At 36.9% G+C, this 57,671-nt stretch carries 41 protein-coding genes (2 of these 41 cut by a window edge); 21 read left to right on the plus strand and 20 right to left on the minus strand.

The window, feature by feature from the left end; translation table 11 throughout:
• The 3 genes from PVK71_RS07330 to PVK71_RS07340 form a co-directional block, all read right to left on the minus strand.
• Positions 1–365: the 5' portion of a hypothetical protein gene (locus PVK71_RS07330; RefSeq protein WP_130049501.1), read on the minus strand. 142 nt of this gene lie to the left of the window's left edge; 365 of the gene's 507 nt are visible here — the first part of the coding sequence; it begins with the start codon at positions 363–365; the stop codon falls past the left edge of the window.
• A gap of 269 nt (positions 366–634) precedes the next feature.
• Entirely contained in the window at positions 635–2,017 is a 1,383-nt protein-coding gene (locus PVK71_RS07335; RefSeq protein WP_130066624.1) for a hypothetical protein, read from the minus strand.
• Positions 2,018–2,022: 5 nt separating this feature from the next.
• The gene (locus tag PVK71_RS07340; RefSeq protein WP_130049413.1) at positions 2,023–6,954 is read right to left on the minus strand and encodes an AAA domain-containing protein; all 4,932 of its coding nucleotides are present in this window, start codon (positions 6,952–6,954) and stop codon (positions 2,023–2,025) included.
• A gap of 378 nt (positions 6,955–7,332) precedes the next feature.
• On the opposite strand from PVK71_RS07340, the gene PVK71_RS07345 reads away from it, so the two are divergent.
• Positions 7,333–8,478 carry a DUF6035 family protein gene (locus tag PVK71_RS07345; RefSeq protein WP_274421790.1) on the plus strand — a complete coding sequence of 382 codons (1,146 nt, stop codon included), beginning with the start codon at positions 7,333–7,335 and terminating at the stop codon, positions 8,476–8,478.
• A gap of 126 nt (positions 8,479–8,604) precedes the next feature.
• Here PVK71_RS07345 and PVK71_RS07350 read toward each other — a convergent pair whose 3' ends face one another.
• On the minus strand, positions 8,605–8,802 hold the full coding sequence (locus PVK71_RS07350) for an MbcA/ParS/Xre antitoxin family protein (protein ID WP_130049392.1): 198 nt from the start codon (positions 8,800–8,802) through the stop codon (positions 8,605–8,607).
• 583 nt (positions 8,803–9,385) lie between these two features.
• Here PVK71_RS07350 and PVK71_RS07355 point away from each other — a divergent pair.
• Complete coding sequence (locus PVK71_RS07355; RefSeq protein ID WP_130049393.1) at positions 9,386–11,701, plus strand: hypothetical protein; 2,316 nt, start codon at positions 9,386–9,388, stop codon at positions 11,699–11,701.
• 30 nt (positions 11,702–11,731) lie between these two features.
• On the opposite strand, the gene PVK71_RS07360 is transcribed toward PVK71_RS07355, so the two are convergent.
• Positions 11,732–11,998, minus strand: coding sequence for a hypothetical protein (locus tag PVK71_RS07360; protein WP_130049394.1), 267 nt, complete (start codon positions 11,996–11,998; stop codon positions 11,732–11,734).
• Between the two features lie 12 nt (positions 11,999–12,010).
• Entirely contained in the window at positions 12,011–12,328 is a 318-nt protein-coding gene (locus PVK71_RS07365) for a hypothetical protein (RefSeq protein ID WP_130049395.1), read from the minus strand.
• A 309-nt stretch (positions 12,329–12,637) separates the two neighbouring features.
• Here PVK71_RS07365 and PVK71_RS07370 point away from each other — a divergent pair, with 309 nt between their 5' ends.
• From PVK71_RS07370 to PVK71_RS07420, 11 genes are all read left to right on the plus strand, one after another.
• Positions 12,638–13,051, plus strand: a complete 414-nt coding sequence (locus tag PVK71_RS07370; protein WP_130049396.1) for a hypothetical protein — start codon at positions 12,638–12,640, stop codon at positions 13,049–13,051.
• Between the two features lie 859 nt (positions 13,052–13,910).
• Positions 13,911–14,345: a hypothetical protein gene (locus tag PVK71_RS07375; protein WP_130049397.1), complete on the plus strand. Its 435-nt coding sequence runs from the start codon at positions 13,911–13,913 to the stop codon at positions 14,343–14,345.
• A gap of 119 nt (positions 14,346–14,464) precedes the next feature.
• Positions 14,465–15,409, plus strand: coding sequence for a WYL domain-containing protein (locus PVK71_RS07380; protein ID WP_274421792.1), 945 nt, complete (start codon positions 14,465–14,467; stop codon positions 15,407–15,409).
• Entirely contained in the window at positions 15,396–15,995 is a 600-nt protein-coding gene (locus PVK71_RS07385; RefSeq protein WP_130060025.1) for a DUF1819 family protein, read from the plus strand. The genes PVK71_RS07380 and PVK71_RS07385 overlap by 14 nt, the downstream gene beginning before the upstream one ends.
• Positions 15,995–16,558, plus strand: coding sequence for a DUF1788 domain-containing protein (locus tag PVK71_RS07390; RefSeq protein WP_130049497.1), 564 nt, complete (start codon positions 15,995–15,997; stop codon positions 16,556–16,558). Before PVK71_RS07385 ends, PVK71_RS07390 begins: the two co-directional genes overlap by 1 nt.
• Positions 16,559–16,656: 98 nt before the next feature.
• On the plus strand, positions 16,657–20,340 hold the full coding sequence (gene brxC, locus PVK71_RS07395) for a BREX system P-loop protein BrxC (protein ID WP_130066623.1): 3,684 nt from the start codon (positions 16,657–16,659) through the stop codon (positions 20,338–20,340).
• Entirely contained in the window at positions 20,340–21,923 is a 1,584-nt protein-coding gene (locus tag PVK71_RS07400) for a Fic family protein (RefSeq protein ID WP_130049302.1), read from the plus strand. The genes brxC and PVK71_RS07400 overlap by 1 nt, the downstream gene beginning before the upstream one ends.
• Positions 21,923–25,567, plus strand: a complete 3,645-nt coding sequence (pglX, locus tag PVK71_RS07405) for a BREX-1 system adenine-specific DNA-methyltransferase PglX (RefSeq protein ID WP_130049301.1) — start codon at positions 21,923–21,925, stop codon at positions 25,565–25,567. Before PVK71_RS07400 ends, pglX begins: the two co-directional genes overlap by 1 nt.
• A 64-nt stretch (positions 25,568–25,631) precedes the next feature.
• Complete coding sequence (locus PVK71_RS07410) at positions 25,632–26,795, plus strand: YecA family protein (RefSeq protein ID WP_242504822.1); 1,164 nt, start codon at positions 25,632–25,634, stop codon at positions 26,793–26,795.
• A gap of 46 nt (positions 26,796–26,841) precedes the next feature.
• Positions 26,842–28,938 (plus strand): DUF262 and DUF1524 domain-containing protein, encoded by a 2,097-nt coding sequence (locus tag PVK71_RS07415; protein ID WP_130049300.1) that lies wholly within the window; start codon positions 26,842–26,844, stop codon positions 28,936–28,938.
• A gap of 12 nt (positions 28,939–28,950) precedes the next feature.
• A complete protein-coding gene (locus PVK71_RS07420; RefSeq protein ID WP_274421794.1) occupies positions 28,951–29,220 on the plus strand; it encodes a hypothetical protein in 270 nt (89 codons plus the stop codon).
• A 142-nt stretch (positions 29,221–29,362) separates the two neighbouring features.
• On the opposite strand, the gene PVK71_RS07425 is transcribed toward PVK71_RS07420, so the two are convergent.
• The 4 genes from PVK71_RS07425 to PVK71_RS07440 all read right to left on the minus strand — a co-directional run bounded on the left by PVK71_RS07425 (position 29,363) and on the right by PVK71_RS07440 (position 33,600).
• Complete coding sequence (locus PVK71_RS07425; protein ID WP_130049298.1) at positions 29,363–31,141, minus strand: DUF4209 domain-containing protein; 1,779 nt, start codon at positions 31,139–31,141, stop codon at positions 29,363–29,365.
• A 102-nt stretch (positions 31,142–31,243) separates the two neighbouring features.
• Positions 31,244–31,612 (minus strand): hypothetical protein, encoded by a 369-nt coding sequence (locus PVK71_RS07430; protein ID WP_130049297.1) that lies wholly within the window; start codon positions 31,610–31,612, stop codon positions 31,244–31,246.
• Positions 31,609–32,667 carry a hypothetical protein gene (locus PVK71_RS07435; RefSeq protein ID WP_130049296.1) on the minus strand — a complete coding sequence of 353 codons (1,059 nt, stop codon included), beginning with the start codon at positions 32,665–32,667 and terminating at the stop codon, positions 31,609–31,611. Before PVK71_RS07435 ends, PVK71_RS07430 begins: the two co-directional genes overlap by 4 nt.
• A 21-nt stretch (positions 32,668–32,688) precedes the next feature.
• Positions 32,689–33,600: a hypothetical protein gene (locus PVK71_RS07440; RefSeq protein ID WP_130049295.1), complete on the minus strand. Its 912-nt coding sequence runs from the start codon at positions 33,598–33,600 to the stop codon at positions 32,689–32,691.
• A gap of 372 nt (positions 33,601–33,972) precedes the next feature.
• Here PVK71_RS07440 and pglZ point away from each other — a divergent pair, with 372 nt between their 5' ends.
• A complete protein-coding gene (gene pglZ / locus PVK71_RS07445; RefSeq protein ID WP_130066622.1) occupies positions 33,973–36,690 on the plus strand; it encodes a BREX-1 system phosphatase PglZ type A in 2,718 nt (905 codons plus the stop codon).
• Between the two features lie 40 nt (positions 36,691–36,730).
• Positions 36,731–38,770, plus strand: coding sequence for a protease Lon-related BREX system protein BrxL (gene brxL / locus PVK71_RS07450; RefSeq protein WP_199414899.1), 2,040 nt, complete (start codon positions 36,731–36,733; stop codon positions 38,768–38,770).
• A gap of 168 nt (positions 38,771–38,938) precedes the next feature.
• Here the strand turns inward: brxL and PVK71_RS07455 are convergent, their stop codons facing one another.
• Positions 38,939–39,301: a hypothetical protein gene (locus PVK71_RS07455; protein WP_130049475.1), complete on the minus strand. Its 363-nt coding sequence runs from the start codon at positions 39,299–39,301 to the stop codon at positions 38,939–38,941.
• Positions 39,302–39,921: 620 nt separating this feature from the next.
• The gene (locus tag PVK71_RS07460; protein ID WP_130049474.1) at positions 39,922–40,152 is read right to left on the minus strand and encodes a helix-turn-helix domain-containing protein; all 231 of its coding nucleotides are present in this window, start codon (positions 40,150–40,152) and stop codon (positions 39,922–39,924) included.
• 106 nt (positions 40,153–40,258) lie between these two features.
• Here PVK71_RS07460 and PVK71_RS07465 point away from each other — a divergent pair, with 106 nt between their 5' ends.
• Both PVK71_RS07465 and PVK71_RS07470 read left to right on the plus strand, forming a co-directional pair.
• Positions 40,259–40,591, plus strand: coding sequence for a hypothetical protein (locus PVK71_RS07465; protein ID WP_130049473.1), 333 nt, complete (start codon positions 40,259–40,261; stop codon positions 40,589–40,591).
• Between the two features lie 2 nt (positions 40,592–40,593).
• Positions 40,594–41,064 carry a hypothetical protein gene (locus PVK71_RS07470; RefSeq protein ID WP_130049472.1) on the plus strand — a complete coding sequence of 157 codons (471 nt, stop codon included), beginning with the start codon at positions 40,594–40,596 and terminating at the stop codon, positions 41,062–41,064.
• Between the two features lie 213 nt (positions 41,065–41,277).
• Here the strand turns inward: PVK71_RS07470 and PVK71_RS07475 are convergent, their stop codons facing one another.
• From PVK71_RS07475 to PVK71_RS07495, 5 genes are all read right to left on the minus strand, one after another.
• On the minus strand, positions 41,278–42,021 hold the full coding sequence (locus tag PVK71_RS07475; protein ID WP_130066621.1) for a hypothetical protein: 744 nt from the start codon (positions 42,019–42,021) through the stop codon (positions 41,278–41,280).
• A gap of 461 nt (positions 42,022–42,482) precedes the next feature.
• On the minus strand, positions 42,483–43,889 hold the full coding sequence (locus PVK71_RS07480; RefSeq protein ID WP_130048343.1) for a relaxase/mobilization nuclease domain-containing protein: 1,407 nt from the start codon (positions 43,887–43,889) through the stop codon (positions 42,483–42,485).
• On the minus strand, positions 43,879–44,421 hold the full coding sequence (locus tag PVK71_RS07485) for a chromosome partitioning protein ParA (RefSeq protein WP_130048344.1): 543 nt from the start codon (positions 44,419–44,421) through the stop codon (positions 43,879–43,881). The genes PVK71_RS07480 and PVK71_RS07485 overlap by 11 nt, the downstream gene beginning before the upstream one ends.
• 664 nt (positions 44,422–45,085) lie before the next feature.
• The gene (locus tag PVK71_RS07490; RefSeq protein WP_130048345.1) at positions 45,086–46,900 is read right to left on the minus strand and encodes a recombinase family protein; all 1,815 of its coding nucleotides are present in this window, start codon (positions 46,898–46,900) and stop codon (positions 45,086–45,088) included.
• Positions 46,901–47,089: 189 nt separating this feature from the next.
• On the minus strand, positions 47,090–48,289 hold the full coding sequence (locus tag PVK71_RS07495; protein ID WP_274418746.1) for an acetate/propionate family kinase: 1,200 nt from the start codon (positions 48,287–48,289) through the stop codon (positions 47,090–47,092).
• Positions 48,290–48,556: 267 nt separating this feature from the next.
• Between PVK71_RS07495 and PVK71_RS07500 the strand changes: the two genes are divergently transcribed.
• Together PVK71_RS07500 and PVK71_RS07505 are read left to right on the plus strand one after the other, a co-directional pair.
• A complete protein-coding gene (locus PVK71_RS07500) occupies positions 48,557–49,546 on the plus strand; it encodes a response regulator (protein ID WP_274418666.1) in 990 nt (329 codons plus the stop codon).
• Positions 49,543–50,505 (plus strand): sensor domain-containing diguanylate cyclase, encoded by a 963-nt coding sequence (locus PVK71_RS07505; RefSeq protein ID WP_274418664.1) that lies wholly within the window; start codon positions 49,543–49,545, stop codon positions 50,503–50,505. The genes PVK71_RS07500 and PVK71_RS07505 overlap by 4 nt, the downstream gene beginning before the upstream one ends.
• Positions 50,506–50,718: 213 nt before the next feature.
• Here PVK71_RS07505 and malG read toward each other — a convergent pair whose 3' ends face one another.
• The 3 genes from malG to malE form a co-directional block, all read right to left on the minus strand.
• Positions 50,719–51,609 (minus strand): maltose ABC transporter permease MalG, encoded by an 891-nt coding sequence (malG, locus tag PVK71_RS07510; protein WP_130043664.1) that lies wholly within the window; start codon positions 51,607–51,609, stop codon positions 50,719–50,721.
• An 80-nt stretch (positions 51,610–51,689) separates the two neighbouring features.
• On the minus strand, positions 51,690–53,234 hold the full coding sequence (gene malF, locus PVK71_RS07515) for a maltose ABC transporter permease MalF (RefSeq protein WP_274418661.1): 1,545 nt from the start codon (positions 53,232–53,234) through the stop codon (positions 51,690–51,692).
• A gap of 150 nt (positions 53,235–53,384) precedes the next feature.
• A complete protein-coding gene (gene malE / locus PVK71_RS07520; protein WP_274418660.1) occupies positions 53,385–54,569 on the minus strand; it encodes a maltose/maltodextrin ABC transporter substrate-binding protein MalE in 1,185 nt (394 codons plus the stop codon).
• Between the two features lie 425 nt (positions 54,570–54,994).
• On the opposite strand from malE, the gene malK reads away from it, so the two are divergent.
• Positions 54,995–56,107 (plus strand): maltose/maltodextrin ABC transporter ATP-binding protein MalK, encoded by a 1,113-nt coding sequence (gene malK, locus PVK71_RS07525; protein WP_274418659.1) that lies wholly within the window; start codon positions 54,995–54,997, stop codon positions 56,105–56,107.
• 79 nt (positions 56,108–56,186) lie between these two features.
• Positions 56,187–57,671: the 5' portion of a glycogen debranching protein GlgX gene (gene glgX / locus PVK71_RS07530; RefSeq protein WP_274418657.1), read on the plus strand. Its footprint extends 471 nt past the window's final position; 1,485 of the gene's 1,956 nt are visible here — the first part of the coding sequence; its start codon is at positions 56,187–56,189; the stop codon falls past the right edge of the window.

The raw sequence follows: 57,671 nt of genomic DNA on the forward strand, positions 1-57,671 counted from the left end.
TTATCGTCATAGTCACTGTAATACGAGAAAGCGAATTCCTTCCATGTGATAGCTTCTGTCTTATCCGCGTTCTTATCAAAGGCAGTTAACAGATCCTCACATTCATTGTGAGTGATTACTCCTTCAGAGCTAAAGAAGTGATGTTCAAAGCCAACTGTTCCAACTTCACTACTTAAAAAATCTAGATAACGTTTTAGATCTGAATAAGATTGAAAAGATATGGAAAGATATTCGTTGCAATCATTCGACGGATAAACCCTGTCAACTTCTATGCCTAGTTTTTCAGCGTCACGTTCGATAACGCATCTGTATTCTGAATTGAAGTTCTTGCCCTGCAATGTACAACCTGATATTAAAACACCCATAATTAAACCTTAAAAATCAAACCATAACGTTATAGATACAATGAGGTACAATTAACACCAACTAATTAACCCAATGGCAAAATCAATCTTCTAAGTGTCCCTTAATTATTTTTCTCGTATATAAAAACTAAGAATTAAAGGACACCAAATATCAAAGAAACCATTAAAACAATCGATATTCTAGCTCGAAGAGCTAGTTAAAAAGCATGCTACGCATGCAAATTCAATTAAGTTCCTCATATTCACACACTGCAACCTAAATCCAATAATTATAATTTACCGATTAAATTCGGCTTATCATATGCAGACGAACCATCCAGGAACTCATTTGCAACTTTAGCTAATTTAGCGACTAATCTCTGATCTGTTGTAAAAAAACCTAGTGGTATATGAACAGGACTAAGATCAGGCAATGACAAATGATAACTTACAGCTGCAAATTCATTTTCTAAGAATAAAACCTCAACATTGCCATCAAATAAACCGTTTCTTATCCCTTCACAACACAGCATATTGCCTAATTTATGCTTCCATATCTTACCAGCTTGATTTTCAACACTCTGCTCATCACATGGTAAATAGACCTTTAACTCATAATGCGTGTTTTTCTTATTCGTTTGGTAATTAATCAAGCTTTCTTTTGCTTTATTAAACCCTTCACTCATTCCCCAATAACGGGTATTTGCCCCAATCCAGCACAGTGTTCTTTGTTTCTGTGTTTTATTCTGTGGTTTCAGTTTTTTCACACAGGACTCAATTGCACTCCATGGCTGTTTACCATATAACGGGCCAACCAAAATATTATATGGTTTATCAAAAGATCCCGCCGCCATTTCGGCAATCATACCTCGAAAATCTATATTTTTATTTTTTATAAAACGAGAAACTGACATATCTTCTAAAACATCCCATGCAGCACTAATACTATCAACATTACAACCTAACCTTATGTGGTCAGTTTCTTGTGAAATAGCTTGCGTTATTGCCTCATCATTTTCATAGATCTTATCTACATAAAACGGCTTAACACGGCTGTCTAAATCTATCTCAAATTTACGTCTCACTCTGTGGGCAATTGTTTTCTTTCTTGTTACTTTATCAACAGAGTAAAGGCTTGGTAACGAGTTATCATGAGTATTAATAACACCCAACTCTCCTCTTTCTACAAGCTGTTGAAAATGTTTAGTAAACATTGCTCTTGCATGCAGTTCACTTAAACTTTGTACTTCATGATTAATCTCTAACCGAAGACCCGTATGCCAATTTTCATGATGGTTTTTAACTTTATTAAAACCAACCAACTCAAATGAAACAGATGATGTTCTTGACTGCGGTTTTTCAATCATTGGCTTATCATCTAAAGATGAAAAATAGCCTTTCGCTAATGTTGTTAGACATAGCTTTCCTTCATCCGAATATACTATTTCACCTTTGCTTATAGGCTCTTCTATCGCCGTTGCCAATTCACGTGGGTTAAATCCAAAAAACGAAGATATTTCAAATTTAGAAAGCGGTGAAATATAAAGCACTTTAAGAAGAAATTCTTTTACAAACGGAAAGCCCTGTTTACTTAAATACGAATATTCAACACTAAATGTCTCTGTAGGAACGACATAATCTACTTCATTAAATTGAATTGATGTATTTTCCATAATATTTATACCGCCTTTTTAAATTTTTTCGTTACAGCATCTACAAAACGATATAAATCTTCATTCGTATTTTCTTCCATAAATTTAATTACTTTACCGAATGGTAGTTGACTATTCTTTCCTTGCCACATTCTTTTATCACCAACAATTACCAAACGATCCATAGCTCTTGAAAGACCGACATTGATTCGGTTTGGTAATTTTAAAAAGCCTGGGGATTGCTTTTGTTCTGAACGTGTAACCGATAAAATAATGACACGATTTTCTTTGCCTTGATAACTATCAACAGTATCAATTTTCAAAAGTTTCATAAGCTCATCTGATAAAGAAGCTTTTTTAACCTTCTGTCTTAAAATTCTTTTCTGCTCAGCATACATACAAATAACACCAATAGCAGCTTCACCGTCTTTAACCTGCTCAAACAATGAATTTATAAAACTTTCATCTTTATCAATTTGTCTAAGTAAATCAACGATAGCATCAGCCTCAGCATCATTATAAATACTTCGACCTGAACCACTTTGATGATGTGCTTTTTTTCCTAAGCTTGAAGTATCAAGCCATGTCGTCGTCGAACTCATAGCCATAGGTACATCACGATATATATCAGGGATATTTCGTTCACCATTTTCAAGCTCTCCATCATAGAAACACTTAGAGACCAAAGTGCCTATAGCTGGAGCCATCCGATATTGTACTAGTAGCTTTGCCCCAACCTGTTCTCCATATTCACTTTCAAACGCTCGAGCAAAATCACTTTCAATTAATTCATCAATATCGTTTGAGGTTTGAATACCCAAATGTCTCGCCAAAGCCTTTTTATGAGGATCAGTATATAAAGGTGGCAACTGCTTATGATCACCAACCAAAAGGACTCGTTTACCAACCTGCATTGCAATTGCTAACTCACTTGCAATTGAACGAGCGGCTTCATCAATAATAATCCAGTCATACTGATTACTAGCAATATCAATATCCCAGTTACCTATACCAACACAAGTACCAGCTACCAGCTGCTTCGAACGAGCCAAGAACTCATCCATATTGGCATTACCTGATTGCATAATTCGTATCATATCCTTCGACAAGGCCACTATTCGTTGGACTAAACTAAACGTATTTTCTTCGATAGCATATTCATGGTTTAAACCTTCAACTAAGTCGATACAAACCTCATCTAAATTATCATGCCAATCTTTATTACTACGTATTTTTTGGGGCAATCGACTATTAATTAATGATTTTCTCTCACCAATTTCTTTTTTCAGCACTTTCTTCTGCTTGGTGAGCAATTCTTTATCATCAATTGCTATCAGTGCATTTTTTTGATTAGCTATATGTGAAAGTATTTGCTTATCTAAAATTAAATAAGCTTCTAAATAATCAGTTGGTGCCTTTAACGATTTAGCTAAATTCAACACTCTATACTTCAATTGCGTTTCAAATTGCTCTACTTTTTGGCTGACAATATTATTAGAATAAGCATCGCGCAAAGAATGAGAAATAGTTGACTCACTCCGACTAAAACGCACCACATCTAGATCTGTTTTTAAACGATCACAATGTTTACGAATTCTTTCCGCAGCAGTATTTACCGCTTCATGCGATTGACTTACCAATAAGATGCGCTCGGCACCTTGCTTTTCAATCAAATAATGAACGAAAGCAGCAATAAATTCTGTCTTACCCGTACCAGGAGGTCCCTGAAGCATTGATAACGGACCGTATTTTAAAAGTTTTTGAAATGCAACACGTTGCTTATCATTGAGCTTAATAACATTACCGTTATCATCTTCTCGATCATAACGTTCAAAATCTTCATCAGTAACAGTTAAATCATAATCTATAGGTAATAACCCACAATCAGGTTCAAAATAATCAGATAAATTTTCAATAACAGAGTCTTTATCAAGAATACGAGTTAAAGCATTTTTTCGCTTATTAAAAGAGGATTTATCAGCTTTACTACGAAAGAAAATAATATCTTCCTCCTTCAATTTATTCGCTCTGGAGGAAAAACGCGATAAATTAACTCTATTTAATCCTGAAGCCGATAAATTTACTTCACCAATAAAGTAATCCTCTTCACCATCTACGATAATAGCTTCAACCTGATCTTTAGCCGTAAATCCATCTAAAGGATCTTTTTCAGCTTCATATGATAATATAAGAATATCTTTATTATCTTTATATGCACTCGGCTCTCCTGTAAGCTCCACATAAGGATGAGATTCTGTTTCTGTCTTTAGAATCGCTTGCCAAAGCTCTCTTGTGGATATTGGCTTAACATTCAACTCAACGTTAACAATATCAACAGTTTTATCTATTAATAGTGGCTCTATTTTTCTCTGCTTTAACTGAAATTGTTTAATTGCATTTTCAAAACTATAAATTTGTCGAACCCGTCTATTGAGCGCCTCTAAGTTACTTGCTCGACCTTGAGAAACACGAATAGCAAAAGGAAGCTCTAAGGCAGCCTTTTCAATATCTCGAGGAAAAATGCTATCTCTTTTTTTAGGAGCTAGACCATGTTCAAATGCAAAACTAACTTGGTTGAAGAAAAGCCTAAAAAATCCACCTAAGCCATAAACACTCATAACTAAGCCAGAAGCATTGTTAGAGCTTTCTTCTATTGATACATATAGCTTACCGTTATCTGGATATACAATCAGGGGTTCAAAACCATCTTTAGCCCCACCAATTTCGATATCAATAATTTCAACTGATGGCTGCAATATTTTTTCAGGGTTTAATACCGCATCTTTAAAACGAGTTAATTCTCTAAAACCAAAGTCAACATCTTCAAGTTCATGAATAATAGCCTTACTAATCGCTTCAAAGTGCAAGCTTTCAAAGCCCCAATCAATACCTAACAACTCAGAACTTACTTTCATCACTGCATAGTTATCACGAACAAAGGCAGAGCAATTAGGGGCATCTACAGGACTATATTCAGTATTAAATAACTCTTCTGCATCATGATGGAAATCTAAAACATCAATAATAAAAACATCGCAATGCTTATCTACCAGAATATTTTCAGGCTTTAAATCCCCATGAGCGAAACCTAATGAATGCATATGTTCAATATGTGCAACTAAACTGTTTATAATATCATGTCTACGATTACGCATTCGATAAGGATCTAAAGGCTCACCCTCAATCCACTCACTCACCAAATACAAAGAACAATCTCTTGCTGTAATACCATAATCTGCAATCGTAGGAATGAAGCTTAAGTTAAGACTTTGTAACTTTTCTACACGCTCTAAAAAAGACAATGTGCGCAGTCCAAGTCCTGTATTAATCTCTGTAGGATTTATATTATTCCAAACTTTCACGACACCATTATCAGATCTATAGACCTCCTTTAAATCAGATTCAGAAATGAACTCGACTTCAGGGTGCAATCGTCCAATTTTACTTGGCCTAACAAATCGTTCTAGTTCTTTAGTTGAAAAACTAAATGCTTCTTCTTTACTTGGTTCTTGCTTTGCCAGAGCATCTAAAAGATCACTAGCATTATTAAAACCTTCACCCTTAAATGCATTTAATAACGTATCACCATACCATTCAGTGCATTGTGAAATTTGATTTAACAGCTCTTTTTCAAATACTGGCGTTAAACGTTTTGCTTTAATAATTGCCCATGCAATAACAGCAAGACGAGAAACATCATTTTGATATGGTGATAATGAAGGTGTTGTTTGGTTATATACAGACAATTCATCACGAATATTACCCACAGTTTCTTTCTTACGATCAAATGCAGAGATAAAATTAGATAGAGCAACGCGCTGCCCAGTACTTAACCAAATACTATGTTTACCGATATCTCGATGCGCAAGCTGTAATTGGTGTAAATCTGCAAAACGAGCCACTAATACTTTAACTAAGTTTATTCGCTCATCAATTGATAAATTTCCACCATACGTAGCTATAAAATCATTTAACCGCTCATGCCCATGAGGTAACTCTACCACTTCATTATATTGTGAAGTTATCTTATCTTTAGTAGGTATTGTTAGAGATGAAACGCAATGCTCATATAACCTTCTATTTTCTCTTCTTATCTTAGTAAGGACTTCTCGTTCACGAGAGGCTATTTTTATACGTCCATCTGGAGTCTTTGCATCATAATTTGAAAGCTTGTCAAAGTCCCAACTTCGAATGATTGCACGATCGTTTTTATCAGCCACACTTTGAGCAAAGTATTCTTTATACACTTGATTAGGATGTTCAAAAATTTGTTCTTGCCCTAACCAACCATCAACAGATAAGGGTCTTGCTTCTACTTTTTGATCATTAAGCAATAAACTCTTTTCTAAAAGCGGAATATCTTGAAGTAGTACTTTTGCGTTGGGATGCGGAGTAAAACGCTTATTAAACTTATGCTCATCCACACATAATTGAGAAAATTCTTTTAACGTTATAGTATGAGCCAAGTCACTTACATTGATACCAGAAAAATCACTATCCCCACTCATTACCACTAAAAAATGGACATGAGGAACACGACCTTCATTTTTAAATTTTTTAGCAAAGGGCTTGAGTAAATTTTTAAGTAAAAACTCTTTATTACGAGTCACCTCTACAGGAGATTTCCCTCGATCCTCATTACCCCAAAACCATTTCCCTCGATTTGAAGTAATCGGCTTACCATTCCAATGTTTAAGTTCAACAATAAGAATATTACAGTGAGTTACAATTAATAAATCGATCTCCCCCTGTTTATTTTTATTGATAAAACGAAAGCCAGCATATCCTTTCCACCCCTCATTAAAGGATTTCTTCAGCACTTTAGAAGAATTAAGCTTTTGATTTTTATTCTTATCTTGTACTTTGTGACAAATAGAATTAGTCAGTACATTTTCAATCTTTTTTATCGCATCGATTTCATGGCGTTCAAGCCCGCCATCCCAATATTTTATATTCATATTTTTCTTATTGTTGATTCGTCACAAAAAAACCACTTCTAATCGAGATTTAGTACCCAAGGTACTCACCACAACCTAGCCTCTAATGAAGCAGCTTTCATAATTGTCGCAAGATATCACTTAAAGCCTAGGTAAACTCTTGCTTTTATTTCATTTTCCTGAATTTTAATAAACAACTCAAGGTAACTCTATAAATTATGCGACTTTAAATATTCAATTGTCGATATTCCCCCCCTAATCACATAGAATTTCGTGATATACCATAAATATTTAAACCTTGTATATTTAACCAGTATTTAATTTATGCATAATTGAGGAAATAATTTTGTGTAAGCTGCAATTATGACTACTAGTTCAAGAAATATGACTTCTGTTTTCATGACAGAACAAGACAAAGAAATCGATACAAACGATTTTTTAGATAACTGTGAAGAAGAAGAGTTTTTTCTACTCCGAACGGAGATAGAGAAGCATAGAAAGACTCAACCAATTGCACTGTGTAGTGTTTGTTTTCAGCCCGTTGTACTTCGAGCAAATACACACAGGACTACTTTTTTTGCTCATGTAAAAGATTCTGAAGATTGCCCAGTAAAAACTACGACCAACTTAACGCAAGAAGAAATTCGTGCGATGCAATATAATGGACAAAAAGAAGGACGTTTACATAGAGAAAATAAGGAAAAAATTTCACAACTACTTATCCAAGATCCCCTCTTTGAAAATAACGTAAGTATAGAAAAAACATTTCGAGAGAAACACCCTGTTGGTATAGCTAAACAATGGCGTAGACCAGATATATCAGCAAAATTAGCATCGGATAAAAGAGACGTTGTTTTCGAATTACAAATATCAACAACATTTCTTGATGTAATAATCCATCGAGAAGAATTTTATAAACAAAATGATGCCTATATAACGTGGATTTTTCTTTCTTTTGATCAAAAAAAATTTACAACGCTCGACATTGCTTATGCCAATAAAGCTAATATTTTTGTATTTAATCAAGAGGCTCTTTATGAATCTGAAAAACGTAATTCCCTTATTCTAAAGTGCTATTATAGAAAACCATACATGACAGAAAATTTAGATATTGGCTATTCATGGACATCTGAATTTGTCGATTTTTCAATTTTAAATTTTGATGAAGAAAATAAAAAAATATTTTACATCGATACAGGAAAGCTTAAAAATGATGTAATTAAGCAAATTCAAAATGAGCGAATTAGGATCAAATCTGAAAAATTAGAAGCTGAACGTATTGCACGTGAAGCCCTACGTTTACAAGAACAAAATGTATATGATGAACAAAAAAGGTTTGAGAAATATCAACAATCATACCCTAATTTTAAAACACCAACACAATACAAAGAAAAAAACCATAGACATAAACAGTTGTCGACCAAAGTCGTATCACATAAATCATATGGTGAAGCTGTAATTTGCAAAAAATGTTTCATTATAGGTAAACCCAAAAAGCTTGGAAGATTATTTGTATGCGCTAAATGTGGTCATGAGTGCAATTAATCATAGCAGTCTTTCTATATAATACCTTCTGTATTATTCCATCATTTTCTGCCCTTTAACAAGAAGGAAGTACTCACTTGCAAAAGTGGCACTTCCACTATTTATTCAATAATAATTCTCACAACATCACGAAAAATCACCTAACTCAATTCGCTCAATCATCTCTAACACCCTATTCTTACCATCTTTTAGCTTCAGTACTTCTAGCGGTGTTAAGCCATTTAAAGGCTGTTTTGGAGTAGAAAGCCATTCATTGCAAAGTGCTTCATCATTAAATAATTTGTACAAACACTCTCTTACATCTCTATCGATATTGCTATTCATAACTAATTCCTTTTCCTTATAACTTACAGAACCAAGTTCATCTTTTTCAATCAGAGTGTCCCTTAATTATTTCTCTCATATATAAATACTAATAATTAAAGGACACTTAATGTCATTGTACATAAGTCATCAATTGATATTCTAGCTCGAAGAGCTAGTTAAAAAGCATGCTACGCATGCAAATTCGATTAATGTAACTACACTCATCCGTCCTTTCATTAATCATCATTATTAACTAATTGATAATCATTTACAGACTCAAAACCTCTTCACTTCCACCCGTTACTTAAATGTAATCAAAACAACCACAGAATGTTAATTTGAGAAATTTATCATATCCCTATGTTATTAAAGTCGAATATTAACACCTATAATTTGACAACCAAAATAAAGACAAAAAAGCAAGATAAATATTTTATTTTATTTTCCATCTTGCTAATATTTAGATCCATTTGATTTATTATGGGGATTTTTAACACTTCAAAAAAATTGGCTTCATACAAGGTTTTTTGTCTATTTACTGATGAAAAACAATAATCATAGAATACGTCAAATCAAATTTTTAATATTACATAGGCGTTATATGAACACTCCATATCAATCTCAAATAAAAAACGTAAACAACCCAGAATCATTAAAAGTAACCCTTCACGTAGGTGCCTATAATGATAAATTAGCCAGCAACAGTGACAGGAATGACTTAGTTGTAGGTGACATCTATCACGCAGCTAACACATATAAAGATATGCACAATGTATTACGAAGGATATGCGTACAAACAGATAAAGCGACGGAGAAACAAACCATTGATTCCATTCTAGCTGGAATAAAACACTCCATTGAAATCATAATCAACAGCATCTGTATTTCTCTTGAATCCGATTTATTGAATAATTACCGTACATTCACAGATGCTTATAAGTTAACAGGTATAGAACAATTCAAAAAATTAGCTATAGAAGAAATCACCTCTATGACACCCCATCTTATTCCTAATGATTATGCGTCCAAAGAGCTAGTGAAAGCCTTCAATATGTCTCAAAATGACGCTGAGAGTGAAATAAGGGCATCTAACTCAAACGTCTATAATGCAGTCAAAAAAACATTACAACTCTCTAGTGGTGAAACCATTTCAAGCTTAGATGATATTACCTTTAAAAAAAATCATATCACAATAATAAAAGCAGGTATGGGACAAGGTAAAACCACTCGTGTGAATAAAGAATGTGTACATCTATTACAGGTAAATCCTCAAGCAAAAATTGCATTTATTAACTATCGAAATGCACTGTGCTCTAAATTCCACACCGATATTGAACTATTACACGGTTCTCCCATTTCATTAGCAACACATAATGAAAAAAATTTAGGGTTGCTAGAACAAGCATCTATCATCACTACATCAATTAACTCATTACCAAAAGTGATGCCTTATGTGCTTAAAGCTGATTTAATTATTTTCGATGAATCAGAAAAAGGCATCATGTCAATAGCAGGAAAACATTATAAAAATGAACAGCATGCCGAAAAATCATACGACGCCCTTGAGAATTTATTGCAGCAACAAAAACAAATTATTTTACTCGACGCGGATACTTCAGATGATATCACCGTTCGCTTTATAAATCATATCAACGTTAATAGTGTGAGTATTTACAAAAAACAAACCGATAATATTTATTCTAAATATAAGGTTATTATTCAGCACCGTGACGCCACATTAGCCACTGGAATAACATCAAAACTGGTTGCTTTTGATCGTGTTCGCATATTGTGGAATGAAATAAAAAAATTATCTTTTGAATCAAACAGACATGATAGTTACAAAAAAGCTCTGGATGCAGGTATTTTAGTCGTTTGCGGTGCCACAAAAGAAAAAGGAGAAGTAATTGAATTTATTAGAAATCCAAACCAAGAAAGCATGAAATATCAACGCATATTTTACTCTCCTTATCTTGGCTCAGGATTTAGTATTACCTGCGATTTTTCAGATGAGATCACAATTGTAAGCGATAATATATTAACGCCTATGGAACTATTACAAATGTCTTTACGATTCAGAGCAGTAAAGACAATTAAGTTTGCAGTGCAAAAAAAACATACACAAATAAAGGCATACTCTTATAAATCAAAAAATACGCCCTTTGATTTTAATGAAATGAAAAAATCAACGGAAGATAGTTCTTACAGATTAAAAATGAACACCCCCTTAGCTCTATACCATACTTTGAATGAATTAGGTTTTAATATTCATATAGAAAAAATCACGACCAATGAAAAAACAAAAAAATCATTAATAGATACTTTATTAAACAATAAAATATCTACAAAAGATGTAGATTTTATAGAAAACGCTAAAAACATTAATGATATTTCAGATTTTCTCATTAGTCACACCACTCTAACAAAAGAGCAAAAATTCAGCTTTATTAAATATGGTATTGCAAATGAATTAAACATACCTACTAGTCAAGTTGATAAACAGACTATCCTTTTTTACTCTGATTTTAAAATGAAAAACTTAACAACAAAACTAAACAATCATCATCTATCAGATAAAAATATAGACGATGAAGATAAAAACATCCTCATCGCGATAAGTGAAATACTAAATATTATGAATGTAAGGTTTGAACACAAAACTATGCTATCAACTCAAACATACCAATTAACATATGACCACTTGACAAATAAAAAGGATTTATTTCTTCCTTATTTTACTACAAATAGTTTTCGTAATAGAAGTGAACAAACTATGAATCATGTTAAAAGAACAGTAAATAAATTACTTAAAATACTAGGATTCAAGGTAGAAACTGTAGGATCAAACAAAAACAAATCTCGTGATGTCTGCGTTAGTATGCACCCTCTTGCTAAGCGTTATATTGCAAATGCATAAAAGCGTCAGGCAGAAAGTAACCGTCATCAACTATATCAATTTGTAATTATGAGCTTTGTGATAATGTTCTTCCCGAAAACCAGGTAAACGTTCACCGCAATAAGGGCAAAATATCACGTTAAACGCTGTCTGCCAGATAATATCTCCAACATTCATCAATTCGTGGCTATGTTCTAAATCACCCTCTTGAGCTTCTTCTGTGATGAATATAAACCACTCTTTATCAGAACTATAATTATCTGTGTGTACGAGATTAACTTGTTCAGGCATCGCTTGACAGGAATGTCTTGTGCACATAATTGGTCCCTACTAAATAAACTCAAGAGTATCGAAATTTTTTCGTTGGTTAGATTTATATCTATTACAACCGTATAAACCAGGTACTCGGTTTTCCTTTGCTTCTGAAACCGTGTTAATTAGTTGATTGTTCGCATAATTACGTTTATTCATTCTTTTATTTCCAAACTCTTTTTTATCATAAGGAGAACTATTAGCTATTTTTACTGCTTCTTTATCTGAAATACTTTCATAACTAACTTTAAATTCCTTTCCCTTATTATTATTAACTTCAACATTAATAATTTCCTTTTTCTTACTTCTTTTAAACATCACTTGAATCGAATTCATTTTAATCTCTCTGTATTTTATACACATTGTTTAGATGCATATAATAAAACATAAGAAATCAACGTTGTAAATATTTATTTTCAACAACCTATAAAATAAACCACCTATAAATACAATAACTTATGCCGCCAGCTCAGTATTTATCTGGCGGCAAAAATATAATGTAAATTTAGTTATTAATGATTGACAGGAATTATAGGTCCATATATTGTAATTTTTAATACAGAGTATTTACCCCAGCCTTTGTATTAAAAATTAATTCTATAATAAATAAGCAGATCAGGGGCTATTTTATTTAGGATATATACAATGAACAACATGACAAACACTTTAATAGCTAACAACGAAAGCATTTCGGTTGAACTATCTCCATGCCATTTAAAATCCAGTTTTCTTGTAAATGGGCGTAAAATAAAAATTCCTACGTCACCATTAGAGCTTTGCCTACTATTCTCCCAAAAATACAATCTGATATTATCTAGCTATAGATTTACTCCTTGTAAGTCCTGTATTACAGCTACACTATCTAAGCGATTAACGTCTGAGATTGAAAGTTTTGATGAGGTCTTGTTTGTTACATTTGCTATCAACAGTTCAGATCTTAAATCAAACCATCTTCAATTTGATGCAGAAAAGGAAGATTACAAAATTTATCTCATTAATAATCTCTCTACTTTGGTTGCTTTAGAAGAACAACTAATATGCATTGGTGATTGCTTATAAATGACGTTATTACTTAAAAGTGGGGGAATACCTATAGATAACAATACTCCCATGTTTGTTATTATACATAAAATACTTAAGAGTCAATGAGTTAAAGTACTTTACACGCATAAATAACTCAGATATATTTAGCTCATAGACATTGAGCAGCTAATCTTTCCATCTAACAGGTGGCTTAAAGAAAAAACTTAAACACATAAAAACTAGTTCAACTAATCATTATGTGACCTTATCTGCTTAACTAGCGGCTTAAAGAAAACAGAAATTAAGTTAATAGCATAGCTTATGCCTATATTCCGCGCCAACAGGCGGTTAACCGTTGGACAATAAGGCCGAGTTTTCTCGGCCTTTTTTGTTTCCGCTGATCACCCAACAATTAAATTAAGTCTTACATACTAGGTATGTACCTATAGAATTGAATCCTGTTATCTTCATTGTGTATGAAGAAATAGATATTCGTTTATTGCCAGCGTTTCGCTGGCTTTCAAAGTAGTCTCATATTTAATTATTTAACCAGTATCCGTGCTTTTCGGATTCGCATCTCATAAGCCTCTATTTTTATATTCTCACCACATGAATCATCAGCACCACGCCTGAAGCGGTTACAAGCATAAAAAGTCTCCCTATCTAGATTCATTTTCACAACAAGTAACCATCGTTCTTGTGCCACAGATGCTCAATCTCACCACAGCAACAATACCTAAAATCCTCAGTTTACTCTGGTCGATTAGAAAACACTAAATAAAGACATTTGTCCCTATAATTCTAACCTTCTCTAACTGAAGAAAAAACAAATAGTACACACTCTTACCCAAATAATTAATAATAAAAAAGTTTTTTAATATGTGGAATCAATAAAATGTTTCAAATAAAACTGAGAGATAACGAATGGCTAATAACGTTTGGTAATGCATTTAATGATGCTAGTGAATTTGCAGATGAGGTGAATGGTCGCGTTTGCAATGCTAGTGAACAACCTTGCTTAAGCGGAAAAATGTTTTTTAGTGCTGCTTCTTACGTTGTTATTTTCAACCCTCTAGAGCTTGAACCAGAGTGTTTTGATCTGGTAACTGAATACGTATATTTACGAGAAAAATTAAGAAGACTTGAACAACAAGCCAAAAACATTGGTTATGGTAGCGATAGAAACGATAAATTTGGTAATAACTTTGAATACCAAGCTAAGTGTAAAGATAAAGAAATAAAATTTAGAAAAGATAATGATTTTAAATTTTATTACCTTAGCAATGAGATTAAAGAAGTATACGAAAGCATAGTGCCACAACCTTGGTAATTCATAAATTAAAGAAAGAAACTGACAAGTTTCTCCTATCTTTTTTTAGATTGATTTATTAACTACCTCCATGTATTCCAATTGAAGTAAAACCCAAAATGGTGCATACTCTAGCCCAAATGATTAATAATAAAAAAGATATGGATAAACTCAACTACGCACAAAAACAAAGATTGGCTTACATTGACTTTAAGCTGATGTTTGTAGGTCACTTTACGCGTTCAGAAGTGGTTGAACACTTTAAAATGGGCTTATCTAATGCCACGAGAGACATTAACCTCTACAAAGAATTGGCAAGCGATAACTTAATCTATGACAACGCAGAAAAGTGTTATTTCCAAACAGCCAAATTTACCCCACTGTTTAATCACAACAATAACGACACACTTGCCAAGCTAGCCACCAAATTATCAGGTGAAGACAGTGTGATTAACGGGTTAGGTATTCCTTTTGAAGCGCCAAGTCAGCTTAATGCACCTAACATTGATATTGTCGCCGTATTAACTCAAGCGGCATTAAATACCAAAGCCGTCAACATCCGTTATGTTTCATTAAGTAGCGGTGAAAGTAATCGCATCATCGTGCCTCACTCCATTGTCGATAATGGATTACGTTGGCATATTCGTGCTTACGACTGTCAAAGTAAACAATTTAGAGATTTTGTTATTTCACGCATCATTAAAGCAAAATTATCAGACAACGTAATCAAAGAAGATCAGACAATACTGGCAGATAAACAGTGGATGCGATTTGTGCCATTAGAATTAGTACCGCATCCAAACAATATCAATTATCCAAAAGCCATAGAGTTAGATTACTCAATGCAAGATGGAAAACTCAATATAGAGGTTCGTGCGGCATTAACAGGCTATCTACTTCGCCGTTGGAATGTCGATTGCTCTGAAAACGCAACGCAACATACAGCAGAGCATCAACTGTGGTTAGCTAATAGAGCCACCCTATATGGCGTAGACAATCTACACTTAGCTTCTGGTTACTTAGCACAAACAACATCAGACAACACACTTACCACTCATTTAGGAGCAAACAATGGCAGAGCATAAACTATACCTCGGCGACCTAATCGGTGGCAGTTTGATGATCAAAGAAAGCCAACTGATAGCAGAGCTATTATTGACTGACCCAACCAAAGAGCAATGGGATGATGCAATTGTCGATCAAAATATTCTACAAAAGCGCTCACCTGCGTCTGCAAAACGTAATGCCGCAACCATAAGAAAACGCATTGGCTCACTTAATAACGATTTTCTGCACGCGCTGTCCAAAGCCAATCACGAAGAGGCCGCACAATTGATGATGGCAGCAACACTCATCAACTCTCCTCTTCTTGCTGATTTTATGCGTACCGTCGTTATGGATGCCAAACGCATGTACCGTGAAAGCATAGACAGCAAAGATTGGGAATACTTCTGGGAAGACAAATCTCGCCTTTACCCTGAGTTTGCCGAGATGTCAGAGTCATCGACCTACAAAATTGCCCAAGTTGCTTTTAAAGTCATGACCGATGGTGGTTTTTTAGAAAGCACAAAAACTAAGATTTTAACCAACATCTATATTACGCCTGATGTTCGTACTCTTCTTATTGATATGAATAAAGAAGACATTATCCAAGCGATGGAAGCTTACTAATGCAGCAATTACAGCAACGACTCGACACCATTCAATCGCGTCTGGAAAGCGAAGGCTTTCTGCAAAACAAAGAGCTGGGTGGTGAAATCGGTTTTTATATTTTCGATTACAAGCCAGAGCAAGAATTAGCGGTTCGTGAGCACATTTCAGTATTAGAGAAAAAACTCACCAATCGAGGTTACACTTTTGCTAGCATCAATCTGTTTGAGATGATCGTTAAGCTACTAGAATCACGTCGTTTATTGGATAAATCCTTCAAAATGCAATTTGAGAAAGGCGATGAAGCTCTATTTAAAGCATTAAAAGGCCCACTAGAGCAAAACCGTGTCGCTGAATTTATCGTTCAAGAAGCCAATATTGAGAATTGTGATTTCATTATGCTTCATGGCCTTGGTAGTGTGTGGCCTATCGTTCGAGGTCATGGCTTGCTTAATGCCTTACACGCTAAAGTAGGACAAGTACCAACAGTGATGTTCTACCCTGGCGAATACGATGGCGCATCATTAAAGCCGTTTGGACGAATCGAATCCAACAACTATTATCGAGCCTTTAAGCTTGCTTAATTGCCTTATATAACAAGTCGTAATGCAGCACGTTACAAAAACAGAGTAACCAAGTGCATTAACCAAAATTAAAATAAAAAATTAGCTAGGAAACCACCATGCAGTTACAGCAGCTATTTAATAAAGACATTACTCGCCCTATTAATGGTGTAGTAAAAGCCGATCAAGTTGAAAACGACACCGTCTTCATTGAATTAGACGAATACGTTATTACCGCCGAGCTTAAAGGCCATATTGAGCAATTTTTCAAATACTACATGCCATCAGTGGATGATCCTAAAAAAGCATCAATGACGGGCAAATCAGGCATTTGGGTATCAGGTTTCTTTGGCTCAGGTAAATCGCACTTCATCAAAATCATGTCTTACCTACTTAAAAATGTAGAGACCACCCATGAAGGCGTAAACAAACGTGCTATTGACTTCTTTGAGCAAAAACTTGAAGAAGACCAAATGCTGCTGGGCGATATGCGTCGTGCAATTCAAAAAGAAAACAACGTTATTCTATTTAACATCGATAGCCGTGCTGATACCGATGATAAAGAAGACGCAATCCTGAAAGTATTCCTAAAAGTATTCAATGAAAAAATGGGCTACTCAGGCGATCACGCTCATATTGCCGATTTAGAACGCGATCTAGATGCTCGTGGCAAACTGCAAGAATTCCATCGTGTATTTGAAGATTTATCGGGTTCATCGTGGTTAGAAGAACGTGACTCTTATGACTTCTACCGTGATGATCTAGCTGCTGCATTTGCACAAGTAACAGGCCAATCAGAAGACGCAGGTCGTCAAGCCATTGAGCGTTTAGAAAATAACTTCAGCCTAGACATTCAAAACTTCTGTAAATGGGTTAAACAGTACCTTGATGGTAGCTCAGAGCGTCGTATTAGCTTCTTCGTCGATGAGATTGGTCAATACATCGGTCAAAATACCCAAATGATGCTTAAGCTGCAAACCATCACAGAAAACCTAGGCACTATTTGTGAAGGTCGCGCATGGGTTGTAGTTACCTCACAAGAAGACATTGATGCTGTATTAGGCAAAATGCAAGAAGGCTCACGTAAGAACGATTTTTCACGCATTCAACAACGTTTTGATCGTATCTCTCTTTCAAGCTCCAACGTAAACGAAGTTATCGAAAAGCGTCTGCTTGATAAAACAGATCCAGCAAAAACGGCACTAGCTGCGTTATACAATGAAAAAGGCGACATCATTCGTAGCCAGTTAAGTTTTGAGCACACCAACAAAGCCGAGTTCTCAAACTTTACTGGGGCAGATAATTTCGTATCAAGCTACCCGTTTGCACCATACCAATACAACCTTATTCAGAAAGTGTTTTCTGGCATCAGTCAAGCTGGCGCGGCAGGTACACACTTAGCAAAAGGTGAGCGTTCATTAATTGAAGCCTTCCAAACCGCAACCAATCAATTTGTCGATGACAATATTGGTCGTTTGATCCCACTTTACAGCTTCTACCCATCTATTAAGAAGTTTTTAGATACCGCAGTGGTACGTGATATCAACCAAGCATCAGAGAAAAGCTCTATTACCGAGTTTTCTGTTCAGGTACTACAAACGCTATTTATGATCCGTTATGTTGAAGAGATGAAATCCACCATCGACAACATCGTAACGCTATGCATCTCAGAAGTGGATCAAGACAAACGTCAACTTCGTATTGATATTACCAACAGCCTAGACGCATTAGAAAACAATAACCTAATTGCTCGCCAAGGTGACGAGTACATCTTCTTAACCAACGAAGAAAAAGAGATCGAAAAAGAGATCCAAAATACAGAAATAGAATCATCAGATGAAACCGCAGAACTAAGCAAGATTCTGTTTGAAGAGATCTTAAAAACCAACAACAACTACCGTTACCCAGAAAACAAGCAGGATTTCCCTGTTTCACGCTTCTGTAATGGTCAACCGTTTGATCGCACAACCGATAACGACTTGTTGTTAAAAGTGATTTCACCTATCGACTCTAGCTACGATGAAATGAACGATGCGGTATGTGGCAACGAATCATCAGACTCTATCCTTATCAAACTGCAAGACCAATCGCGTTTATTTGGTGAGCTACGTACTTACATTCGTACCGCAAAATACACCAAACGCAATGCAGGCCGTGATGCCGATATGGAAGTCTTGATCCGTGCAAAAGCCGCAGAAAACAGTGCTCGTCGTAAACAGCTCGTCACTGAGCTAGAAGAGCTGATCAAACAATCGGATTTCTACGTACTAGGTCAAAACTACAACACCAAAGGCGCAACACCAAGTGCCATTGTTGATAATGCCTACTGCCATGTAATTGAAAACACCTTCAGTAAACTAAAATACGTACAACCGTACACAGGCGATATTCGTCAACAAATTCAACAAACCCTAATTGTTGATGATTTAAGCCAAATGAACATCGACTTATCTGATGTAGAAGCGAATCCTCGCGCACTCACAGAGATGGAACAGCATATTGCCATCAGTGATGAGTACGGTCGCCCTATTACCGCGGGTGACATGGTGAAGAAATTCTCTCGCCGTCCATTTGGTTGGAATGATAACGAAATTATCTTGATGATCGCACGTTTAGCGGTTGCTAATAAGCTAACATTGCAAGCCAACCAACAAGACATCGCTTTACGCAGTGCCTTTGAACATCTGGATAAAACCGCCAAGCGTGCAAACTTACGTATCCGCCGTATTCAACAACAATCAGAAGCGAACCTGAAAAAGGCCGCAACTCTGTATAAAACCCTGTTCCACAAAAATGCGCCATCAACAGAAAAAGAGTTATTCGAGCAAGCAAGCCAACTATTAAAAGGCATGTTAGCCAAGCTGAAAGACTTTAAAGCAAAATCCACTACAGGCACATTCCCAGGCACAAATGAAATTGAAGATGGCATCATGCTGCTTTCATCATTACTTGAGCAGCAAGGCAGCTTTAAGTTCATTGATGAATTACTGCGTAAAGGTAACGAATTAGAAGACTTTGAAGAAGAGTTTGAAGATCTAGAAACCTTCTACGAAACTCAGTTCTCAACATGGCAAAACCTAGCAAGCGCACTCACCGTTGAGTTTGCTAAAAACCGCTACTTGCTTGAAACCTCAGAGAGCGCAAAAACAGCATTAGATAAGCTAGAGGCGATTTATAAAGACAAACGTCCTTATGGCAAAATCCGTCAAGTACAAGGCTTAATTGAAACGGTACAAACCGTTAATAATGAGTTTTTGGCAAGCAGCCGTACTAACGCAACAAATAAGCTGCAAGCAGCGATTGAAAATGTACAGGAGCACATCTCAGAATCGAAAGCACCTGATAACATCAGTCACAATGCCCTGCGTCCACTGCAACAGTCACTGCAACGTTTAGATAAATTAACCAGCATTGCAGAGATGAATGAAGAAGTGCGTAACTCTAATGAGTTGGTTGAACAAGCCGAGCAGATCATCAATGCTTATATTGATCAACAAACCAAAGAAGCAGAGCGTCAAGCTGCATTAGCCATAGAGCGAGCAAAACAAGCAGCTAGCACGCCAGATGCATCAGAGCCATCAAATAACTATGGGGCAGCAACCAAAGAAACCCTAACAGTGGCAGAGCCAATCGTAAAACCGAAAGCGAAAAAAGTGGTAACGATTGATACAGGCTCTATCTTCCGTGATCTTGGTGACAACAGTTACTTAGAAACCGAGCAAGAGCTAGACGCTTACCTTGCTGCACTGAAAACACAGTTATCAGAGTTAATCGCCTCTAACCACAAGGTACGAATTAAATAATGGCATTGCCAATAGATATTCACGCTCTCCTTAAGGGGAGCGTCATTGAAACCGAGCGTATCGAATTTAAAACAGGATGGAATCCTGAAGTGATCGTGCGCTCGATTTGTGCTTTCGCTAACGATTTAAACAACGTCGGCGGTGGCTACATCGTCGTGGGTGTTGAAGAAAAAAATGGCGTTGCGGTATTACCTCCTATTGGACTTGAAGCCAGTAAACTGGATGAGATTCAAAAAGAGTTATTACGTGTCTGTCACTTTATTCAGCCTGATTACTTCCCAGTGGTTCACCCAGAAAAAATAGGCGACCGTTATATCCTGATAATTTGGTGTCCACCAGGTCAATATCGACCTTATAAAGCACCAAAAACACTAGGTAAAAAAGACCAAATCAATAAGCCTTATTATGTGCGTCGCATGTCTTCTACCGTAGAAGCAAAAGACACCGATTTACAGAGGCTAATGGATTTTGCAGGCAGAACCCCCTTTGATAACCAAATCAATTATCACGCCTCTATTGATGATTTAGACCAAGTGCACATCAGTAACTTTTTACACACCATAAAGAGTGATCTTCGTGCAGAACAACCGAACCTCTCTACTTCTGAGTTATGTCGCCAAATGCGCATTGCCAATGGTTCAAGTGAATCATTACATCCGCTGAATATTGGCTTACTCATGTTTGCCAATAAACCGCATGAATTTTTCCGTGGCGCACGCATAGAAATGGTTCATTACCAAGACGATATTGGTGATAAATTTCAAGAAACCTATTTTGAAGGCCCAGTATGGATGCAACTTAAAGACGTATTACGTCACATCCAAACTCATGTGATAAAAGAACAAATTATCAAAATTGATGGACAAGCCGAAGCCAAGCGTTTTTATAACTATCCGTTTGAGTCTCTTGAAGAAGCAATTTCTAATGCTGTCTTTCATAAAGGGTATGACAGACAAAATCCGATAGAGATAAATATTCGTCACCATCGTATTGAAGTGGTTAACTTCCCAGGCCCACTGCCCCCAGTTAACCAAACCATGTTAAATGGTGATTTAATTATCGCTAAAGATTGCCGTAACAGCCGTTTAGGTGACTTTTTAAAAGAGTTAGATTTAACCGAAGGTCGAGGCACTGGCATTCCAAAGATCCGTCGTTTTATGCAAAAAAATGGATCACTAGAGCCACAATTTATCACCGATGACGATAACAATTATTTTGTGACTATCTTGCCGATTCACCCTGATTTTATCGGAGAAAATCCAACAACCGAACAAGAACCGACTAACTCACCGATCAAGTCAGCGACTAAGTCAGCGACTAAGTCATCCGTTAAGGTAGAGCTAAGCGAACCACTTAAAAAGTTACTGTTCGCACTCGAACAAACGACACTGTCTGCTGCTGAATTATTACAAGCCCTTGAGCTAAAACACCGCCCAAGCCTACGTAATAACTACATTGCTCCAGCGTTAGAGCAAGAGCTAATTGAATATACCATTCCAGAAACACCTAAGAGCCGCCTGCAAAAATACAGAATAACTCAACACGGTCAGGCTGTGATTAATCAACTAAAAGATGATAAATAATGAACACCAACAAATTAAAAGCTTACGCTCCTAAAGCCCGTTTGGCTTTTATGGAAGCCGTAACAAAGCGAGCAGCGTTTCTTGGCTTATACGCTGACCGCATTGCAGAAATGACCATTGATGGTGACAGTGCCGTCATTGAAGGCCGTGTATTTACTCGCCAGCAAGGTCAACAACGTGCCCAACTCGTTAAACGTATCGAAGAGCTAGGCACGAACAACGATAAGTTCGTATTAAAAGACGGTTTTAACCAATTCATTAACGAAACAGCCTTTACATGGTTCAACCGCTTAACGGCTATCCGTTACATGGAAGTGAACGAATACCTTGATCATGGTTTCCGTGTATTAAGCAAAAGCGAAGGCGCACAATTTGGTGAAGGCTTTGAGATTTTAGGTTCAGCGGCAGACGTAGCTGATGACCTAGGCTTAAACAAAGAAAGCATCATTGATATGGTGCTAGATGGTAACAAAGAAGAAGAGTTATACCGCACAATTCTTCTAGGTCAGTGTCATCAACTAAGTGAAGCCATGTCTTTCATGTTTGAAAAACTGGATAATGCAACCGAACTACTACTGCCAGATAACCTGACAAAAACCGATTCCATTTTGAAAGATTTGGTTAACGATATCCCAGAAGATAATTGGCGAGAGATTGAGGTCATTGGTTGGTTATACCAGTTCTACATCTCTGAACACAAAGATGCGGTTATTGGTAAAGTCGTTAAACGCGAAGACATTCCTGCGGCGACTCAGCTATTTACCCCTAACTGGATTGTTAAGTACCTCGTGCAAAACTCTCTGGGTCGTCAATGGCTTGCTACCTACCCTGACTCTGAACTAAAAGAGAAGATGGAGTATTACATCACCCCTGCCGAGCAAAGTGATGATGTTATCGAGCAACTAAAAGCCATTACGCCAACCAGCATTGATCCAGAACAGATTAAAGTGCTCGACCCTGCTTGTGGTTCAGGCCACATCTTGGTGGAAGTCTATGAAGTGTTGCGTGAAATCTACCTAGAACGCGGCTACCGCTCACGTGAAATTCCAGAACTAATCCTTACTAAAAACATTTATGGTTTGGATATTGATGATCGCGCAGCGCAAATGGCAGCCTTTGCGGTGCTAATGAAAGCGCGTGAGGATGACAAGCGCATTTTCTCGCGTGACATCAAACTAAATATCCGTTCTATTCAATCAACTGAAAACCTGAACATCAACCAGTTATGGGCAGATTTGGATTTAGATGGTAACCAAAAAACTGGTTCTATGGGTGATCTATTTGCAGAACCTCAACTAGAATTAGTTGAAGCTTCAGCAGAAAACAAGGTCTACCTTGATTTACTGCGTTACCTGAAAGAACAGTTTATTGATGCGAAAAACTTAGGTTCATTGATTGAGGTTGATAGCCAGCACCTTGAATCTTTAGCTACATTACAAGAAAAACTAACTGATAAAGAACAAGGTAGTGAGCCAACCACAAAAGAAGCAGCAGAAGTGCTACTTCCCATTGTGGGACAAGCCATTGTATTAGCCACTAAGTACGATGTAGCGGTAGCGAACCCGCCATATATGGGTTCAAAAGGTATGAACACTGCGTTAAAAGATTTTGCTAAGAAATCTTTCCCTAATTCAAAATCCGACCTTTTTGCTATTTTTATGGAACGCGTTTTTAACTTCTTAAAAGAAGATGGTTATAACGCTCAAGTCAACATGCAATCTTGGATGTTTTTATCTAGTTTTGAAAGTCTGCGAGAATCATTACTTGATGAAAAAACCATAATCACCATGGCTCATTTAGGTTCCAAGGCTTTTGGTCAGATTTCTGGGGAAGTTGTACAAACTACAGCATGGGTATTATCTAAGAAATACGTCAGAAGCTATAAGCCTTCATTTCTTAACTTAACCGAAGGAAACGAAGCAGCCAAAAAGGCCGCAATGATCGCACGTTTGAACCTGTTCAGTAACAATACTCAAGACGATTTCAAAAAGATTCCAGGGGCCCCCATTGCTTATTGGCTTTCACATCCTGCAATTCAGACATACTCGTTCGGGTTGTTAGATAGAAAGTTAATTTCTGACGGCTCCGTAAAGACAGGTAACAACGACAAGTTTCTTCGTAACCTATGGGAAGTGAACGCTTTTGAAATTGGAACAAACTCTAAATGGCGACTACACCCTAAAGGAGGAGAATACCGTAAGTGGTATGGAAATATAGATAGCGTTGTTCTCTGGACTGACTGCGCCCGTAAGCACTATAAAAGTGACCACATTGCTCGTATTCTTGACGAGAAGTATTGGAATTTAGAGGGGGTATCGTGGTCTGCAATTAGCTCTGGAAAGCCTTCATTTAGACTTTTAGATAAAGCACACGTAGCAAACAACGCTGCTTTATGCATTTTCCCAAAAAATATTTCGGTAGAAGTATTACTCGGCTACCTTAACTCAAGCTGTTTTGATTATTTCGTCAAGGTAAATACTCAAACCGTAAACTACCTTGTTGGTGATATACAAAGAGTTCCATACAAAGAACTTCTCGATAGCAATATTGTTGAACACGTCAGAGAAGCCATTGAAATTTCTAGGAATGATTGGAATAGTCAGGAAACTGCTCTTGAATTTAAAGCACATCAACTTATCGACTCAAAATATGCGAGTAGCAGTTCTATCGCTGATAACATCTACAAAATTATAAATATCAGCAATGAAAATGCCAAGACGCTAAAATGTATCCAGACAAGTATAAACACGATATTTGTTAAACATTTAGGACTTGAACACTTGATTGCTACAGATGTGAACATAGAATCTATCAAGTTGAGAAGCAACACTAATGGAGAAATTGAAGACAGTATTGTAAGCAAAGTGGTTTGCTCGTTTATCAGTTACTTTCTGGGCAATACGTTTGGTAGGTACTCCCTAGATCGCTCAGGCTTAATCTATGCTCACTCAGGCAACAACGGCTTCAAAGAGCTTGTTGTAGAAGGGGCATACAAAACTTTCCCCGCTGATGATGATGGTATCGTACCATTAGCTGATGAAGAATGGTTGTTTGATGATGATGCCACTACCCGCTTCCGTGAATTTGTGAAAACGGTTTGGGGTGAAGAGCACCTTCAAGAAAACATAGACTTTGTAGCTGAAAGCCTATGCTTAGATGCAATCAAACCGAAGAAAGGTGAAAGCTCGATGGATACCATCCGTCGCTATTTCTCTACTCAGTTCTTTAAAGACCATTTAAAAACGTACAAGAAGCGCCCTATTTACTGGCTATTTAGCTCAGGTAAAGAGAAAGCCTTTGAGTGTTTGGTTTATTTGCACCGTTATAACGAAGGCACGCTGTCACGCATGCGTACCGAGTATGTAACACCGCTGATGGGTAAACTAGAAAGCCGCAAGAACATTCTTAACGATTCAAAAGCAACCGCATCTGGTGCAGAACTGCGTGCGATTGACAAGGAACTGAAAACCATCGATAAAAAACAAGCAGAGCTTGTTAAGTTCGATGAGGAATTGAAGCACCTAGCAGAAATGAAGATCACTCTAGATCTTGATGATGGCGTTAAGGTGAACTACGGCAAATTTGGCAACTTGCTAAGTGATGTAAAAGCGATTCACGGCAAAGTGCCAGAGAAGATTAAGTAGTTACTGATTTAATTAGTATTGGATATGCACAGCCTTCGGGCTGTGCTTTTTATATGGAAAAAAAATGACAACATCAATTATCCAGCCTTGTGCAGCAAGACTCTTTAACACTTATTACCAACATACTCAGTCATCAAGTCTCGAAAGTCTTCAATATTTGGTTGAAGAAGCGTATAAGTTACACGAACGTCTCAGAAAAAATCCAATGTCTAAACTTGGATTATTCGAATTAGATGAGTTTCTACTTTTAAAAGCATTACGTAATTACTCAGTCCATCAAGGAGAGTTTTTAGGCGAAGCGTATTGCATCGACATCGAATTTGCTAAAAGTATGCAGTTGGAATTACTACGTGTTTGCTTAGTAAAAAAATCTACTGTCAATCTCGCTATCAACCACGAACCAACTTTAGAGCACGGGGAAGAAAACAAAATCAGCCGCATTCGAGGCCAACTTATCGATTTTGGTGATTTCTTCAACCTTGAACCTGTTATCTTTAACTTCATGGTAAAAGCCTACGAAAAGTTAGAATTAATGAATCTTGCTATTCCTGGTGAGGGCTACAAAGATATCCAGCAATCTTACCAACGCGAGAAATATTATAATTATCCTCATTATCTATCACTACATCCTGTTAATTGTGATGCAGAAAAAATCAAAGATAATCTGATCCCCCTAACCGATGCGATGATAGAAAAAGCAGGTTTACCAGAACCTGAATTAGACCCATTTCACCAATTCTCAACTCTTGAATTAAACTACAAAGAGTTAAGCCCTATAAATTATGAAGGCAATGACTATGACGCTATTCATCAAACATTAACACAGCAAATACTCAACAAACCAGATAGCTTATTAGTCGCGAAAGCACTACCTCAACACCGAGGAATGGCTTTTATTGACTCTGACAGCAGCATTTATGTCTCTTGTTTTAACATTAATGATCAAAGAGAGTTATTTGAAAAACACAACATTCAAATTGACCTATTTTTCTACCAGCCATCAATTGGAGAATTGTTAGCTCTATTTATTCACAACAATAAAATATTTCCAGTAATGCTGAACAAGCTAGATTTTGTCGCCATTTCAAAGCCAGTTGAAATGCCTAGTGAAATCGAATGGAATGAACTTATGGCATCAATAAAAGTACCTGCCAGTTCAAACAAAGTCGGTAGAAATAATCCATGCCCATGCGGGTCTGGTAAAAAATATAAAAAATGTTGTGCATAATATAATAGAAAATAATAAAAATTAATTAAACTCAGTTGGTGTAACCATGAAGGCAACAGAAAGTAAGTTATTCAAATTTTTACAAAAATCGGCTCAATTCATCATCCCGATATATCAGCGTCAATATAGCTGGACTCAAGAACAATGTGAGCAATTGTGGAAAGATATTGTTCGTGCAGGAACAACTGATCTTGAAGCTCATTTCATTGGCTCAGTGGTATACGTTGAGCGAGGACTTTACAGCCATAGTGATGTCCCTCAATTACTTGTGATTGATGGTCAGCAGAGACTAACCTCCACCACTCTATTAATCGCTGCATTAGTTTCAGAGTTAAATGACCGTAATACAGACGATACACCTGTCATTGATGGTACAAATGCTAAAAAGCTTAAGAAGTATTATCTTTGTAATGATGCCGAAGATGGTGATCTCTATTACAAACTTTTACTCACAAAAGCCGATGATAAAGAGCTAAGAGCAATCATCGACGATCAAGCAAAACACGATGATGATGCAACGTCTCGGGTTATTAAAAACTACCAGTTCTTCAAAAATAAGTTGAATCGCCTTAATAACGAGCAAGTATCAGAGATCTACCTAGGCTTACAAAAACTGCTCATTGTAGATATTGCTTTAGATCGTGAAAGAGATAACCCACAACTTATTTTTGAAAGCCTTAACTCAACAGGTTTAGACTTAAGCCAAGCCGATCTGATCCGTAACTTCGTACTTATGGGACTAGAGCCAAAACAGCAAAATATTTTATATGAAAGATATTGGTTCCCAATGGAAAGCGACTTTGGTAACGGGGAGTATAGCTGGCTATTTAATCAGTTTATGCGCGACTATTTGACGCTTAAAACTAACAAGCCACCAAGAATCAATGATGTTTATGAAGCATTCAAAAAGTATGTCAGTAGCTCACATCTTGATATCGAAGATGTCGTGGCAGATGTTCGCAAGCATGCTCAATACTATATTGCCTTTTCTCTCGAAAAAGAAAAAGAACAAAAATTACTCGAAGCATTTCAAGACGTAAACGCTTATAAAGTAGATGTATCTTACCCATTGATACTAGAGTTATATCATGATTACGATAGTCAGATTTTAACACTCGACGAGTTCATTGAGTGTGTGCGCCTGATTGAAAACTATGTGTTCCGACGTTATGTATGCGACATTCCAACGAACTCGCTAAACAAGACATTCGCTAGCTTTGCTCGTTCAATTCGCAAATCAAGCTATTTGGAAAGCTTTAAGGCTGAACTAATTCATCTCGCATCTTATCGCCGTTTTCCTTCAGACACTGAGTTAAATCGCTGTTTACAGCATAAAGATATGTACAACGTACGTAGCCGAGCATATTGGTTACGTCGACTAGAAAACTACGATAAGAAAGAGCGCATTAGTGTTGAAAATTACACGATTGAACACATATTACCGCAAAATAAAAACCTTTCTTCCCAATGGCAGCAAGCACTAGGTGAAGAGTGGCAATCAATACAAGAGGAGTACGTTCATACCATTGGTAATCTCACTCTAACAGGCTATAACTCTGAGTTAAGCGACAAGTTCTTTACTGATAAGCGAGATATGGACGGCGGTTTCGCGAGCAGTCCACTAGCCCTAAACCAAAGCTTAAGAAATCATGAGACTTGGAACAAGGAGTCAATTCAAGATCGCTCTAAATTACTCGCGGACAAAATGCAGACGGTGTGGAGTTATCCGAATTTAAGCACTGAAATTTTGGAGAAATACCAAGCCCAACCAACCGAAAAAACCGCTTACACTATTTCGGATCATCCGTATATTGCTGTAGGTTCTTCAAAAGAGCTTTTCCAAGTGTTTAGCCAGAAAGTCATGTCCCTCGACGAAAACGTGAAACAAGAGTTTTTGAAGCTTTATGTCGCTTTCAAACTGGATACCAACTTTGTCGATGTTGTCCCTCAAGCTTCTGGATTAAGACTGTCTCTCAACTGTAAGTTCACCGAGATTCATGATCCAAAGAACCTATGTAAAGACGTAACTAACCTTGGTCGTTGGGGAAATGGCGATGTGGGATTCAAAATTAATGAATTATCAGACATTCCCTATGCTATCCAACTGATCCAGCAAGTTATTGATATGCAAGTTGAAGGTTAATAACAGCCGCTAATGGGTAAACTTGAGAGCAGCAAGAATATGCTTGGCAATTCAAAAGCAACGGCAACGGGTGCAGAACAACGTACGATTGACAAAGACCTGAAAACCATCGCTAAAAAACAAGCAGAGCTTGTTAAGTTCGATGAGGAGTTAAAGCACCTAGCCGAAATGAAGATCACACAAGATCTTGATGATGGCGTTAAGGTGAACTACGGCAAATTTGGCAACTTGCTAAGTGATGTAAAAGCCATTCACGGCAAAGCGCCAGAGAAGATTAAGTAACTCATTTAATTAGTATTGGATATGCACAGCCTTCGGGCTGTGCTTTTTTGTATTTATCAGGTAATGCCTATTGTTTTTTCGGAAAAAACACTCACTATCTTATAATAGGCTTCAAGATAAACACCTAAATAATTATTTAATATTAATCAGATTTAACCAAAGAAAAACAAATCATACGAAGCACATACCACCACGCATAAACTGAATAGTAACTTTGACCGTCATTATCACTCAATAAACCATGCGCTACTTCATTTCTAAAATTACATCCTAAATTTTCAGTAAAAATTGTTGTAAGCTCAAAAGCAGTCATCTCACCAAATATTTCTGTAAATTTACCTTTTTCAGTCAAAGAACTTAACCCTATTTCATGTTCTATACCATGTTCAAGAGTCGTCGTATGCTCACCAGCCTCTTTAAGTTTGATTCTAACCATATGTTCTATTTGAGGGCACAAGAGATGTATAGCAGCAGAAAAATCATTCTCAAAGCCTAGCCACAATGCCAATCCTAGATTTCTTTCTCTACCATATGGAACTAACGGTGAATGAAAGCACAGTGATTCCAAATATTCTCGGGAAAAATGATGTTCGATTAATAATTGCCTTAAAGCTGGAAGTATTGAAGTCCCTGTCACAAAATTCATGTTAAATAAATAGTTTTCTACTAATTGCCTTTTTATTACACTATTAAATTTACCCTCTTTACTTTCAAAATCATGCGCTGGCGTGTGACCAATTACACGACCATCACGCGAAGTATGTACCATACTAATAATTGATTTAAATACTGATGCTTCAAGACTTTTTGATGCTTCTGCTTGCATTGTACCCATATCTCTCCCTGCACCATTCAACCCACAGAAGTACAACAGAGCTTTATGTGTATCCACTTTTCCTGAAACATGCAGTTTTGAACCTTCAACTATGGCAGTAACATCTGGCATTGGAAATGATATCGTCTTCAATTCATCAAGCATTTTAGCGCCTGATGACGTTATTTTATGCCTTAGCGCACTAATATGGTCATCAATTTTATGCTCTTCTCGAAATTTGTTAGGGATCTTTCTATAAGCTTCAATTGATTGTTCATAGAACGAATTAGCAATCATTGCTGATCGCTGCAATCTATTATCACCTTCGTTTTCATAACTATCAGCAAAGAAAATCTGTGATTCTAACCATTTAGACTTATCATCAAATTTATCTGAAATCTGTATCGCCAACTCCATAAACATACGTGAAGCATAGTAGTCTTCCTTATCTCTTAATTTTACCGCTAATGTAGTAAGTCGAGTAAAAAACACATTCAAATCTTGAGAAATACAACCTGTTTTTTCTAGCAATTTAGAAATCCAAAGCACCATGAATTTGTTCTCATCATGCTCAATATCAAGCTCTCTCTCTAATCTGTCGACTATAATACCTAAACGCACTGTATCATTTAGTTGTAAACAGAGTCTTATTGCACGTTCCCAATGTTTATCTTGATATGATAGCCAAGCATCAGCACAAAGATCTTCTTTGGTATAACAATCTACAGCAAGCCTTGCCCAATCAGGATTTCTTCCTCTTTTTGTCCAAAGCCAAAGGATGTCTGCCAGCCTAGCTTTCAACCAATTATCGTCTGTTAATGGCAAAATAGCTTCATAGAATTCAAGCTCTATTTGTGAAAACTCCTCAGGCATCCATGTTGCTGAAAATATTCCTTTTGTAAAAGGGCTATTAACTAATTCAGGATGATGCAATTTAAGGCTTAGTGCCTTTCCTATCATGGACAACACATGCTTTTTATTTTGGACTAGTTCTTTCTCAACCAAAGAATGCAAATGAAATTCATATGAATGATCATACTCAGGGATAATTTTAATAGCGTTATCCCAGTCTAATGCCGTAAATGTATCTAATAATATTTCTGACATTACTTCCTCACAAAGGTAATTTATTACATAGGAAACATCTCCCCCGAACTAACAGTGGGATTTTAAAATTTAGCTTAACCCCCTATGACAGGATAGTTGTGTCTAATGAGTGAATAAAATCTCATCAGGATCCAACCCTTCAAGAGATTCAGTCATGAGCGTAGTATCGAGATAGATCTCATCACTATCACTGGATTCTAACACTCGAGTCTCATATGTAGAGTCAAGTTGTAGTTGATCCTGGTCGGTCGATTCTAAGGTTTTTGTTATCGTGGTTTCATCTAAAAAGTAAACACTATCGTGGTCAGTTGGCTCAGTGGTATTTGTCTGTATAGTCCAGTCCAAACTTACAGTATCTTGATCTTGGTTTTCGAGCGTAAATGTCTGAGTTGTTGTGTCTGAGAGCGTGCATACAGCAGAAACAGGGGAAATTTCTACTTTCTGGCTATAATTCATAATGTAAGGTTTCATTGTTGTTCCTCCATACTTGCTATTAATAACTTAGTGTTAAACAAAGTGTCATCTAGCTCTATTGTCGAGTTTTTCCCCACAAGTTCAAGAGCTTTAATTGTAAAGGCTGTTGTCGCTTTACCAAGATTATTTGACGAGGAATAAATAAAAGTCACTTTATCATTGGGAGATAGAGACTTTGATAGGTTTAATAATTCTTGAGAGGAAAAGTTCCCTTCATGATCGACTAAAACGAATTTTGTGTCCGAGCCATTTCTATCTAGTGGTTTGGTTAAAAACCAGCTATGTGGTTGTAAAGTTGCAGCTATAAGTAGAACTGAGCTTAAAGCAACACTTCTAATAAAGTATTTTTCAATATTTTTTACCAGTGTTGCAGCTGCAATCTGCTCTTCTTGTGATGTTAACCAATCAATGTATATTCCTTCAGCTAACGTTTTCCAGTCAGGAAATTCTTTGAAAGAACTAAACATGCTTTTTTCTGCGCCTTTAACTTGTAAGTATCTGCGTAATAGAACTAGAACATTAATAAGGAAAATAACAGAAAGACTAAAAACACCCCATAGTACAAGACTAATAGTAGAAACTGGTAGTTTAAGGAGCGATTTGAATAAAAATGTACATAAACCTGCATAAACTAAAGCTATTGCAATATAGCTATTCACTTTATTGTTAAGTGTGTTGATGCTGTTCTGGCAATCCATACTTTTGTGTTTTAAAAAATCTATTCTTAACTGACTTTTTATGCCACTGGCATCATCTGTGAGTTCAGAAAATTTACTTTTACACTCTTGGAGTTCTTTTCGACTTCGTGGCGATTGCAAGTTAGAGATTTTAAGAACTGAGAATATTTCAAACCCCTTTTCTTTGGTTCGTGATATGAAGTATAAATGCTTGTCTGCCCAGGGTAGAGAAAGTATAGAAATTCGAAGATCTGTGAGCTGACTAATTGAATCAAATTCTTCATCTCGAGAAATGTGGAGAACAGGTGAAATGTTAAGTATCCAACAAAAAAACAATCCAAGTTTATACCAAATAGAGTTGCTATTATGTTCCATGATAATTCCTTTTTTGCTTAACTATTTCATCAAATAGCGAATGATGGCATCAGAGATGTTATGTTTTGTTTCAAACTCTAACCATGCCCATTGACCATTAGCGTTCATTTCAAGAAAATACCAGACATTATTCTTCACGATAAAATCAAAACAACCGAATTTCATACCGCAAAGATCCATAAAATTAATACAATTACGTCTTATAGTTGATGGTATTGAGCAAGCTTCATAAGAAACTTTATTGTTAGGTTTTCTCCAGTCTATGTTATTTTCAGAATGAATTTTTACGGGGAAAAAATCACCATCTACTACGGTGATTCGAACTTCGAAGTCTTTATCTATAAAGTTTTGTAAATAAACAGGTGAATATTCAAAATTGTTAACCTTAAAAGTAGGATCTATCAAGTTTGTTTGGACAAATTCTTTACTCGAACCACATGTTATTTCACCTAGAGCAATAGGTTTTATAATTCCTGCATTACTAGAAAAATGTTTTAATAAATTTGCATCATTTGTAATTGCAAACTCGGGTAAATGGAATCCCACTTGCGAAGCGAGAGAAGCCTGAAGCACTTTGTTATTGGCTCGACGCATTACGGATGGCTTTGTGAGGACAGTACCGCTAAAGCTTTCTACAATACCTTCGATAAAGGAGTATGTCTCTTTATGGATATAAGTGTGATAGTGATTTTCAAAAATACCATCAAGATTTTCCAATGAAGGTTTTCGAAAGTAGATAGATGCACACGATACAGAATCGATGATGTTATTCCCATCTCTTATTCTAAAGCCATCAAGTGAAAAAGTGATGTGATAGTCAGAGAATCTATCCAAATCTAGACGGAAAAACTCAAGGTGGCGAAACTTATTTATAAGATAGGAGCAAGTTTTGTCATAGCTACTTGTTATTATTAGAATTTTCTGATTTTGCAAAACAACTGACCTCTGTGCTCAATAACGAAACTATGTTATATGATGGCTTACTACGTGGTATGCATATAATTTTACCTTATTGTTTTAAATAGTAATAGTAGCTCTACACGGAGAATTAAGGGTTGGCAAGCATCCATGATATGGAACTCCAATCAAACCGTTTTATAACGGCTCAACTTTTCCCCATATGGCATCAGAGATTAAGTATTGTGTTGAATTCATTTACAATATTTTCAATCAGTGTTGATTTAACTCAGACAACGCCTATTGAGATAGGTTCTAAGCCAAAAAGCACCCTATTCATTATTTAAAGTGGTAAACTACTCGCAGTTACCACTTAACTCAGCCTTATACTTTGGCGAAGATTGAATAATGAATATTGAGCAACTAATTACTGGCATTAAAGCCAAATTCGACAAATGTCGTCTCGTCTTTTGGCAAGATACCGATGGGGAGTTTACTGATGAACTCCCTTCTCTTCAGCTAGACACGTCATATGGCCCTGCCACTATCATTGAGATAGATGCACTTTCACACCTTGAAGTTAAACATCGCATTGAGCTGAAAGAGCCAAATACGGCATTTTTACTTTATAGCCAACAAAAACCAAATGAGCCAATTCGCGATTGGTTGTATGACATTCGACTGTATGCTCAAGAGTTCTACGCTGACAATAGCTCAATGGTATTAAACGATATTGGTATGAACATGGAGTTTCGTCCTGTTATTACTAAATTTAAGGGCTTTTTTTCTAATAAGCAGCGTGTCGCTCGTCTAAAAAAAATCTTACCTAAATCCGCTTCTGAGCGTGAATTAGAGTTAGCTCTTATCGCAGCAACGTTAAAGCTGGACACACCTACCTTTACGAATATTTTACAAACTCTGTTCGCTCAACTGGCTAACGATTTTGATACTGATTCACTTTTAGATGAATTAGATAAATACAATTTAACGCAATCATTTTGGTCAATCGCTTATGATGAGCTAGGCTACATCATTGAATCAGCTCAAGAAGAAAATCGCCAACCAACATTACAAGATCTTGCTGTTAAATTATTATTTACTGAGTGTCATCAATCTCTTGTTAATAGTGGATGCTCATCTACGGATGCCGTTTTAGAGAGCTTTAGTTCTCACCTACTGCCTATGCTTACCAATGAGCAAATTGAAGCGGGTTACAGTATTGACCGTATCGGAATAAACTCTGGTCGCCGTGCTCATGTCGTTAACTTTGTTGTTCAATTACGTGAAAGCCGTGTTTATCAAGACAGCTATAATCTAATTGCAAAACGCATTGAACATGATTTTGAAATTCGAAATAAACTTTATCTTATCTCGAAACCAGAAAAATTGATGTATGTAGAAACCTTTGAAGTTGCGGATAAACAGTTATCACTTTTACTTGCTAAAAATATCAACACTCTTGAGCAAGAAGAAGTAAATACCATCGCTTCACATCGTTTAACTACGCACTGGTGTCATGTTAAACCAATCTTTGTAGACACTAAATACGCCTGTGTTTATCAAGCGTTCAAAGCTGCCAAGCAATTCTATGCTTTAAAAGCAAAATACATTGATGGATTCGTGTTTGAATCGGCAAGAGCACTGTATCGCGCTTATGAAAGTGAATTGTTTATGTTTGATTCTGCTTATCGTGTGTTCTGTGAAAACGCCAATCAAGTCGCACACCACGGCTCTGATATTTTAAAGAACACACAACTTGTGGCAAGTATCGAAGATCTCTATGTTAACTGGTATCTGCATGACCTTGCTATTGCTTGGGGTAATCACGTAGATAGCGAAAAACTATTAGATACGTGGAAATTTAATGGCATATTCAACCAATACAATTTCTATAACAATGAAGTTGAGCGTATCTTCCAATCAAAACAAGTTAAGCGTGTTTTTGTGATCATCAGTGATGCCCTTCGCTATGAAGTTGCTCATGAGATTCATGAACAAATCAATAAGGAACAACGCTTTAAATCTACCATCACTTCTCAACTTGGGGTTGTTCCAAGTTATACCCAACTAGGAATGGCTTCTCTGCTTCCTCATCAAGAGCTGACTGCGCATATTAGTAAAGACGTTACCTATAAAGTTGATGGATTAAGCTCTCATGGCCTGGAAAAACGTAACACAGTTCTTGAGAAATACAGTGGTATCGCGGTGAAATCTTCTGATGTACTTAACTGGAGTAATGATGAAGGCCGTAAAGCCATTGCTGATGCACGAGTTGTGTATATTTACCACGACCAAATCGATGCTATTGGCGATAAAGCCGTAACAGAGAACCAAACGTTTGAAGCCTGCTCTGATGGCATTAAACAAATTAAATTATTGATTGAACGCATCATTAATAAGTTAAATGGTAATCGTATTTTAGTCACGGCTGATCATGGCTTCTTATTTAAATCGAGCGATGTGGTTGAATCTGACAAAACTGCGCTTACCGTTAAGCCACATGGCACAGTAGAAGGGAAGAAACGTTACTTAATTGGACAACAACTTCCAAAAGACAGTTTCTATTGGACTGGAGATATGGCGGTAACGGCGAACTTATCTTCTAATAGTGATCAAGCTGAATTTATGATCCCTCGTGGTTCTAACCGTTTCAATTTTGTTGGCGGTGCTAAATTCATCCACGGTGGCATTATGCCGCAAGAGATTTGTGTTCCTGTTTTGCGCATTGAGCATTTAAAAACGGCGAAACAAAAAACAACAGCAAAACAAAAAGTGGGCGTGGTTCCTTTGAGCAACCCTCTCCGCTTAGTGACACTCACTGAAAAAATTGAATTCTTACAAACCAATGCTGTTGGTGATGAATTTAAAGAGCGTAATCTAACGATTTGGATTGAAGATCCTGATGGCACAGTTGTCTCTAATAAGGCTCAAGTATTGTTTGATTCTGAATCCAATAATTCTGATGACAGAAAACGTAGTGCTATTCTCTCTTTAAACGGCACTGGTTTTGATCGCACAACATCATACAAACTTGTTATGTTAGATACTGAACAAGGTGATCGCTTTAATAGTTACTCTGTAACCATTGATTTAGCGATTCAAGATGACTTTGACGACCTTTTTTAATGGATAATAATGAATGATTAACGATAATATTGCTCAAGAAATTAAAGAAGCAAAAGACATTGACCTCGATGATCTAATGACTTCTGAATTTAAAGGTCGCGTTGTTCGTAAAGACTTAACTAAGCAACTAAAAGAAGGCGCTAACGTGCCTGTATACGTGCTTGAGTATCTACTTGGTATGTATTGCTCTGCAACGGATAATGACCTTATCGAAGCAGGTATGGTGCGTGTTAAGAAGATATTAACGGATAACTACGTTCGTCCTGATGAAGCTGAAAAAGTAAAATCAATGATCCGTGAACGTGGTACACATAAAGTCATTGATAAGATTTCGGTAAAACTGAATCAGAAGAAAGATGTTTATGAAGCAAGTTTATCGAACCTCGGCATTAAAGATGCCGTTATTCCTGCAAGCATCATTAAAGATAATGAGAAGTTATTAACGGGCGGTATCTGGTGTATTGTTACACTAAGCTATTTCTTTGAAGAGGGACAAAAAACATCCCCTTTCTCTGTTCTTAGTTTAAAAGCAATACAAATGCCGTCTATGAATATGGATGAGGTGTTTAACGCCCGCCGTAATTTCTCAATGGATCAATGGTTAGATTTGTTGCTGCGTTCAATTGGTATGGAGCCTGCAAATTTAGAGCAACGTGCTAAATGGCATATTTTGGCTCGTATGATCCCATTTGTTGAGAATAATTATAACGTGTGTGAGCTTGGCCCTCGTGGTACGGGTAAATCTCACGTCTACAAAGAGTGTTCACCAAACTCTCTGCTGGTATCTGGTGGTCAAACAACGGTGGCTAACCTGTTCTACAATATGTCTTCACGCCAAGTTGGTTTAGTAGGCATGTGGGATGTTGTTGCCTTTGATGAAGTTGCTGGCATTCGATTTAAAGATAAGGATGGCGTGCAGATCATGAAGGACTACATGGCTTCAGGCTCATTTAGTCGTGGTCGTGATTCGATTGAAGCAAAAGCCTCTATGGTGTTTGTGGGTAACATTGACCAAAGTGTAGAGACTCTAGTTAAAACCAGTCACCTACTCGCTCCTTTCCCTCAAGAAATGATTGATGCCGCTTTCTTTGACCGTTTTCATGCTTATATCCCTGGTTGGGAAATCCCGAAAATGCGCCCTGAATTTTTCACAAATCGCTTTGGTCTAATTACGGATTACCTAGCAGAGTACATGCGTGAAATGCGCAAACATGCGTTTGCAGATGCGATTGATAAGTTCTTCAAGCTAGGTAATAACTTAAACCAACGTGATGTTATTGGGGTTCGTAGAACAACGTCAGGCTTATTAAAGTTACTTGTCCCTCATGGTGAGTACACCAAGGAAGACGTGCGTGTTTGTTTAACTTACGCCTTGGAAGTGCGTCGTCGAGTAAAAGAACAACTTAAGAAAATCGGTGGTATGGAGTTTTTCGATGTGAATTTCTCTTACATTGATAATGATTCACTTGAAGAGTTTTTTGTGAATGTTCCTGAGCAAGGTGGTTCACAAATCATTGCTCCAGGGACACCAAATCCTGGGGTAATTCACTTTGTTAGTCCAGGGAAAGCTGGAAAGCTTGGTGTATTCCGTATTGAAACCCAAAAAACAGCGGGTAATGGCAAGCTCTCGACCTCGGGATTAGGCTCTGATACGGAAGCAAAAGAGCAAGTAAAAGTTGGTTTTGAATATTTTAAAGGAAACCTTTCACGAATTGCTGCCAACAATCAATTCTCTGATCATGAGTTCCATCTGCATTTTGTTGATTTACAAATGTCAGGAAACTCTCATAGCTCTAGCCTTGCTGCATTAATTGCTAGCTGCTCTACTCTGCTTGCTAAACCAATGCAAGAGTCTATGGTGGTTTTAGGCTCGATTACTTTGGGTGGCGTTATCAACCCTGTTCAAGACCTTGCTGGCTCTATGCAGGTTGCTCTTGAAGCTGGTGCAACGAAGATTTTAATCCCAATGGCATCAGCAATGGATATCCCGACAGTTCCTGCGGAGACATTCACGAAGTTCCAAGTAAGTTTCTACAGTGACCCTGTCGATGCGGTTTATAAGGCGCTTGGGGTTCATTAATAGCTTCAAATTGATAACATCAAAGCGGCAACGAATAGACGCCGCTTTTTTCTAATTATATTTAACATACTTTCTAATCTATGACTTAAAGTTTTCACTCATAGATATTGATTTTACTTATACACCAACCTCTTCTTTTATCCTGTCAGATAAGGCTATCGGCAGCTTTTAGTAATCAAACGATTCGTAATCATCTTCTGCCCAGCGACTACTGTGTCGACTTTCCATATTATTGTACATATGCAATGCAAAATTCCAATCGTTCCACATAAAATGAAAACCATTAACATGACTGCACTTCTCTACATAATCGTCGTAACTTTCTTCATTTTCAAAAATCTTAAAGCGATTTATCATAGACGTGTCACTTTCTTGTGAATCTATTGCAGCTAGAACAACCGAATCTCCTTCGCTCTCATTATAACGAGTCAAATAGATGTCATTACCTACACCAATCCCCGCCACACTTTGACATTCATCCTCAAGTATTAAGCCTGTTTTATTTTCTAAATAATATTTAAGTCTAGCCATAATTATCACCATTTTAGTTATTTATATTAGTTTTATTAGCACGAGTACGACTGTTAGAACCATGTTCTTCTGGCGATAAACTATGATAGAAAAACCATAACGTCAAACTATAAATACATGTAAAACAACAACATAAAATTGACCTTTATCTAATGGCAAGATATAATAAGGACAATTAACACATCAAATTCCCACTTATTTATCAACCAAGTTCAATTATTCATTTTGTATAAAGTAAGACTTTTAATACGCCAAAAAACAATTTATTCTATTTTATGTTTTGAGATCTTCATCACAAATGATAATGAGGTAAACTGCGTGGTTTCCACATAAAAGAAGAGATTATCTTGTAGATAAGAAGCAATAGATCGGACAGGATATTTTATTTAAAAATCGACTGTTCATTAACTTTGTTCGATTTATAGATTTGATGGATAACGAGTCAATGTAATGTTTGTAAGTAACTTAGATCTTAGTTGGGAAGCTTTCTTTTGATCTAACTTAATGAATAGTAAAGTGCCTAAAATGAATATTTACAGTAACTAGTTAAGGTATGAAATATAAAAAACAACGGTAAAAAATGGCTAACCCAATAGCCTAAATCCCACCAAGAATTTTTGCTATTCAAAAAACTCATTAACATTAACATCAAGCACAATAGAAAGATCACGCAAAGTTTCATCTGTAACTCGTATCATACCTGTTTCAATTTTTGCCAACTTACTACGAGTGAGATCTATACCTTGTAATGAGGCAATACGATCAACATCCTGCTGTGATAATTCTTTTGATAGCCTGATACTTTTTATTCTAGAACCAGTAATGTTTTTACGAACCGTGATCTCTATCATACTTATGATTGCTCCTATTTGTGTGCAATCACTATCGCAGATATTATCGCCCCGAATTGCACCCATACGGGTGCAAAGGTATTTATAAAAAAGGGTTTATCGAGCAATGAAGCATACGAAATATACTTTATTTCTATTAATGACAGGCATTCTATCTGGCTGTAGCGTTATTGATAATAATACTCGGGATAATACAAGTATTCAGAGAAAGGCTGCATTTGCATTAGGAACAAGCGCAGATAAGATTCGAATTGAAAATCGAACAGCAGATTTAATGAAAGTTGAGTTTGATGCAATATACAAAGGTCGTCGCTTCCAGTGTTATTACACGGGTGGTGTATTGGTTACAAGTGATGCTATTTGTTCTGCAACAGATGGAAAAAGAACTCCCTCTAGTGCTAATTGTAATGCGCTATTAAAAGCAGCGGGTAAATGCTGATCATGGCTGTAAAAGTATACAAAGGAAGAATTGATATGTTGGGTCAAAAAAAATTTGATCAAACATCTAGTAAATATGCCTATATCAAACTTATCGATGAGAATAATGAATATATCATGTTAAAGAATGTATTGGCATATAACACATGTGATTCGTTTCTCTTAGTGGGTGAGAATGTAGAGCTATACCTAAAAAAATTCTACGATTCTTATATTCTACTAGCGCTCGTAGTTAATAGTAGAAAAATTATAGACTTTTCGGAAGTATCATTTATCAATAGAGAGTCTACTTCCTGCCTTAAAGTTGCCTTATTCGGAATGATTATAGCTTTACCCCTCTCTCTTTTAATAATAGGCTTCCCAATTTTAATCCAAAACATCTTTTTCTTTATAAAGCATTATCGTAGAAAAAAAGAATACAATTTGAAAAAAATTCAAGATTCTCTATCTTCGTACGGCTTTAATGTAAGTTAACGCTACCAAAAAGGAACCGCTTAAACGAGGTTCCTTTTCTATATAAGCTACTATTTTTCAAAGAAGTTTTCTATAATTAAGTACTAATGGGAAAGTTAGCAACATTTAAGTCGTTGATATAAGGTAAAATGATAGGACTTAAATTCCCGATAACTTCTTTGTATTATCATAAATTGCGCGTGCTGATCAGCACACGCATAGCATCACTGTATTTTAGATACCATCTAATCTATTCATATAAGAATCAATCAAACTTTTATTATTTGATATGGACTTCTTATTTGCTCCTACACCAAACCCATCTAGATCAGAACGATAAGGTAAAAAGCGCTTAGCGTTATCTATAGATCCGATTACATATGCTGTAACAAATTTATTACTGATTTCTTTTTTCTTAGCTTCATTATAAAAAAGCATATTTTGAAATAATTCCGATGGCATCTTATATGCGGTTAAAGCTTGTTCGATCCGATACATAGCTTGCCATAAATCTTGTGCCTCTAATGCAGTTAAACATTTACTCACAGAAAGTTTTTCAACAATATCTGCAACAACATGAATACTTAATGCCATTTTTGAAATGTTTTTTCTGATCCCTGCTCGTTCAATTACCACTTGAGAGCGACTTTGTTCTACATTGCAATCAATAATTAGCTCGTTATATTTTTTATGTTGCTGGCATAATTTATTAAAAATTTCTGGTGTAATCTTGTATTTACCATTTTTTAAATCTGCACTCCCATACATTTCAATGAAATTACTGATAGTTTCAGGCATGTTATCTTTGATTTTAACTTTAGCTATAATAACGTATTTCTTTAAATTCTTATCATTATACTTAAGTTGTAACTGCATTCCCTTTGGATGCTTATAAATATTATAACCAGCAAGGCCAAAATTTGATTTTGATATGTCTTGATTGTATTTTGATGTGAGAATTTCAGCGACACTAGCCATAAATAACCTTTTTCTATTTTTAATTTATATTAACCATTTTAAATACCAAATTCAATTAATATAACTACCAAAAATTAACGTAACTACCTTATTAGTTATCTAGTCAAGTTAAATACATATATTTCACAAGTGCTTTCATTACAATAAATAGTAATTACTTAAATTATATTAATAATGGATAATATAATTTAAGAAGATTATTTCCCGAATATTCAAACTTCAGCGATGTCTGAATAGTTACCTAAGTGAGCGAGGATATATTCACGAATATCAAACCATCCTTTAGCTCCCGAAATTACCGCACATAAGGAATATTAAATACAAAGGAACGGTATAACTCTCTTTTGAAGCCTCTATTACGCCCAAAATGTGTATACATAAAAGCGTCGCAAGCTAACGATTATTAGCCTAACACTTGCTAGACTAAATAATCTCAAAGCATTTGATAAGTTCATTTATTATTAGTTATGAATGTGTAATTCCTTATCTATAACAGAGCCAAAAGCATTATAGACTTTATCCTTTTTGTTTTTACTATCTTTATTTAAAATTTCAGTATACGCATTAGCAGTAAAGTTTTTATACTCAGTTTCGCTGATTTCTTCTACGATCGTTGAGTTATATGTTTTCTGCATGCGTTCCGCATACACCTTTTCTTTATTCTCAAGAAGCTGATAAAGAAGATGCTCAATGATTGCTTCAGCGATGTTTCCTATGCTTCCGCCCAAATCTTTAAGTGCGGACCTAACTTCAACTACATAAGCAACATCAGAAGCGCCCCTTGATGCTCTACGCGCTCTCATTGCGAGTCGCATGTCGCTTATTAAGTTATTAACCTCTTTAGCGTGTCTAGCGCTTGCTGAGAACTTAATCAGTGTGATTCTATTATCTTCATCGCGTTTATCGTCAGCAGCCGCAGTAGCATCAAGCAATTGCTTCTGAGCGTGCTTTGCCGCTCTCTCTAGCTCTTCTTCGTGATTATCTAAGCATCTACACTCTTTATCTAAGATACCGCTACCTATCAGCTTACCAAGCGTGTACTTGCGATTACCACCTAGTTGGGAGGCTGACATGCGAATCTCATTAAGGTTAAACACTAAGCCAGTAGCAGTATTACCCTTGCGTTGTATCTCCACTTTAAGATCGGTATGTGTTGACTCTACAGCAACAACAAAATCAGCAAGCGTAGAACCTTCTGTAAGCTTATTGATACCTTGCTTTACTAACCGAGCTATCTGAGCTTTCTTGTTGAAGATGGATGCATCGTTAATCTCTGCTTTAACGTCATAACCAATATCTTTACTACTAACTAGTTCACGTAATCCAAATTCCTTCTCTAACTCTCTCATTACCTCTTGAGCGCGTATCTTGCTATATGAGTCGCGTACACGCTTACGCGTAATGGTATCGATAGTGGAAGTAACAATGTGGACATGCTGCTCATCAGTATCGTTATGCTTAAAGGCTATGTAACGGCAGTTATCGTAACCTAAGTAACTCATGAGCTTCCTTACTGTCTTGCGCCATTGTGCCTTACTGAGGTGTTCGTCAGTATCAAGGCTAACAATCATATGCTTAAACTGCTGCTTGGCGTTCGGGTTAAGCTTGATCGAGTCCTGCATTTCTCTTATTGCTGCTGACATATCCAGATCTTCACCTGATGCGCTCCTCGCGTTCTCAGGGATATTAAGGATGTTGTTAGCGCAGATGAATTCAGTAACCGCGCCAGCTTCTTTAGTGTCGCCCTTAACGTACTGAACAAGGTATTTAGCGACTCGCTCATCATCGCCAGCGATATAGTTAACTAACGTTTCAGCAGTTGAAGCGGAATGCTTTCCACCCTTTTGATCTGGTTCTTTATAGATCATGTTGGCATTCCTTCTCTTGAAGTAGTGCTAGAAGTTGTTCTATGGTCAGATGCTCTCTAGCGACTTCGTAAGCAGCCTCTTGAGTAAAGCTATTAACGAGAAGATGCCTTGTGGCTTGGAACTCTCTTCGAAGCCCTTGCAGCACTATTAGTGTTGCTGTTGCCTCGTCTTTATTAAGAGTCCTGCCGCACTCTATGTGCTCTGCGATTGTTTCGATATAGTTGGTTAAATCAGATGTTTTAGAGAAGAAGGTTTTTGACGGCTCTAAAACAATTGGTTTAACTTTTACTGCATTATTTATTACATCGCGAATAAATGAAGATAACTTTGAGTATCCAGCAGCACATTGCTTTTTTATTAGTTCTTGATGCTCAAGATTAGTAAGATTCGTTTTAACTGATTTAATTAGTAGCTCAGCAGGTTCCTTCCTTGCTTTATATTGCTCCTTCTTTACTACCTTAATCGCTGCCTCAATGGCTTTAAAATCGTCAGGGTTAGTATTTCGTAGAGTATCCAATAATGATGCATTCATTTTATTTACCTTTTATTATTTTTATTTTATTGGTAGTACGTTTCTAATTATTAAAACATAGTTAAAGCAAGTGACTTATTAGCGCTAACACCGAAGGTGGTTAGTGCAACCAACTAACAGGCGGAGTACAAGGTTGGGAGCTATTTGGAACAAATAGACGACCAGACACAGCTTGCCATCAGATTAATTATTAAAAAGAGGGGGTGAATTAATCTCATATATTTATTATCTATTATTTTGTGAGATTTAAGTATTACTTTTTAACCATTGTAATTAAATATTTTAAAAGCATAGCCACTCAATTTATTTAAGGCTTATGAAAAACAAAAGGATTTTGCAGAGAGCTAGTACGGATTATTTTTATTTTTGTACTTATGCAGAGTGAGTAATTACCAAGATTACTATATAGTAGAGTAATTTTTTAAAGAGGTTTACTCTCTTATAGAGTAATAAGATAATTATTTTAAATGCATTTTATCTTAAATTTAATATTTATAATTAGTGAATTACTTTAAATTATTATCAATGTAATTACTATAATCAATCAGTTTAATTAAAATGAATAATAGAAGTAGTATTTATTATTTAATAATGATAGGAAAATACGTTTAAAAATTACCGCCGTAATCATTTAAATTAACGGCGGTAATTATTAAGTTTTTTTTCAATACTTTAACTGGGCTTTCTTAGCTATCTCGGCCCACTTACTTGGATTAAATCTCACAGCAACACGTATCGCGTGCATATACCTTAGTCGATCCCTAGTGTCGTTCAAGTCATTTGGTTGCTTAACATCTGTTATCTCTTTTAGTATTGGTAGATATACTGTAGAGCTTTTATCCATGTTAATAGTGCGTATTGTGTTTGACGGGCTAACCGCCTTGTTAGCTGTGAATACATCACTTACTGCCTTATCATTCCTATCATCGCCATCAAAGCTGAATGGTAGCTCTCCTATAGCGTCAGCTTTAAACACTACTCTCAGAGAGCCACCTTGCTTCTTATCAGTGCAGATTATGTATTTAACGAACTGTTTAATAAAGTGATTATAACGCTCTCTATCTTTATTCTCACTGAGTTCTAAGTTATCGATGACCGAAATATCATAATTACTATGTAAAATAGACAACTCATCGAATCTAACTTTATTGGAATCGATCTCATTATATAACTGACTAAGCTTGTCCGTAAGCGTCTCGCACATACGCGGGTCGGTGTTTTTCATAAGCTGTGCAGCAACAACATTAACGTTCTCGTTTAGCTCTGCTATAGTGGCTTCTAACAGACTTAGTTCTGCACTTACGTCAATAAAACTACTATCATTGATCTTTGCGTAATCTAAACCAGCTAGAGCACGTATTAGACGTTCTTCGATTTCTTCATAGTTTAACGCCCTCTGGTCGCAACCTTGTTTATCTAGCTGCTTTCTGCATCGAACTTTAAGACTTCCTCTGTTTGGTTTGTAATAGCTCATTGAAGAGCCACACTTCGGACAACAAAGAAGGCCACTAAACAAGTTACTAAAAGCTCCTGTTTGTCGTCCACCCGATTTCTTAAACGAGTTCTTTAATCGTAAGAATGTTTGCTCGTCGATTAACGCAGGGTAGTAGTTTTGCTCTACATCACCCCAAGGCTGTTTCTGAGTACAGTGTTCCGTTCTTACATGACGGACTCTCTGAAAAGCGCCATATAGCTGTATCATCTTGCAATACTTAAGCACGATACGCGTTGACCACGTTTTACCATTGAAATAAGGTACGCCCTCTTCATTAAGGGTACTAGCAATACGTTGACAGCCCATACCGTTTAATTTCATATCAATAATACGACGCATTACACGAGCGCGATCTGGTATTAACTCAAAACTCTTTTTATCTTCAGATATTTTCATCCAGAGCGGACAAATAGTTGTGCGCTTAGCTCCACCTAACTTTTCTTGCTTACGCTTTTCTTCGAAACGGTCATTAATCCTATTAGACTTCTGCTGGCTTTCCATATGTGCGAGGTGGATTGCTGCGGTGATCAATAAATCATTCTCAAGAGTTGTACTTTCACTATGTTTTATAATTACACCAAACTTCACAATGGCGACATCAATACCATACTCTTTGAACAAGCCGAATGTTTTACGTGACTCATCGGCTGGCATTCGACTTATACGATCAACTGCTTCAACCACTAACAGTGAGCCTCGCTTTACCTCGCCTCTTTTAGCCGCTTCCAAAAAGGCACCTAACCCACCATTAGCCGCAGTGTTGTAACCTTTGTATGCAGATAGACCCCTATCCGTAATTAATTCGTCTGCTACGACATAAGTTGGTAAGCCCTTCTCCATCAATTCTCTATTTTTTGAATCAATAAATCGAAAAGCATTATCAATCTGACGACGAAGACCGTCTCCATTAACTTGTGCTTCTTTGCTTACACGAGAGTAGATATATGCAGTGTGGGTATTTAAGAGAGTTGTAGCTTTATTCATTTTATATCCTTAGAAACATTAAAAGGTACTATTGTTCTCTCATATGGTGTTGGGGTTATTATTGCACCTTTGAGGAATTGATCAATACTCTAAGTTGTATTTTAGCGATCAAGATCGCAAACCCATGAATTAAAGATAAAAAAAGGGCTAACACTAGTGTTAGCCCTTTGCTGTTCCTATAAGAGACGACTACTTTGAAAGTAACGCCACTGACTGCGATACTATCACTCTTTCCTCATTGGTTGGGATAACCATTGCAACAGCGTTCAGCATTTCTGATTTAGCAATAATGCCATCAGCGCCAAAACGAGCACCTTCGTTACCTGCAACATCTTCAACAAAACCTAGAATTTTAAGGTTGTTTAAGATTTCACGACGAATTGGTAATGAATTCTCACCGATACCACCAGTGAAGATGATGCCATCTAAAGAATCTAATGCAGCTAGGTAAGAAGCCACGTACTTAGCAACACGGTATGTAAACACTTGGAATGCTAATGTAGCACCTTCGTGTCCCTCTTCCATTGCTTCAAGGATACCGCGAGCATCACTTGTTAGACCAGACACACCTAGGAAACCAGACTCTTTGTTTAGAGAGTTAAATACTTGCTCTTGTGACCAACCTTTCTTAAGTAGGTACTCAATGATGCCTGGATCTAAGTCACCACAACGTGTACCCATCATTAAGCCAGAAAGCGGTGTAAAGCCCATTGACGTATCAACACTGTTACCGTCTTTAATTGCACAAACTGATGCGCCATTACCTAGGTGAACAGAGATAAAACTCGATTCTTCGATTGGCTTGTTAATCATTTTCGCAGCTTCACGGCTTACGAAATAGTGACTTGTACCGTGGAAACCGTAGCGACGAACACCAAAATCAGTATATAACTCTTTAGCAATAGCACCCGTGTATGCACGCTTTGGCATAGTTTGGTGGAACGCTGTGTCAAATACCGCAAATTGAGGAAGAGAAGGGAAGGCTTCAACAGCAGCACGGATACCAATAGCACCTGCTGGGTTATGTAATGGAGCAAGATCTGATAGGCTCTCAATCTCTTGAGTTACTTCTTCAGAAATGCGAACTGTTTGTGTGAATTTTTCACCACCGTGAACGATACGATGACCAATTGCAACAATACCATCAGTAAAGTCTAACTCTTCAGTCAGCCCTACTAATTTGCCAATTGCAATTTTATGGTGGTTCTCTTCGCCTTCAATGGCTATTTCAGTTTTCTGTCCTTGATACTTCCAGCTCATACGAGCATCTTCCAGACCAAAACACTCACCAAGGCCACTTAATACTGCATCACCAGAAGCAGAATCGATAACAGCAAACTTTAGTGAAGAGCTGCCTGAATTGATAACTAATACGTATTCGTTGTTCATCATTATTCTCTTTATTATACATCTGTAGGTTGCACATAGATCTGTGCCTTTTGTTACCCTTCTATTATTCAACTTTTTTTTAATTATTCAACTTTTGTTTTTGTTTATTCATATTTTATTTATCAATTCCTTATTCTAGATCAACATTAGTAAATATAGGCTGTTACCCGCCCTCAATCTTAATAATGAAAAATCAACATAAAATCATTGATTTAGGCTCCTATAATAATAATAATGACATACCGTTCAAATTTTGACTAACTTAGTATGAATATATTAATCTGTGATGATTCTGCCATCGCACGTAAAGTGCTCTCAAAGCATATAATGCTTACTTCTGAGATTACGCTTCACTACGCTGAAGACGGTGCTCAAGGTTTGGCTATATTAAAAGAGCATTCGATTGATGTACTCTTTCTTGATTTGACCATGCCAGTATTGGATGGGTTTAAGGTTCTTGAGCAGTTCCCGAACAACGCCAAATCAACTCAAATAATTGTTATTTCAGGAGATATCCAGGAAAAAGCAAAGCAACGCTGTTATGAACTTGGTGCAAATGAATTTATTGAAAAGCCCTTTAAACCTGAAGAAATAGCAAAATTGCTTCATCGTTATGGCATTACTCCAAGCTCTAAAATCGCAATACATAACCATAATCGTAGCCTTACTTTTTCAGAGGTTATTGCTAATATTAGAGAAATTAGCAATGTGGCTTTAGGTACCAGTGCCGCTCTTATCTCAGAACAATTTGATCGCTTTATCGATATGCCACTACCAAATGTTGCCTCTTTGCATCATTCAGAATTGCAAATGACATTACAAGATATTGTTAATAACTCTGAATACCGAGCTATTTCCCAACGTTTTGTTGGTAATGGCATTAATGGTGAGGCTCTCGTCTGTTTGCACGGTAACGAATTATCCGAATTGTTAAGCGTTGATAATGGAGAAGAACAAATAACAACCCATGAAGCTATTTTAGATATCTCTAACCTTCTAGTTTCCTCTTTTCTTTCTTCATTCAATAAACAGTTAGATATCAACATTTCATTACGTCAGCCTATTGTATTAGAAACAGAGCAATTAAAAGTCGCATTAAAACACACTCCCTCTTTTCTTAAAGAGTATGAGAGCGACATTTTCACTATCGAATTTGTCTACTCTGCAGAAGCTATCGATTTAAAGTGCGATGTTATTTTTTTAATGGATAACGACTCTTTAACTGCCATTAAGTCTATTTTGGAGAGTGTATTATGATAACCTCAGATATGAGTGACTTTCATTGGGCAATGCAAGTTATTTACGATCTCGATGCTGGCTTAATTGTGTTAGACAAACATTTTCAAGTATGTGCGTGGAATGGCTTTATGCAATCTTACAGTGGTATCACCTCAGATAAGATCCTTGGAAAAGTTATTTTTGATGTTGTTCCTGAATTGCCAGAAACGTGGTTACGAAAGAAAGTTGACGCTTCTTTTACCTTAAACTCTCGTGGGTTTTCATGCTGGGAGGATCGGCCTTACTTATTTAAGTTTAAGAACTTTACTCCGATCTCTAATGGTTTGACTGAAATGCGTCAAAACATTACTTTCTCACCACTAACCTCCTTAAATGGCCAAGTTTCTCATGTTAGTTTGGTGATTAATGATGTAACTGATATAGCAAAAAACAAGCTGCATTTACAAGAGTCAAATCAACAATTATCGAATCTCAGTAAAACGGATGGTTTAACTAAACTGTTTAATCGTGCTTACTGGGAGTCCTGCTTAAAGAGAGAGTTTGAACAAGCTAAAATGTCTGGTTCTACCGCCTCTGTTGTGATCTTTGATATCGACCATTTTAAAAAAGTAAATGATACTTATGGCCACACAGCTGGTGATGAGGTGATCCGTAACGCTGCTGATTTACTTCGTAAAACCTCAAGAAATACAGACATCTGTGGTCGTTACGGTGGCGAAGAGTTTACCGTTATCCTTCCAGGAACGAACGCTGAGCAAGCATTATATTTTGCAGAACGATTACGAAAACGTATAGAGAAAGCAGAAGTTAACTGCGATAATGTGATTATAAGCTATAAAATTAGCATAGGTATTTGTGAATTATCAGCCGACAATGATGACTATTTAACTTGGTTAGAAATGGCAGATAAGGCGCTCTATTACTCAAAAGAACATGGTCGAAATCAATCAACTATCTACCACCCCGCCATTAAGTAACACCAATCTAATAAAAACATAGGCAGAAAAAAGCCTGAGTGATAATACTCAGGCTCTGATTACAAGAAGTAAAGTTGCATCCTGCAACACTTACCCAGCTATGCGTAATGCCAATACTGCGCTGAACACTTTACCGATCGGCGACCAAACCATCATAAAGCTCTTTACGCAAATGAACCCTGCCCAAAATGTGTCGGGTTCGTATAATTATCGTTATCCTTTTACACCACCGGCTGTCAAACCACCCACAAGGAATTTCTGAGCAAGTAAGAAAACCAATGTAATAGGTAATGCTGATAATACGGCAGCGGCCGCAAAATCACCCCATAAGTAGTTCTGAGGGTATAAATATTGTTGCATACCAACTGCTAATGTGTACGAGTTTACATCAGAAAGTAGTAAAGATGCTACCGGAACCTCAGTAATTACCCCAATAAAAGACAAAATGAACACAACTGCAAGAATTGGCACCGATAATGGTAACAATACTAAACGGAATGCCTGCCATGGTGTTGCGCCATCTAATGCTGCCGCTTCTTCTAATGAATTATCAATAGTTTCAAAATAGCCTTTAATCGTCCAAACGTGTAAGGCTATCCCTCCTAAATAAGCGAATATCAAACCACCATGCGTATTCAAACCTAAGAATGGAATGTACTGGCCTAACTTATCAAACAGAGCATACAGTGCCACAAGCGCTAAAACTGCTGGGAACATTTGGAAAATCATCATACCTTTAAGGATGGTTTCTTTGCCTTTAAAACGCAATCTTGCAAACGCATAAGCACTTGTTGTCGATAATGCAACAATCAGTATAGAGCTGATGGCTGCTATTTTTACAGAATTCCATAACCAAGTAAGAACAGGGAATGGAGGTTGCGTGGTTGAGCCATCTGCGTGCTCTACTGCAATCCCTAGAGCCAATTTCCAGTGCTCTAATGATGGATTTTCAGGAATAATGCTACCTGTAGCGAAGTTACCTTCACGGAATGAAATCGTAATAACCATTAGCAGTGGGAATATAATCATTGCTAAAAATACCCACATTGCTACATGAGTTGCCCAAACGCGGTACTTTAAGTTTTTTCCTTGAACCATTGCCATATCAATGAATCCTTATTTATTTAGTCTGCAAGTAGCTAAATACAATTTTCGTTATAAATAGCTACTTAACTATTATTAGTTTAGTTATTTGATAATTTGGTAAAACGTAGGTTCAGTAACGCTAAGCCACCAACCAATAAGAAAATAAGTGTTGCAATTGCACTTGCTAAACCGAAGTCTTGGCCACCACTGCCCTCAAACGCGATTCGATACGTATAACTTACTAGTAAATCGGTATAACCGGCAGGTTCAGTCGTTCCAATCATGTTTGGCCCACCTTTAGTTAATAACGCAATCATTACAAAGTTATTAAAGTTAAAGGCAAATGCAGCAATCAACAACGGGGTTAATGGTTTAACCATCATTGGTACTGTGATTTTGAAAAAATTCTGAATTGGCCCAGCGCCATCAATCGCTGATGCTTCGTATAAATCTTCAGGTATCGATTTTAATAAACCCATACATAAGATCATCATGTAAGGGAAGCCTAACCAAGTGTTTACAATTAATACCATTGTTTTGGCGGTGAACGGGTCTGAGAACCAATTAGGCTGAATCCCAAACATACTCTCTAATAACATATTGATCTCACCGAAACTTTGGTTAAAAAGACCACGGAAAATCAAAATAGAGATAAACGCAGGAACCGCATAAGGAAGAATAAGCAATAAACGATAAACTGCACGGCCTTTTAACTCTTCCCATTGCACTACCGCAGCAAGAACCAAACCAATGGCTAGAGTGAACACCACTGTGCAAGTTGCAAAAATAACCGTCCAAATAAAGATGCTAATAAATGGTTCTTTAATACCGTCATCTTTCCAGATACGCTCAAAGTTCGCCGCGCCAACATTAACAACAAAACCAGGAGAGATAGGATCACCAACAAAAGCATCCTTATCATTTACTTCTTGATAAAACCCTGTTTCATGGTTTGCTTTGAAGTAGGTTTCTGTTTTTTTGTTGTATAACGTTTCACCATCATCTTGTAATACAAACAGTGGTCCAACCGCAGCAAACTTACGTAACCCACTCATCTTAATTTCTTCACCAGATGGCATAGACAAGGTAATTAAATTTAAGCTTGGGCGCTTAGCAATGATCTCTTTGATCTTAGCTTTTTTTCCTTTCACTGTTTCTACAGGCTTCAGATCTAAATGACGCTCAACCGCCTCTGAAATCTGAAAAGTCTCTGTTGCTAACAGTTGACCTGAATCTTTAATCGTTAACGCGTAGCCATCACCTTGATTCATTAATTGAAACTTATAGCTCTTACCACTTTGATACGTCTTTGATAGATGAACTGCTTGAGCACGCTCTAAGGTAACTTGGTTCGTTGCACTGTAATTGGTAAATGCCAACCCTACGGTATAAACCAATGGGAAAATAATGAATAAAATCATGCCCGCAATACCAGGGAAGGTATATCGATGTGCATACGTTTTTTTACTACCAAACACATAAACAGCTAACGATGTTAATACAAGCGTTAACATTGCAAATGCAGTTTCACCACGAGAATACATAAGTACGCAAACATAACCATTTATCGCTGCAATAGCGGATAAAAGTCCCCATTTTGCCAATGATTTATAATTTGAATGCGAAGCGACTGCTGTTGTCATAAGCTCCAAGACCTTTTTAAAAATACCAACCTAGTAAGTCAATTAATAGCGATAACAAACTTACTACGATGGGTATATAGAGGGTAATTTGATAATAATATTTAAAGAGGAAGAAATGGAAATCCCAGCTCTCCCTCTTTATATTTCGACTTACTTAGTCATGCGTTGTTCTGCTGCTGCTAATGCATCATTGATCATTTGACGACCATCGACCACATTACCAAGAGCTTCTTCCATGCTGTACCAGAACGTCGTGAACTGTGGAATATTTGGCATAATTTCACCATTCATTGCATTGTCCATTGTCGCTGCGATACGAGAATCATTTCCTAATTGTGCTTGGTATGAATTTAAGGCTACTGCGCCTAGTGGCTTATCATCATTCAGACTTTTTAAACCTTCATCTGTCAATAAGTAGCTTTCAAAAAATTCAACAGCAAGATCTTTGTTTGGAGAAACAGCACTAATACCACCAACCCAAACTCCAACAAATGGTTTAGATGCTTGACCGTGGAATTTAGGCAAGGTTGTTACGCCATAGTCGATGCCAGCTTTTTCAATGTTTGCCCAGCCCCAAGGACCGTTAATCATCATTGCAACATTGCCTTTTACAAATTCAGATTCGGCAACTGAGTAATCCATATCTGCAGAAATGGTTTTATCTTTTACCATTTTTTCGATAAAGCTCATCGCATCTTGAACCCCTTTTTGGTTCACACCTGCGTTCTTAATATCATAACCATCAGCCGTTTTCTTAAAGGCATATCCACCATCTGCAGCAAGTAGAGGCCATGTGAAGTAAGCGCCACCACGTAAAGGCCACATGATTGCTTTTTGGTTTTTAGCCATTAGTTCTTTATCTAATGCTGGAATATCTTCCCAATTTTTTGGTGGCGTTTTGATGATTGCTTTATTATAAATTAATGAAACCGACTCTATCGCGATTGGGTATGCAATTGTTTTTCCTTTATACTCTACCGCGTCCCAAGCAAAATCTACGATTTCAGATTTCAGCCCTTCAGATGGTTTGATTTCTGCTAACAGTCCAGCCTCAGCAAAACCACCAAAACGGTCGTGTGCATAGAAAATCATATCTGGGCCATCACCTGCGGCAGCGACTTGAGCAAACTTCTCTTCTGCTTTATCAGGAAAAGCAACCGTTACCTTAATACCGGTATCTTCTTCAAATCGTTTACCTACTTCAGCCATACCTTCATAAGACTTATCACCAGTCACCCAAATAGTAAGTTGACCTTCTTCGATTGCAGCAGAAGCGTTAATTGAACCAAGAGCTGCCATTGTGCATAGTGCGACAGTACTGAGGACTTTTTTCATTGTGAATCCTTCCTTTATAATTAATGAATCATCCGTAGGGTTAGGTAAAAGTAGGTGATGATTCTATTTTCAGGATGTATTTTCATAAATTCTCACGTTGAATTCATCATCCTACTCTCTACGCCTTTTTCTTTATGACGTAAAAGCGTGATCTAAAACTTAATTGATATTGCGCCACATCACAGAATGCCATTCAAATGCGATTCACCTCACATTGAAATTTAAAAAAACTTTGAACTCCATCGATATTTATTAAAAATGTGACGTACGTACTCCTCCCCCCTACTCCCCCAAAAAAAATAGGAAGGAGGAGGATGACGTTTTCGCTCTTTTGCTTAAGAATGACACTATAAAAGCGCATAGCTAATACCAAGCTGAATAAGTAGTTGGTAAAAATTATTTAAAATTAAATGAGGATAGACACAATGACGAGTGTCACTTTACGCAACGTTTGCAAGTCCTATGGCGACGTTAAAATCTCGAAGAATATTGATTTAGATATAAACTCTGGTGAGTTTGTTGTTTTTGTAGGGCCATCTGGCTGTGGCAAATCCACTTTATTGCGTTGTATTGCTGGTTTAGAAGACATTACATCTGGCGACTTATACATGGGTGAAAAACGCATGAATGACGTCGAGCCTTCTAAACGTGGGGTTGGGATGGTATTCCAATCTTACGCGCTTTATCCACATTTGAACTTATTTGATAACATGTCGTTTGGTCTCAAATTAGCAAAGGCCGACAAAGCCGAGATCAAAAAGCGCGTCGATCACGCGGCTGATATCCTGCAACTTGGTCACTTACTAGAGCGTCAACCAAAAGCACTTTCTGGTGGTCAACGTCAACGTGTGGCTATTGGCCGTACTTTGGTATCTCAACCAAACGTTTTTCTTCTTGATGAGCCCTTATCAAACCTAGACGCCGCATTACGTGTTCAAATGCGTATCGAAATTGCCAAACTGCATAAGAAACTTGGCTGTACTATGATCTACGTAACTCATGACCAAGTAGAAGCAATGACAATGGCAGAGAAAATCGTGGTACTTGATGGCGGATATGTTTCTCAAGTTGGTGCGCCACTAGAGCTATATCATTACCCAAAAAATCGTTTTGTTGCTGGCTTTATTGGCTCTCCAAAAATGAACTTTATTAGCGTCTTTATTGAAGATGTAGAAAAGAATCAAGTTAAAGTTCAGTTTAAAAATGGCTCAACACTATGGATCCCGGTTGATGGCACAAATGTTACTCGCGGTGAAAGAATGTCATTAGGCGTTCGCCCTGAACATTTAGTGTCCGAAGAAAATGGTGATGCAGTTATTAAAGGAAATGTTTTAGTTGTTGAAAAATTGGGATATGAAACACAAATTTATTTAACAATTGAAGATGCCGATGCCGATATGATATACCGTGTACCAGATACAGCACTCGTTGAGGCTGGTGATACATTTTCTGTAGGTATTCCCGCTCATCGCTGCCACTTATTTCATAATGATGGAAAAGCGTGCCAAAGGCTCTATAAAGAAGCTGGCGCTCAATAAATATTACATTAATCGTAATGATCTCATTTTTAAAAGCCCAACCATCAATTGGGCTTTTGTTGTTTATTCGAGGAATATTGTGAACATACAGCATGCCTTTCCGTACCCACTCGGTGCGACGCTTACAAAAAATGGGTGTAACTTTTCTGTGCACCATGCTTCACCATACCCTATTTCTCTGATTATTTTTGATGATAATGGAAATCATACAGAGCACCCATTTACGGAAGAATATGGAACCATTAAGTACACATTAATTGATGATGTGACTGAACATACTGTTTATGGCTTCAAAATAATTCAAGACAATGAGGCCCTTTTATTACTCGACCCTTATGCTAAAGCATTAAAAAATAGTCCTCACTATCAAGTTCCCTATACTGCTAAACAAAGTTGGACATTAGCTCAATGTGTTGTTGTTAATAACGATTTCGATTGGCAAGAAAGTCAGAGACCTATGATACCTCGCTCTGAAACCATTTTATTAGAGACGCATGTAAAAGGGTTTACCTTGCTAAATTCTGACGTTGAAGAGTCTGTTAGAGGTACATACCTTGGCTTAGCTGATCCTGCAAACATTAACCATCTAAAACAACAAGGGATCACTACAGTACAGCTACTTCCTATTGCCGCGTGCATGCATGAACCACATCTTCTCAAGATGAATATGGTGAACTACTGGGGATACAACCCGATTGCCTTTATGGCCCCAGATCCTAGATACGCGAAATCAGACGCGGTCAATGAGCTAAAAACAGCCATTAGGGAGCTACATAAAAACAATATCGAAGTAATTTTAGATGTCGTTTATAACCATACCGCTGAAGGTGGAAATGGCGGTACAACGTTTAACTTAAAAGGGTTAGACCAAGATTATTATTTACATCACCATGGCAATTATACTAATTATACTGGTTGTGGTAACACGTTAGATATTACTCATCAACCAAGCCTCAACTTAATCATGGATACTTTAAGGTATTGGGTTGAGCATTACCATGTTGATGGATTTCGTTTTGACTTAGCTGCAACACTAGGTCGAGAATATGACCAATTTAACCCTAACAATGCTTTTTTTAAAGCGGTTGCTCAGGATCCTACTCTTCAAAAAGTAAAGTTGATTGCCGAACCTTGGGATATTGGCCCGAATGGCTATCAAGTTGGAGAGTTTCCTGATGGTTGGAATGAATGTAGCGATAAATTTCGTGACACGACTAAGAGCTTTTGGCGCGGCGAGCAAAATTATCTAAAATCCATTGCAACTCGAATTATGGGTTCTCGTGATCTTGTCAGTGCTTCTCGATGGCCGCACAAATTACCGGTAAATTATGTAAGTTATCATGACGGGTTTACGCTTCAAGACCTCGTAAGCTATAAAGAACGTCATAATCATGCTAATGGTGAAGATAACCGAGATGGTCATGGAGATAACCGCTCAGATAATTATGGCGTCGAGGGAGAGACAACGAACTCAAGGATTATTGCGTTACGTGAGAAACAAAAGCGCAATATGATAACAACATTATTATTTAGTTTTGGTATTCCTCACCTTCTTGCTGCCGAT

The organism is Aliivibrio sp. S4MY1 (genome assembly GCF_028765545.1).
Taxonomy (GTDB): domain Bacteria; phylum Pseudomonadota; class Gammaproteobacteria; order Enterobacterales; family Vibrionaceae; genus Aliivibrio.

What these genes read in the sequence shown, in the direction of transcription:
- PVK71_RS07425 (WP_130049298.1), bottom strand. Translation starts at nt 31,141, where the DNA reads ATGTCAGAAATATTATTAGATACATTTACGGCATTAGACTGGGATAAC.
- PVK71_RS07470 (WP_130049472.1), top strand. Translation starts at nt 40,594, where the DNA reads ATGGCTGTAAAAGTATACAAAGGAAGAATTGATATGTTGGGTCAAAAA.
- PVK71_RS07500 (WP_274418666.1), top strand. Translation starts at nt 48,557, where the DNA reads ATGAATATATTAATCTGTGATGATTCTGCCATCGCACGTAAAGTGCTC.
- malK (WP_274418659.1), top strand. Translation starts at nt 54,995, where the DNA reads ATGACGAGTGTCACTTTACGCAACGTTTGCAAGTCCTATGGCGACGTT.
- PVK71_RS07435 (WP_130049296.1), bottom strand. Translation starts at nt 32,667, where the DNA reads ATGGAACATAATAGCAACTCTATTTGGTATAAACTTGGATTGTTTTTT.
- PVK71_RS07390 (WP_130049497.1), top strand. Translation starts at nt 15,995, where the DNA reads ATGCAGCAATTACAGCAACGACTCGACACCATTCAATCGCGTCTGGAA.
- PVK71_RS07465 (WP_130049473.1), top strand. Translation starts at nt 40,259, where the DNA reads ATGAAGCATACGAAATATACTTTATTTCTATTAATGACAGGCATTCTA.
- PVK71_RS07345 (WP_274421790.1), top strand. Translation starts at nt 7,333, where the DNA reads ATGACAGAACAAGACAAAGAAATCGATACAAACGATTTTTTAGATAAC.
- PVK71_RS07365 (WP_130049395.1), bottom strand. Translation starts at nt 12,328, where the DNA reads ATGAATTCGATTCAAGTGATGTTTAAAAGAAGTAAGAAAAAGGAAATT.
- PVK71_RS07415 (WP_130049300.1), top strand. Translation starts at nt 26,842, where the DNA reads ATGAAGGCAACAGAAAGTAAGTTATTCAAATTTTTACAAAAATCGGCT.
- PVK71_RS07380 (WP_274421792.1), top strand. Translation starts at nt 14,465, where the DNA reads ATGATTAATAATAAAAAAGATATGGATAAACTCAACTACGCACAAAAA.
- PVK71_RS07475 (WP_130066621.1), bottom strand. Translation starts at nt 42,021, where the DNA reads ATGGCTAGTGTCGCTGAAATTCTCACATCAAAATACAATCAAGACATA.
- PVK71_RS07410 (WP_242504822.1), top strand. Translation starts at nt 25,632, where the DNA reads ATGACAACATCAATTATCCAGCCTTGTGCAGCAAGACTCTTTAACACT.
- PVK71_RS07370 (WP_130049396.1), top strand. Translation starts at nt 12,638, where the DNA reads ATGAACAACATGACAAACACTTTAATAGCTAACAACGAAAGCATTTCG.
- PVK71_RS07460 (WP_130049474.1), bottom strand. Translation starts at nt 40,152, where the DNA reads ATGATAGAGATCACGGTTCGTAAAAACATTACTGGTTCTAGAATAAAA.
- PVK71_RS07480 (WP_130048343.1), bottom strand. Translation starts at nt 43,889, where the DNA reads ATGATCTATAAAGAACCAGATCAAAAGGGTGGAAAGCATTCCGCTTCA.
- PVK71_RS07400 (WP_130049302.1), top strand. Translation starts at nt 20,340, where the DNA reads ATGGCATTGCCAATAGATATTCACGCTCTCCTTAAGGGGAGCGTCATT.
- PVK71_RS07340 (WP_130049413.1), bottom strand. Translation starts at nt 6,954, where the DNA reads ATGAATATAAAATATTGGGATGGCGGGCTTGAACGCCATGAAATCGAT.
- PVK71_RS07455 (WP_130049475.1), bottom strand. Translation starts at nt 39,301, where the DNA reads ATGGCTAGACTTAAATATTATTTAGAAAATAAAACAGGCTTAATACTT.
- PVK71_RS07505 (WP_274418664.1), top strand. Translation starts at nt 49,543, where the DNA reads ATGATAACCTCAGATATGAGTGACTTTCATTGGGCAATGCAAGTTATT.
- pglX (WP_130049301.1), top strand. Translation starts at nt 21,923, where the DNA reads ATGAACACCAACAAATTAAAAGCTTACGCTCCTAAAGCCCGTTTGGCT.
- PVK71_RS07485 (WP_130048344.1), bottom strand. Translation starts at nt 44,421, where the DNA reads ATGAATGCATCATTATTGGATACTCTACGAAATACTAACCCTGACGAT.
- PVK71_RS07385 (WP_130060025.1), top strand. Translation starts at nt 15,396, where the DNA reads ATGGCAGAGCATAAACTATACCTCGGCGACCTAATCGGTGGCAGTTTG.
- PVK71_RS07360 (WP_130049394.1), bottom strand. Translation starts at nt 11,998, where the DNA reads ATGTGCACAAGACATTCCTGTCAAGCGATGCCTGAACAAGTTAATCTC.
- PVK71_RS07495 (WP_274418746.1), bottom strand. Translation starts at nt 48,289, where the DNA reads ATGAACAACGAATACGTATTAGTTATCAATTCAGGCAGCTCTTCACTA.
- malF (WP_274418661.1), bottom strand. Translation starts at nt 53,234, where the DNA reads ATGACAACAGCAGTCGCTTCGCATTCAAATTATAAATCATTGGCAAAA.
- PVK71_RS07350 (WP_130049392.1), bottom strand. Translation starts at nt 8,802, where the DNA reads ATGAATAGCAATATCGATAGAGATGTAAGAGAGTGTTTGTACAAATTA.
- PVK71_RS07355 (WP_130049393.1), top strand. Translation starts at nt 9,386, where the DNA reads ATGAACACTCCATATCAATCTCAAATAAAAAACGTAAACAACCCAGAA.
- brxC (WP_130066623.1), top strand. Translation starts at nt 16,657, where the DNA reads ATGCAGTTACAGCAGCTATTTAATAAAGACATTACTCGCCCTATTAAT.
- PVK71_RS07490 (WP_130048345.1), bottom strand. Translation starts at nt 46,900, where the DNA reads ATGAATAAAGCTACAACTCTCTTAAATACCCACACTGCATATATCTAC.
- PVK71_RS07420 (WP_274421794.1), top strand. Translation starts at nt 28,951, where the DNA reads ATGGGTAAACTTGAGAGCAGCAAGAATATGCTTGGCAATTCAAAAGCA.
- PVK71_RS07335 (WP_130066624.1), bottom strand. Translation starts at nt 2,017, where the DNA reads ATGGAAAATACATCAATTCAATTTAATGAAGTAGATTATGTCGTTCCT.
- malE (WP_274418660.1), bottom strand. Translation starts at nt 54,569, where the DNA reads ATGAAAAAAGTCCTCAGTACTGTCGCACTATGCACAATGGCAGCTCTT.
- PVK71_RS07430 (WP_130049297.1), bottom strand. Translation starts at nt 31,612, where the DNA reads ATGAAACCTTACATTATGAATTATAGCCAGAAAGTAGAAATTTCCCCT.
- PVK71_RS07375 (WP_130049397.1), top strand. Translation starts at nt 13,911, where the DNA reads ATGTTTCAAATAAAACTGAGAGATAACGAATGGCTAATAACGTTTGGT.
- pglZ (WP_130066622.1), top strand. Translation starts at nt 33,973, where the DNA reads ATGAATATTGAGCAACTAATTACTGGCATTAAAGCCAAATTCGACAAA.
- malG (WP_130043664.1), bottom strand. Translation starts at nt 51,609, where the DNA reads ATGGCAATGGTTCAAGGAAAAAACTTAAAGTACCGCGTTTGGGCAACT.